The organism is Trichlorobacter lovleyi (genome assembly GCF_015239775.1).
GTDB lineage: Bacteria > Desulfobacterota > Desulfuromonadia > Geobacterales > Pseudopelobacteraceae > Trichlorobacter > Trichlorobacter lovleyi_B.
Genome location: NZ_CP058409.1, coordinates 1108627 through 1165441 on the forward strand (window position 1 = coordinate 1108627; position 56815 = coordinate 1165441).

Below are 56815 nucleotides of genomic sequence, written 5' to 3' on the forward strand. Positions count from 1 at the left end.
CGCTGTTGTCCGATGCCGCCCATGTCTTTCTGGACCTGTTTGCGCTGATATTGTCGCTGACTGCCGTACAGCTGGCCGGCCTGCCCACCTCGGAGCGGCATACCTACGGATTTCACCGTTCCGAGGTGTTTGCCTCCTTTATCAACGGCCTGACCGTCTTTCTGATGGGGATCGGGATTCTGTATGAGGCCTGGGGCCGCTTTGCCGCTCCGGAACCGGTCAAAAGCGGGCCGATGCTGCTGATTGCCGTGATCGGCCTGGTGATGAATCTGCTGGCTGCCAGGACCCTGCACAGCCACAGCCATGACGACCTGAACGTGAAGAGCGCCTTCCTGCATGTGGTGGGGGATGCTGCGGCATCGGTCGGTGTCATCATCGGCGGGATCGTGATGTACTATACCGGCTGGTATCTGCTGGATGCCCTGTTGTCTGCCGCCATCGGCCTGCTGATCCTTGCCGGGGCAGGGCGGGTGCTGCGGGATTCGGTGCATATCCTGATGGAGGGGGCTCCCCGGGGGCTGGATCTGGCAGGGGTGGCGGCAGCCATCCGCGCTGTTGAGGGGGTGCAGGACCTGCATCACCTGAATGTCTGGTCGGTCTGCTCGCACATCATCGCACTCTCCGTGCATGTTGAGGTTGCAGCAGGTTATGAGGATCGGCGCAGCGGGCTGTTACACCGGATTGAGCATGTCCTTGAGCATCGCTTTCATATCACTCACACCACTATTCAGCTTGAGTGCAGCGACTGCAACGGCGGGCCGCTGATCAAGCCGCTGCAGCATCAGCAACGGCAGGAGGCGTGCTGCGGTCACAATAACTAACAGGCTGTTGAAAAACTACTACGGAGCCCGTCTGCGGCGTTGCGCGGTGCTTGCTCCTTCACGTTATGTCTCAGTTGCTGTGCGCCGTGCGCCTTGTAGCCGTGCTTCCTCATAACGTTTTTCAACAGCCTGCTAACCGCAGAAACTGCTTCAGGAGATGCTATAGATGCAAGATAACGAGATGATCTGTTGGTGCAGCAAGGTGACGGCCGGAGCTATCCGGCAGGCCAGGCGCAATGGCGCAACGACACTGGATGCTATCCGCCGTATGACCGGTGCCTGTACCGTTGGGCGTTGCAAGGAGCTGTCCCCTCGGGGCAGATGATGCGCCCAAGAGGTCAAGCAGGTGCTTGACGAAGCGTGTAATCCTTGACCCTTTCGACCTGACCCGTTATCCTCCCTGAACAGTTATCTGTCAGGGAGGTTTTTATTATGCGTAAAGCCGTTATTCTCTATAGCTCAGGTCTTGATTCCACCACCTGTCTGGCCATTGCCCAGGATCAGGGGTTTACCCCCTATGCCATCAGCTTTGATTATGGTCAGCGCCACCGTCATGAGCTTGATCTGGCCCGCGCCAATGCAAAGAAGCTGGGGGCGGTTGAGCATCTGGTGGTTGCCTTTGATCTGCGCCAGGTGGGAGGCAGCGCATTAACCAGTGAAATTGAGGTGCCTAAAGAAGGGGTAGGGCACGATATCCCGGTTACCTATGTGCCAGCCCGTAATACCATCTTTCTTTCTTTTGCCCTGGGTTGGGCTGAGGTTTTAGGCGCCTACGATATCTTCATCGGCGTGAACGCCCTGGACTATTCTGGCTACCCTGATTGTCGTCCCGAGTATATTGATGCCTACCAGCGGATGGCCAACCTGGCGACGAAGGCCGGGGTAGAGGGGACCGGGCAGTTCACTATTCATACTCCGTTAATTAATCTGACCAAGGCAGAGATTATCAGGCAAGGCACTGCACTGGGGGTTGATTACAGCCAGACCCACTCCTGCTACGACCCAACCCCGGAAGGACTCTCTTGTGGTGTCTGTGATTCCTGTCGTCTACGCCTCAAAGGATTTAGCGAGGCTGGCTTAAACGACCCGTTACGCTATGTCTGAAAAATAGTTTTTTTATTTGTGAGTATTCTCTCATTTTAATCCCGCAACAATAACCGTAAAAACAGTATGTTTCGTAATATTGGAATATATGTATCATGACATTAAGGATCAAGTTGGTCTTTTTGTGCTTGATTTTTAAAAAAGTCCGAGTACACTCCTTCATGGCGGCACAATGACCGCCTGACTACCCATAAGGAGGAAGCATGGACATCGTCGCCCTCAGCCGACTGCAGTTCGCAGTCACCACCATGTTCCACTTCATCTTCGTCCCGCTTACGTTAGGTCTTTCTGTTTTAACTGCCTGGTTTGAAACCAGATATGTGCAGACTGGTGACGAAACCTACCTGCGGATGACCAAGTTCTGGGGAAAGTTGTTCCTGATTAACTTTGCCCTGGGTGTGGTCACCGGTATTACTCAAGAGTTCCAGTTTGGTATGAACTGGGCCGAATACTCCCGCTATGTGGGTGATATCTTTGGAGCGCCATTGGCCATTGAGGCAACTGCCGCTTTTTTCCTTGAGTCGGTTTTTATCGGCGTCTGGATCTTTGGTTGGGATAAACTTTCCAAGAAAGCTCACGCCACCACCATTTGGTTAGCAGCCTTCGGTACGAACCTTTCCGCTCTCTGGATTCTGATAGCCAACGGCTGGATGCAGAAGCCGGTTGGGTTTGTACTGCGTAATGGTCGTGCTGAAATGAATGACTTTGCGGCCGTGGTGTTTAACCCTTACGCCTGGTTCAAGTTTCTGCATACAGTTACCTCGGGCTATGTGCTGGCAGGTTTTTTTGTGATGGGGATTGCTGCCTGGCATCTGCTAAAGAAAAATGAAGTCCCGTTTTTTGTCTGTTCCTTTAAAAATGCTGCTGTATTTGCCTTTGTTTCCAGCCTTGCCGTGGCGGTTACCGGTGACTTTCATGCGGTGGAAATTGCCAAGGTGCAACCGACTAAGTTTGCTGCCATGGAATCGGTTTGGGAAACTCAGAAAGGTGCCCCAATGCACCTGATGTTATGGCCTGATGAGGCTAACGAGCGTAATGCCGTTGCCACCGCCTCAGTGCCTGGCGCACTCAGTTTCCTCGCCTTCCATGATACCAATGCAGAGGTCAAGGGGCTGAAAGATTTTCCCAAAGACGAACGGCCTCCGGTTTTGCCTGTTTTCTTGAGTTTCCGGATTATGGCCGGACTTGGCGCACTGATTGCCGGCCTGGCCTTCCTGGCGGTGATCATGCCGCGCTGGAGCCGCTTTGTTGATTTCAAGATCTTCCTGTTTATCATGGTTGCAGCAATTCCACTTCCCTACCTTGCCATACAGCTAGGGTGGTTGGTCGCTGAGCTGGGACGTCAACCCTGGGCTGTCTATGGTGTCATGAAAACTGCAGTCGGTGTATCAAAATCAGTAACCTCCTTGCAGGTATTGGGATCACTGATTGGTTATACCGCCCTGTATGGCCTATTGGGTGCCATTGATATCTATCTGCTGGTCAAATACGCAAAATTAGGACCAGAAAAAAGTCATTCCGGCATGATTCCGGCAAAGGAGGTAGCGTAATATGGAAATGCTACAAATTACCTGGTTCGTGCTCTGGGCAGTGCTTTGGTCTGTCTACTTCATGCTGGATGGCTTCGTGTTTGGCATTGGTTTTCTTTCCGGCTTCATTGCCAAGAATGATACTGAAAAGCGGGTTCTGATCAATTCGATCGGACCGGTTTGGGACGGTAACGAGGTCTGGTTGTTGACCGCTGGTGGGGCCACCTTTGCGGCCTTTCCAACCACCTATGCGCTGATGTTCAGCTATCTCTACACAGCCCTGTTGTTGCTGCTGTTCTCATTGATTGTTCGTGGCGTTTCCTTTGAGTTCCGTGGCAAAATTGACAGCCCCCTCTGGAAGAGCAGTTGGGATACCGCCATCATTGTTTCCAGTTTTCTGCCTGCCCTGTTGTTCGGGGTCGCCTTTGGCAACATCTTCAGCGGCCTGCCAATGGATGCAGCTGGCTATCATGGTGGTCTGATCTCACTGCTTAACCCCTACGGTATTTTAACCGGCCTGCTGTTCGTCTTCCTGTTTGCCGTGCATGGTGCCCTGTATGCCACCGTGAAGACCACCGGTGAGCTGTCGGCCCGCGCCTTTAATCTGGCTAAGCTGCTCTGGATTCCGCTGCTGCTGATCGCTGTGGTCTTCCTGGGCTACACCGCCTATGCAACCAAGCTGTATGACAACTACATGAAGGCTCCGGTTCTGTTCATTGCCCCGGCAATCGCCGTGCTGTCACTGGTTGGCGTACAAGGCTTCATGATGGTGAAGAAGCCGCTCAGCGCTTTCACCTCATCCTGTCTGACCATTGTCTTTGTGGTGGTTACCGGTGTGGCCGGCCTGTTCCCGAACCTGATTCCTTCCAGTCTTGATCCGGCCTTCAGTCTGACCATCTTCAACTCATCGTCCAGTCAGTACACCCTGGCGATTATGACGGTGGTGGCCGGTATCTTCGTGCCAACGGTCATCCTCTACAAGATCTGGGCCTATCGGGTCTTCAGGGCTCCGGTTACCGAGAAGGACGTACTGGAAAACAGCGAAGCCTACTAAGCTGCTTGAATGTTGCACACAAAAGAGCCGGCCCTGAAAAGGGTCGGCTCTTTGCGTATCAGCAGGGATGCTGCAGGCAGTTTGTCAGCGGAGGGTTACCGCTTCTCGGCAAGATCATTAAACAGGAATTGAACCCCTTCAATTTCGTTCACTATTCTTGCCGCTCTGTAGACATCCTCCAGTGAGTCAACACGACCTCTCAATATGACCTCTCCCGATATCGTGGTCACGTCAATCGCATACTTCTTCAGAACCGGGTCTTTCGATAGCGAGTCTTTTACCTTGGCGGTTACGACCGCATCATCCAGATCTGCCTGATTCTGTCTCATCATTTGGTATTGGCCGGTTCCGCATGCCGATAAGGCAGTAACCAGGCCGACACCTAGCAGGATTTTGTTCAGTATTCTTGACTTGGACATAAAGGCCTCTTTTACTATGCAGCGGATAGTTTTATTGCCTAATGCTACAAGGGACACGGGCCTAGTCCCATGCAGTCGCTAGTTGGTAGCCTCTTTCTCAAATTCATCGATATCGAGGATTGCGCGTCTTATCGCTCGATAGTCGTCAGGTGGGACATCAACAAAAGTTCCTGTTTCAGTCTCTAAGAGGCCTAGTGGCGATTTTGCAGTCAAAAGTAGGTCTACATAGCAACCATAATCTATTTTGTAAACGTCATACCTGACACCTGGTTTGTCATGCGCGGAGATGTTTCTCTTCAGCAAGTGCAATACTCTGGCATCAAACAGCTTGTCAATCAAATGATTTGATATAGTACGTTGTAAAAGGAACGCACGTGAGCGTCGGTGTGCTATTACATTGTCAATAATCCAATGAAGGAGTTGTAGTGCTCTTTGATTTGCTGATACAGCTGTTTCTTTGTCTCGTTGGTACCATGTTTTACTAGCTTTCCGAACGGTGTCTATTGAAATAGCTTTAGAAAAATCTGCCTGAGATGCCATGGACAAAATGTACAAGGCATCTCGTGGTATACCTTCAGCTGCTCTGACGAGTTCTCGAAACACATTTTCTTGAGTAAATGCAGTTCGAATTAACTCGCGTTCAGAAGTTGGTAGTTCTACCTCTATATTCTCTTCTGCAAGAGATTGAAAATGTCGAAAAATCATATTCTGGAAAAAGGCCACTGCCCGAGTTTCATCATTTTCAAAAACCATAAAATCATCCATGTTTAGATCTGCAGATGCGTCACCTCCCAACTCAATTCCGATGTAGTCTCCTCCGTCAAGAGTTAATTGAAAGCTACTTCGCTTTTCAATTGCACCTATTTTAACTGTGATACCTGGCACCGGAAATAGACTGCGCCTGAGGAGGTCAGACAAATATGGTTGCAACTCTAGAGGAATCACACTCCATTCATCCAAAACAATCCACAGTTTCACGCCATTCAGAGCTTTCATGAGGCGAGTAAAAACGTCACCAACTCGACCGAAATTGATTCTGTGAATCCGTGTGCCTGCGCGCTTCAACCGATAAGTGTCCTGCTCCTCCTGCTCACTACCTGTTTTAGAGGAGACTGAAAATGATGCTGTTTTGGGTGAAATGCTGAATCCTAAATCTTCTGATGTGGTCGTCTTTCTCAGCCCAGTTCCAGACATTTCTTCTTCAATTGGCCCAGAGACTGTGACTTCACTTATCGCTTCCGCCATTTCGTCAAGTATTGGGGCCACCTTGTTAAGATCTAGATGGGAATCATCTTTTAATGACTCATCAATCAACTCATCGTGTACGCAGACAAGTGTGTCTATTAATAGGCGTGTTGCCCGCTCCGAGAAAGGGATGATCGGATCAGAATATATGCCGCCAGTGGACCCCACCTGCCGTAAATCTATATAAACTGGGATATCTCCAGCTTCCTTCTTTTTTTCCGCTAAATAGACAAGAGCGTGCGTTTTGCCGGTACCACGTCTACCGTAAAGCACTTGGTTGTCTGTTGTGGAAAGTACGGTAAACAAAGGGCCTACATCCACAAAACTATCAACCAGTGTCTGGTGGTCGACCTTTTCGGCCCGTTTGCTGAAACTAATGAACAATTTGTTGATTTGCTGATTCATCTTTAACTCCTTTGCCAACTCGCTTATCTACAGTTTCCCGATATACGTAATCTGTTGGCGATAGTGACGTCCCTGAAACAGACAATTCTGCCTACTGTCCCCCAACGGCGTGCCTTCAGGGCGTGCAACCGCAGTCGTAACTCTGTTTCGCCATGGGTGGCATATGCCGTACAGATTGCTTCCGGTTGGAGATCGTCTTGTTATTCCAGCTTGTTATTGAAAAACTGTAAAATTTCTTTACACCCTGAAAAAACGAAAACCCCGCCTGGAGGGGCGGGGTTTAAGGTAACACGTACGGTGTGTGCTGCAGCTGTCTGGTTCGCATGGGCGATCCTTATAGTAAGTTTGTAGGTGATTGTATAAAACAGCGGCTCAGGGCTGTCTACAAAAAAAGCCGATCCAGGTACAGGATCGGCTTTTCTGTTGTGTGCGTCGCATCCGTGGAAAGGAGGAGTTATTCATCCTGCTACGGGGCGGTTCTTTGTGTAATCAGGTTGCCGCGGTTTCAGATCGCGGATGATAGCAAGGCGGCGAGGAGGTTGCGACGTAGGCGTATAATGCGATACGTCGAGGAGTAACCGACAAAGCCAACGAAGCTAGCGCCGTGATCTGGAAGTGGCGGGGCTAGGCCCCGGCCTGGACCGCCGTGATCGCTACGACATTCACAATATCCTCCACCGAACAGCCGCGGGAAAGGTCATTGACCGGCTTGGCCAGGCCCTGGATGATCGGGCCGACCGCTTCAGCACCAGCCACCCTCTCCACCAGTTTGTAGGCGATGTTGCCGGCATCCAGATCAGGGAAGATCAGCACGTTGGCCTTGCCTGCCACCGGGCTGCCCGGTGCCTTTTTCTCGCCGACCTTGGGCAGCAGGGCGGCATCAGCCTGCAGCTCGCCATCGATCTGGATATCAGGCTTGATGGTCTTGGCGATTTCGGCTGCCTTGGTGACCTTGTCCACATCGGCATGGGCCGCGCTGCCCTTGGTTGAGAAGGAGAGCATCCCCACACGGGCCTCAACATCCAGAAAGGCCTTGCAGTTGCCGGCCGTGGCAACGGCGATCTCGGCCAGGGCCTGGGCGTCCGGGTTGGGGTTTACGGCACAGTCGGCAAACAGGATGATACCGTTTTCACCGAAGGAAGGAGTCTTGGTGATCATCAGGAAGAAGGATGATACGGTCTTGATCCCGGCTGCTGGCCCCACGGTCTGGAAGGCCGCCTTCAGCACATTGCCGGTGGTGCCGGTGGCACCGGCCACTTCACCGCCTGCGTCACCGTTACGTACCATCATGCCGGCATAGTACAGGTTGTCATCGGCGGTCAGCAGTTTCTTTGCCTCTTCAGCGGTCATCCCCTTGGATTTACGCAGTTCAACAAAGTCTGCGATGTACTGGTCAAGTTTGGGTGAATCGGCCGGGTTCAGCAGCTCCACACCGGCCAGATTGATCCCCTTGGCAGCGGCTTCGGCCTGGATCTTGGCAGGGTCGCCCAGAATCACCAGCTTTGCCAGCCCTTCGGCAACAATTTTTTCAGCGGCATACAGCATCCGTTCATCGTAACTTTCCGGCAGTACCACAGTCTGCAGATTCTTCTGTGCCTTCTGCTTAATCTGGTCAACAAGATGCATTGCTCTTCCTCCCTCTTAAAAATAAAACAAGTTTTTGCTAGATACCTGAATGGGCCCTGCTCGTCAACAAAAAAAGCCGCTGAAACGCGGCTTTAGTTTGACTGAAACAGGTATAAAACCAGATTAAAATTTTACGCCCAAGGCATCGGCAACGGTATGGATATCCTTGTCGCCACGACCTGAGAGACAGACCACAATGGTCTGGTCCTTGGACATGCCGGGAGCCAGTTTGAGGGTGTGGGCAATGGCGTGGGAGGATTCCAGGGCCGGCATGATCCCCTCTTCACGGGTCAGACGCTGGAACGCCTCCAGTGCCTCGTCATCGGTGATGGAGACATACTCGGCCCGGCCGGTGTCCTTGAGCCAGGCATGTTCCGGGCCGACGCCGGGGTAGTCCAGACCGGCGGAGATGGAGTGGGCGTTGGCCACCTGCCCATGGGCATCCTGCAGCAGGTAGCTGCGCTGACCATGCAGGATACCGGGACGACCGGCACAGAGCGGTGCCGCATGGGCGCCGGAGGCGATGCCGTGGCCGGCTGCCTCGACACCGATCAGACGGACGCCGCTATCCTTTAAGAAGGGGTAGAACAGCCCCATGGCGTTACTGCCGCCGCCAACGCAGGCCACCAGGGCATCCGGCAGGCGGCCTTCGACCTTCTTGTGCTGCCTCTTGGCCTCAATGCCGATCACCGACTGAAAGTCGCGCACCATCATCGGGTAGGGGTGGGGTCCGGCTACGGTGCCGATCACATAAAAGGTGGTACGGATGTTGGTAACCCAGTCCCGCAGCGCCTCGTTCATGGCATCCTTGAGGGTGGCGGTACCGGCAGTCACCGGGTTAACCGTGGCCCCCAGCAGCTTCATCCGGAAGACGTTCAAGGCCTGACGCCGGATATCCTCGGCCCCCATGAAGACCTCGCACTGCATCCCGAACAGGGCGGCGATGGTGGCGGTGGCCACGCCGTGCTGACCGGCACCGGTCTCGGCGATCACCCGCTCCTTTTTCATCCGTTTGGCAAGCAGCCCCTGGCCGATGGTGTTGTTGACCTTGTGGGCACCGGTGTGGTTCAGGTCTTCCCGCTTCAGGTAGATCCTGGCGCCACCCAGCTGGCGGGTCAGTTTTTCGGCAAAGTAGAGCGGTGATGGCCGGCCGACATATTCCCGCAGGTAGTACTGAAACTCCTGCTTGAACTCCCTGTCGTTGCGGTAATGGGCATAGGCCTCTTCCAGTTCCTTCAGGGCGGGCATCAGTGTTTCCGGCACATAGCGTCCGCCGTGGATACCAAAGTGGCCTCGTTTATCAGGTTGTTTCATGACTAGGGACTTCCTTTGCGTTGCGGATAAACTCCCGCACTTTGTCTGCATCTTTTTTGCCGGGTGCGGATTCAACCCCGCTGGAGACATCCACCCCGTAGGGACGTACCTGGCGGATCGCCTCTGCTACATTGTCCGGGGTCAGCCCGCCTGCCAGTACGATCCGGTGACTGCGTGCCACCGCCTCACGGGCGATCTCCCAGTTAAAGCTCTTGCCGGTGCCGCCATAGAATGACGGAGAGTAGGCATCCAGCAGGCAGCCGGACATCCGGTAGTCGGCCACCGGATCAAGACAGGTCAGGGAGCGGATCCGAAAGGCCTTCATGACCCGCTGTTCGATCTTTCTGCAGTAGTCCGGTGTCTCATCACCATGCAACTGCACCAGTCCCAGTCTGCAGTTGCGGCTGACCTGGTTGACGATTTCCGGCGCCTCGTTCACGAACAGCCCCACCGCCTGTACAAAGGGGGGCAGGAGGGCGATGATCCGGGCCGCCTCTTCCGGGAAGATGTGGCGGGGGGATTCCTTGTAAAAGACAAACCCCAAGGCATCCGCTCCCGCTTCAACAGCGGTCAGGGCATCCTCGGGGCTGGTTATGCCGCAGATTTTTACACGTATCATGGCGTAATCACCCGTGTGAAAGATTAACCCCGGTCTCCCTCCGGCACGGGGAAAGACCGGGGCTGCAGGTTGTGCTTACAGAGTAACCTTTGGCAGATGCTTTAACGATTCCTGCACCATCTCCGCCGGATACTCGTAGTCTTCCAGGTTGCCGGCCAGGTAGTTGTCATAGGCGGTCATATCCATGAAGCCGTGGCCGGACAGGTTGAACAGGATGGTCCGCTCCTTGCCCTCTTCCTTGGCCAGCAGTGCCTCATCAATGGCGGCCCTGACGGCGTGGGATGATTCCGGGGCCGGTACAATCCCCTCGTTCTTGGCAAACAGCAGCGCACCTTCAAAACAGGCGGTCTGCATCAGGGAACGGGCCTCGATCAGGCCGGCTGCATAGAGCTGGGAAACCAGCGGTGACTCGCCGTGGTAGCGCAGACCACCGGCATGGATGCCGGGCGGCATGAAGTCGTGCCCCAAGGTGTACATCTTGGCAATCGGTCCCAGCTTGGCGGTGTCGCCATAGTCAAAGTCGTAGACCCCTTTGGTGAGGGTCGGGCAGGAGGCCGGCTCTACCGCCAGGCAGCGTACCTTTTTGCCATTGGCCTTTTCAGACAGGAACGGGAAGGCCAGGCCGGCGAAGTTGGAGCCGCCGCCGCAGCAGGCGATTACCACATCCGGGTAGTCACCCACCATCTTGAACTGCTCAAGGGCCTCCAGGCCGATCACGGTCTGGTGCATGCAGACATGGTTCAGCACGCTGCCCAGGGCATAGTTGGTATCACTGTGGGTAGCGGCATCCTCCACCGCTTCGGAGATGGCCAGGCCCAGACTGCCGTTGGAGTCCGGGTTTTCGGCCAGGGCCGCGCGGCCTGCCTCGGTCATTTCAGAGGGGGAGGGGTGCACCGTGGCGCCCCACAACTGCATCATGGATTTACGGTACGGCTTCTGGAAGTAGGAGACCTTGACCATGTAGACCGTGCACTCAAGCCCGAACAGGGAACAGGCCAGTGACAGGGAGCTGCCCCATTGACCGGCGCCGGTCTCGGTGGCCAGACGCTTGATCCCGGCCTGCTTGTTGTAGAAGGCCTGGGGGATAGCTGAGTTGGGCTTGTGTGAGCCGGCCGGAGAGACCCCTTCGTACTTGTAGTAGATCTTGGCCGGCGTGCCCAGCGCCTTTTCCAGACGGTGAGCCCGGAACATCGGGGATGGCCGCCACATGGTATAGATGTCGCGCACCTGCTCAGGGATATCGATCCAGCGCTGGCTGGACATCTCCTGTTCCAGAATGGCAGGCGGAAAGATGGCCAGCAGCTCTTCCGGGGTGACCGGTGCCCCGGTACGGGGGGAGATAACCGGTGCCAGTGGACCTGGCAGGTCAGGGATGATGTTGTACCACTGTTTGGGGAGTTTATCCTCAGGTAGGATAATTTTTGTTTGCATGGTTTAATAAACCTCCGTGACATCGCCCAAAAACGATAACTTTTTTGTTCTGGGTGTGGCTGTGAAGAAATGGCGCGGAGGCGTACCTTGTAGTACGCCGCACAAGCCATTTTGCATACAGACACGGCCAAAACGGAAAAGGGGCGTTTTTACTCCAAATTGTCCTCAATACGAATCAAGCGACTCTTCTCACTGATAAAGTCAAAGCTGTCGATCTCGGCCAGGGCCGTGCGAATCGCCCCTTCGCGGGCCTCGTGGGTCTTGATCACAATCGGTACGGCCTGCCCGCCGTTGTGACGGGCGGTCTGCACCATCGATTCAATGCTGATGCCGTTTTTGCCCAGCACGCCGGCAATGCCGGCCAGTACGCCGGGCTGGTCCTGGGCGGTGAAGCGCAGCATGAAGCTGGTGATGATCTCTTCCATCGGCTTGAGCGGCAGGGTGGTGATGGTGTTGTCCAGAAAGCCCAACGGCGCGGATCTGCGGTTTTGTACACCGGCAGCAATACTGCGTGAAAGGGCGACAAGGTCTCCCACAATGGCGCTGGCAGTGGGGTTCTGGCCCGCTCCGCGACCGTAGAACAGCACCGGCCCGACAAAGTCACCGGTCAGGTGGATGGCATTGAAGACGCCGTTTACATCGGCCAGAGGGTTGCGCAGCGGGATCATGGTGGGATGTACCCGCACCTCAAGTTGGTTGTCGTCGGTCAGTTTGCCGATCGCCAGCAGCTTGATCCGGTAGCCGAACTGTTCGGCAAAGCGGATGTCAATGCCGGAGATGGCGGTGATTCCCTCGGTGTGGATGGCGTTGAAGTCGATCCTGGTGCCGAAGCAGAGCGAGGCCAGCACCGCCAGTTTGTGGGCCGTGTCAACCCCCTCGATATCAAAGGTGGGGTCCGGCTCGGCATAGCCCAGCTCTTTGGCGCTCTGCAGGACGTCGTTGAAATCGGCGCCTTCCTGGGTCATGCGGGTCAGGATGTAGTTGCAGGTACCGTTCATGATGCCGAAGACCGAGCTGAAGCGGTTGCCGGACAGGTTGCCCTTGATGGCTGACAGGACCGGGATACCGCCCCCCACCGCTGCCTCAAACTGGACCTCAACCCCTTTGCGGGCGGCAGCGGCGTAGATCTCGTCACCATGCAGGGCCAGCAGGGCCTTGTTGGCGGTCACCACATGCTTGCCGGCCTCAATCGCCTTCAGTACAAAGGTCTTGGCCGGCTCATAGCCGCCGATCAGCTCAATCACGATGCTGATCTCGGGATCATTGAAGATGTCATGCACATCGGTGGTCAGCATGGCAGGGTCAACGGAAACTCCGCGATCACTGGTGATATCCAGGTCGGCAATCCGTTTCAGGATGATGCCGTTACCCACCTTCTGTTGTACCGTTTGCGCATTTTCCTGCAGCAGCCGGACCACGCCTGCACCGATATTGCCAAAGCCGATCAGGCCAACCTTGATCTCATTCATTCCGTATCACTCCGCTCCTCGTCCTTGGGGCAGGCCTCCAGTTCATCCAGGATGCCGTTCACAAAGGCGGGAGATTCCTTGTCTCCATATTTCTTGGCGATCTCGATCGCCTCGTTAATGCTGACCTTCTTGGGGATGTCCCGCTTGAACATCAGTTCATAGGCTGCCATCCGCATGATGTTCAGGTCAACCCGTGGCATGCGGGACAAGGCCCAGTTTTTTGAACGGGCCACAATGGCCTGATCAATCGCCTCGCGATGTTCCATCACACCTTGCACCAGGGCCTCGGCAAACTCCCGTGTCCGCTCCCCGGTTTCAACCCCTTCACGGAACCCCCGCAGGGTGTCCCGCAGGCTGCCCTGCAGGGTATCCTGTGCATAGAGCATCTGCAGCGCCAGTTCACGTGCTTCGCGACGAAGTCCCATCTTATTTCATCGCCTTGATCACGTTGACGGTTTCAATGGCGGTAACCGCAGCCTCAAAGCCCTTGTTGCCCGCCTTGGTGCCGGCCCGCTCCACGGCCTGCTCAATGGTGTCGGTGGTCAGCACGCCAAAGGCGATCGGCAGTCCGCTTTCCAGAGAAACCGACGCAACCCCTTTGGACACCTCGGAAGAGACATACTCGAAGTGGGGGGTGGAACCGCGGATGACCGCACCTAGGCAGATCACGGCATCATACTTCCGGGAGGCCGCCATGGTCTTGGCTGCCAGCGGGATCTCAAAGGCGCCGGGGATACGTGCCACGGTGATATCGGTTGTATTGGCGCCGTGACGCACCAGGGCATCAATCGCCCCTTCCAGCAGGCGCTCGCAGATAAAGCTGTTAAAGCGGCTGACCACAATACCAAAGGTCAGGCCTTTTGCGTCAAGATTGCCTTCAATAAACGTGGGCATGGGAGACTCCTTAATGAGTTTTCACGAGTTCATTCATCTGAAAGTTTTTTTCTATAGCATATTTTGTGGCAATGGGGATAGATTTTCATGCAGCTGCCGACGCTTAGCAGGCTGTTGAAAAACTACTACGGAGCCCGTCTACGGCGTTGCGCGGTGCTCGCTCCTTCTCCTAACTATACGTTATGTCTCAGTCGCTGTGCGCCGTGCGCCTTGTAGCCGTGCTTCCTCATAACGTTTTTCAACAGCCTGTTAGAGCAGGGCCAGCAGACGGTTGCGTGTCTCCTCGGCAATCAGGCTCTCCTCAATCGCCTCACGTACCCAGGGCTGGCGGGAACGGATCAGAACCAGCGCCACCCCTTCCGCAACCGCCGGGATGTCAGACCAGAGGGCGTTGCGCAGGGTGTGCAGCTCGTTGGGGTCTGCTGCCGCACCGCCTGCCAGCTCACGGCAGCGTCCGCAGAGCAGGGCCAGGGTATCCGGTGCAGGCTCCCGGTCCGGGGCATGGTCCCAGGGGCGCAGCTCATCCTTGCTGTCACACCATTCACAGCGGAATCCGGCCCGTTTGGCCAGCTCCTTGCCCAGCCGGTTGATCTCAGCCAGGTGTTCCTGATTGGCGTTGTATCCTTTGGCCATGGTTGCAGTTTCCTTTCAACGGCTGGTTTCTGGCCACTTCTGTAGCATAGAAACGGCAAAGGGGCCAGTGACAGATCACTAACCCCTTTGCTGCTGTTGTATGGCAGAATACCGGCCTAGCCGGCAACGACTTCCGCCACGCCAACCACGCTTTCGTCTTCGGCCTCCATGATCCCGAACTCCATCAGCAGCTCTTCCAGTTCCTCCATCTCCAGCGGGGTCGGGATAACCAGCATCTTGTTGTCGCTGATTTTCTGGGCCAGGGTCAGATACTCCTGGGCCTGGGGATGCTCCGGTGAATATTCGATCACGGTCATTCTGCGCAGCTCGGCCCGCTGGACCTGGTTGTCACGGGGCACAAAGTGGATCATCTGGGTGCCCAGCTTGCGAGCCAGGGCCGAGATCAGTTCGAACTCCTTGTCGGTCTTGCGTGCGTTGCAGATCAGCCCGGCCAGGCGTACCTTGCCTGAAGAGGCATATTTGAGGATACCCTTGGAAATGTTGTTGGCTGCGTACATAGCCATCATTTCACCTGAGGTAACGATATAGATCTCTTCAGCCTTGCCCTCGCGGATCGGCATGGCAAATCCGCCGCAGACAACGTCGCCCAGAACGTCGTAGAAGACAAAATCAAGATCATCGGTATAGGCGCCATTCTCTTCCAGGAAGTTGATGGCGGTGATGACACCGCGCCCGGCACAGCCAACGCCCGGCTCAGGGCCGCCCGACTCGACGCACTTGATGCCGCCGTATCCCTCTTTCAGTACGGCATCCAGCTCAAGATCTTCCACCGTACCCAGTTCGCGAACCAGGTCCATGACGGTGTTCTGGGCCTTGGCATGCAGGATCAGGCGGGTTGAATCCGCCTTCGGGTCGCAGCCGACGATCAGGACCTTCTTGCCCATTGATGCCAGTCCTGCCACGGTGTTCTGGGTGGTGGTGGATTTGCCGATGCCGCCTTTGCCGTAGATTGCTACCTGTCTCATAGAGGCCTCCTTTGGTTCACCGCAGTGAACAAGAGCTGTTTGAGGTAGCAGAAGAAGCCGCTGCATGGTGCTGAAGCTGCCCCATGATCCCCTGGCTTTGTGAGCTAAAGGCTCCCTTCGTTGTCTGGTGCTGCGGATTGTCTGGATAAGCCGCGTAGCCTGCATTGCTGCGTAGATGTCTCACTGCACCATCTTACACTATCCATGCCGAACGGTAGGAACTGCGTAGAGTGGTTGAAACAGGGCATCCAGCACCGTGTTGTCAGCAGTGCTGCCTTGCTTTAGCTGGTGACTATGAGTAAATTTAAGACAGCTGCCGGGTAATGTGACAGCAAACAAAGGGCAACCACCGCAACCAGCACTGTTGTAGAAAACAGTTCTAATTTGTGGTCTGCTTATGTATTATTAAAAAATAAGATTGTTGTCTCTGTGTATAATTAGAAAAACAAATACGACGGTGCGGATAAATAACTTTGTTCAGGGGGGACTATGTCATTTTTTCGAAACATCAAGCTGTTGTGGAAATTCTCAATTTTTGGGGTTATCGCCACGACTTTGCTGGTGATCTCCATGGCGGTCTCCTACGTCGGTATGAAAGGGGCTGATGAAAGGGTTGATCTGTTTGTCGATAAATATCAGGCCCTGGCATTGACGGTAAAAGGGCTGTATGCCCAGGGGCTCCAGACTGAACAGGCGATCCGGAATGTTATCCTGAACCCTGCTGATGAAAAGGCCTTCAATAATTACAAAAAGGCCTCGGAAGACTTCAAGGTGCTCCTTGGTGACGGTCTCAAGCTGGCCAAGGGACTGAAGGGGTATGAGGCAAAGCTGCAGAAACTGGCGCCGCTCTGGGATGAGGGGGGGGCTATCAAGGATGAGGTGATCAAGCTCTCCAGGGATGGCAAACAGGCCGAGGCGATCGAGTTGATGGTCAAGCAGGAAACACCCAAATGGCGTGAAATCAAGGATTCGATTCTGGGTACCCAGAAGGAGCTGACGGCTGACATGAAGGCTGAACATAAGGCCTTGACAGCCTTTGGTGACCGCACCTTTTATACCACGGTCACCACGCTGGGGGTGACGATCATCCTTATCAACCTGATGTTGTTGGCCTTGTGGCGGATCATGCAGAAATCGATGGATGACATGGTGCATCGTCTGCAGGATATTGCTGCTGGTGAAGGGGATCTGACCCAGCGCCTGGAGGTGCAGGGTAAAGACGAGTTTGCTGATTCCGCCCATTGGTTGAACGAGTTCATTGCAAAACTGGATAAAACCCTGTCCAGCGTGTCTCAAACCAGTCAGAGCCTGGCATCAGCCACCTATGAACTGAACAGCACTGCCGACCAGATGGCCACCAGTGCAGAAGAAGTGGCGGCCCAGGCCTCGACCGTGGCCACAGCCAGCGAAGAGATGGCAGCCACCAGTAACGATATTGCCAGCAACTGCTACGCAGCGGCCGAGAGTGCCCAGCACGCAGCCAACACGACCCAGAAGGGGTTTGACGTGGTCAAGTATACGGTGGACGGTATTCGCCAACGGGGAGAAAATACCCGTCAAACCGCGCAGGCCATTGCCACGCTGGGGGAACGTTCCGATCAGATTGGCGCCATTGTGGCAACCATTGAAGATATTGCCGACCAGACCAATCTGCTGGCTTTGAACGCAGCCATCGAAGCTGCCAGGGCTGGCGAGATGGGACGGGGCTTTGCCGTGGTTGCCGATGAGGTACGGGCACTGGCAGAGCGGACGACCCGTGCTACCAAGGAGATCGGCGAGATGATCCGGTCGATTCAGCAGGAGACCAGGGCTGCCATCCTCTCCATGGATGCGGGGGTGGCGGCAACGGAAAAAGGCGCGGCCGAGGCGGGCCAGCTGGAACATGCCCTGATGGAGATACTGGAGCAGGTGAATGCCGTGACCATGCAGGTCAGCCAGATTGCAACCGCTGCAGAGGAGCAGACCGCCACGACCAGCGAGATAACCGGCAACATCCACAAGATATCCGATGTTATTGAAGGGACGGCCAAGGGGGCGGCAGATACCTCAAGCGCGGCCACTTCGTTGTCAGCGCTGGGCGAGGAATTGCGGCGGCTGATGGCCCAGTTTAAACTTTCCTGATACTGACCTGTCGTTGCGTGCAGCACAGAAAAGGCCCGCTATCAAGCGGGCCTTTTCTGTTGGGATGGTGCTATCGGAAGATGACAGACAGTCAGACCAGCTACTGCACCTCAACCTGCCAGGGGCTGCTTTCACTGCGCAACTCCGGCCGGTACATCGGCCAGATGGCCGATGGCAGCGACAGGACCTTTCCCTTCAGTTCCGGGTAGACCACAAAGCGGAACTCATGGCTGCCTGAGGGCAGGTAGCCCACAAACCAGGCCATCAGGGTATCGCGGCGCTCCTTGTGGTCGTACCAGCCCTGGTAGTAGGCCTCGTTAGCATAGCGCGGGTCACGGTCTGCCTGACGGACCTCAAAACCGGCCGGCAGGTGGTCTTCCAGGATCAGGTATTCAAGGGTGGCACTGTTTTTAACGCTCAGGCGAACCTCCAGATCTTCGCCAACGGTTACCGGCTCGCCCGGTTTCAGCGGTTCGTATTCATGCCGCCACTGTCCGTTTTTCTGTACGGATCTGATCCGGTAGATACTGCGCTCAAGCTGCAGGCCATCGGCCTTGGCTACCTGCTCCACCGGTACACGGTACTGCAGGGTTGCACCCAGATAGGCACTGCCGCTGTTGTTGGATTTTTCAAGCTGCAGGCTGTTTGCACCAACAACGGCCGGAGCGGTCAGGGTGGCGCGGCCAGCGGTCAGGCGCCCTTTTTCAACCCGGTACTGCTCAAGCTCCTTGCCATTCAGCAGCAGTCGGGCGGTATAGGCGGCATCAAGTTCACCGCTTGCTGCAACAAAGTCAGCCAGGGCCCGTACCCCGGCAGCCGAGGTAACCGTGGTCTGCCACCAGCCGCCCCGTTGGTTGCGGGCCAGGTAGCGGGCCAGTGCCGCTGAAACGGCATCTTCCGGCATGATCCGGCTTGTGGCTGAGAGTAACGCGGCAGTGGTCTCAAGGGATGAGCTGCCCCAGCGCCAGCCGGTCTCGTTTTCAGGCAGCCAGGCAGCCTCGCTGTCCCGTTGCAGCAGCGCTTGCAGTCCCTTCAGGATCTGTGCTGCCTGTTGCCGTTGGCCACGGTTGTCCAGTGCCTCGGCAACGGCAATCTTCGCCTCTGGCGGCAGGCTGGTCAAACCATCAAGCAGACGTTTTTCAGTAGCGGGATGGTTGCCGCCGTGGGCGGTCAGTGCCCGGTAGAGCACGGCCGCCTGTTCTGGCCGGGCCTTGTCAAGCTGGCTTTCCAGTGCCTTGGTGCCCCGCTGCACAAGCTGCTCATCCAATTTTATTCCGGCCCGCTTGGCCGTTGCCAGCCCCTGCATGGCCAGGGCGGTCAGGTGCGGGTTGGTGCTGTCGCTCTTCCACCAGCCCCAGCCACCATCTTCATGTTGCAGATCAGCCAGACGCTGCAACCCCTCAGCCACGATCTGCGGCAGTTTTGCCTGCAGAGATGGTGAGAGATTCCGTCCCTGGGCCGTCAGCATCTGTTGAGCATAGACCGCCGGCACAAAGCGGGAAACCGTCTGCTCGACGCAGCCGTAGGGGAAGGAGATCAGATACTCCAGGGCCGGGATCAGACTGTCCGCCACGGTGGGGGAAAAGGTGGCGACAATGTTGCCGCTGTCCGGCAGTGCGGAGACTGGCTGGGCAACTGTTGTCTGCCCTTGCCCGCTGCGCAGTGCAATACTGGCGGCCTGTTCCCGCTGCAGGGAGCGGGGCAGCACCGGGAAGGTCAGCTCCAGGGCATCTTTGCCCTCGCTGCCGGCTGCGGTCAGCCGCAACAGGGCCTGGCCGGGCTGTTGCGCCGTGACCTCGATATTCTTGCGCAGGGAACCGCTTGCCGGAACCGTTCCGGTAAAGTTGGTATCGCCCAGCAGGGTCAGACCGGTGGCCTCAAAGCGCCCCTTGACCTGTTGCTCTTTGCCGCTCGCATCGTTCAGCAGCCCCGGAATCTCCAGCCGGTCCCCGGCAACCATGAAGCGGGGCGGCGCCAGGCGGGCCATGAACGGCAGACGGCTGATAAGGCTGGCCTGTCCGCTGCCAAACTGCTGCTCTGCCGTGTGCCCCACCGCCGTGGCACGCCACTTGGTCAGGTTGTCCGGCAGCACAGCCTCGGCAGTGACCGTGCCGTTACTGTCACTGGCCAGCATCGGCAGCCAGGCCGCGGTATCCTTGAAGACCTTGCGGACCTTGATCCCCTTCAGGTCATCGCTTTCAGCCAGTTTTGCCAGATCCTTTGATGCGCCCCCCAGGTAGAGCCGCGGGAAGGAGTGGATCGTGCGGACCAGATGGTCCCGCCGTCCCCGGAAGAAGCGGTAGATCTCCTCGCGGGTCTCCGGCGCCACGGCAAAGATCGCCTCGTCCACCAGGGCCAGCGAGATCTCGGCCGGAACCGGCTTGCCTTCAGCCGTGCTGCTGATGGTAATCCTGGCAGTATCGCCGGGGGCATAGACCGGCTGCTGCGGGGTCACGGTCAGATCCAGTTTGCCCGGCTGGTACTCGACCTTCAACAGCCCCTGCTGCTGGTAAAAACGACCATTGCTGATGGTGCTGGCCGAGACATGGATGTTGGGGGCCAGATCCTTGGTAACCGGGATCGCAACCACCTGCACCGCTGCGGTGATCGGGATGATCCTGCTCTGATGGATGCGGCGCCCTTCAAGGGTCAGCAGCAAGGAACCGCCCACTGCCGGAGCCCGCAGGATCAGGCGGGCTGTCTCGCCCGGTTTGTAGCTCTTCTTGTCAAACTCCGCCTCAAGTTCACGGTAGCTGCCAGCCCAACTGCTGCCTCGTTCCCAGACCCAGGCATAGGTCTCGTCATAGCTGCGGCGCTTGCCTTCATCAAAGGTCTCGGCCCGCAGCCGCCAGTAGTCTGATGACGGGAAACTGTAGCTGATCCGGGTTGCCCCATCCTTACCGGTGCGGTCGTGCAGGGTGGTGACGGTCTTCCAGCTATAGGTGCGGCTCTTTTTGTCATAGACCTGTTTTTCAATGATCAGCGCCACCGCTGTGTTGGGCTTGGCAATTCCCTGCCAGTCAGCCACCCGCAGGATAAAGCCGGATGGTTTGCCCGGCTGCAGCAGGTACTGCTCCCCCTTGATCCTGATATCCAGCAGTGACGGCACCACGGTCAGGCCGGTTGAGCCGGTGACCTGACGGGAGGCGTTGTCGGTCACGTCGGCCTCGATGGAATATCTGACCGGCTGTTCATGGTTTTTGGCCGTCACCGTGAAGGTGGCCTCACCATTGGGGTCCAGCTTTGCCTCACCTTCGCCAATAAACTCGCTGTAGCCGTCATACTGATACGGTTCTTCACCAAAACCGCCACCGGCACGTTCATCAGCGTACCAGGGCTGGGCATAGACCCGCCAGACCAGCTTCCCTTCTGCCACTGGTGCGCCAAAGTAGTAACGGGCTGAAAGTTTGACCGGGATCTGGCTGCCGGACAGCGGAAACTGTTGGTCCGCATGCAGCTTTACCTCAAACTCCGGTTTGCGGTACTCCAGCACCTTGAAACTGCCCTGCCACGAGTCTGCCCCATTGCTGGCAGAGATGCTGTACTCCCCCAGGGTGGGGGTTGCAGGCAGTGTAAACTGGCCATGGAACGAGCCGGATGGTGAACTTTTGAGGGCCTCTTCAAAAACGGTCTTGTCGCCGGAATCGGTCACCTTGATGGTGATCTGACCTGCGGGGGGCAGCTGGTAATCATCCCCGGCTTTTTGACGCATCACACCTTTGTAGAAAACGGTCTGGCCTGGCCGGTAGGCGGTCCGTTCTGTATAGAGATAGCCTTTGATTGCGCTGGCTTGCTGCTCACCTTCATCCGCAGCCAGTGACAGTATGGCCAGGCTGTTGCCAAGCCGACCAACCACCCGTTGCCCCTGCTGTTTGATGTTCCAGAAGGCTGTGCCGTCTGCAGCGCTGGTTGCCGCGGCTTTGCCGGGGACTGAGCCATAGAAGGCCACCTTGGCAAGCGGCTTGCCGCTCTTGATATCCAGGGCCTGCAGCAGGGTACGGTCCGGCGCGGTTTTGGCCACCAGCCCCAGATCGGTTGCCAGGAAGGCGACCCGGGCGGTTGCCCCATCCCCCTGCAGCTGCAGCAGATAGGCTCCGGGAGGTAGCGCGGGCAGTTTGAATCTGCCCCGTGTACGGTAGTCGTTTTTGCCCGGTGTCAGGGTAACGTTGAATTTCTTCTGCAGCTTCAGCAGGTGATCCGGGATCTCTTCCGGCTTGGCAAGGTTAACCGTGTTGTTGATGATCGCCTCGGGCGCAATCCGGTTGATGCTGATCTGGGCCTTGTTGACCCAGAGGCCGTAGACCCTGACCGGCACCACCTTGTTGGACAGGACCACATCGCCGTACAACTCCAGGTCCAGGGAGGGTGGCCTGGGGGTTGCCACCAGGGCCAGCTGCTGCTGTTCCCCTTCTTTCAGGGTCAGCTGCTGTTCAGTGCGCTCCATCCGTTCATCGGAGATGGCAACGGTGTAGCTGCCCGGCGGCAGCATCCCGATCTTCAGCTTGCCATTGCTGTCCAGCTTAGCACTGCGCCAGACACTGCCGCCGTTCAACGATAGCGAGACACCGCTAGCAGAACCCATATGTTGGTGGTTGGAAAGGCTGGCGCTGATCTCCACAGCGCCTGCCCTGCGCACCACCAGATCCCCCAGTTGCTTGTTCTCACCGACAGCAGGCTGGGGGTAGAATGACTTTTCCAGCACCCAGTCCGGCTGTTCCAGGATCAGGTCATGACCACGGCTGTCAAGGCTGTCAAAACGGAACCTGCCGTTGGTATCAGTGATTGCGCTGAACAACCGGTCAACCAGCATCCTGAATCCAGCCAGCGGCTTGCCGGTACTATCCACCAGACGTCCGGACAGTGAGGCGGCCTTGTTCAGCCAGACCTTGGCCTCGGCCTTTTCCTGACCATCCAGATAGAGGTAGTTACGGCTGGTGCCCATGCCTGCCGCCCTGGTCAGATACTGATAGGTCCCCTTGGGCAGGCTAGCTGTTCCGCTGCCGTTGGCATCCACGGTCAGGTTGGCAACCACCCTGCCCGAACCCGTGTTTTCCCGGAACTCGATCGATGCTGCAGGTATCGGCTTGTTGGTCTCGGCAGCCATCACCGTGATCTGCACCGGTATTGGGCCGGTTGCAACAGGTGCGGCACCTGAGGGGATAACAGTCAGCAGAGAAAGAAACAGGAGTGAAAACAGGGTGAGCAGGCGTTGCATAACAGACTCCTCTAGGGGTGCTGTGGATATGATGCTTGTCTTTTTGTTAACGTGTGAGAGCGCACCGGCTTGGCCGGTGTTACACTTGGTTGAAAAAACGGCATCTATCTATTTTGAAAGCTTGTCTTTAAGAAGCCTTCGTAATCAAGCATCAATCCCCACATCATTAAAATTGGGAGATAAACGAGCTCGTACGGGATTTTGTAGTCGCTGAAGAAGATTTTTTCGAACTGATTACCGCTGAGGTATGGTCCGTGCTGAGTGTTTCTAATTGTTCGAATCAGGTTCTCCCCAGTTTTATCTCCTTCCTCAAGCTTTTCATAAAGAGACAAAACAGCCTTAGACATGTGCTTTCCAAGTTTATCGTAAACAGGTTTGAGATGATGTTTAAGCATGGAAGCCAAAGATTTTCCGAATTGCGGTCTAAAAAAGCCTTCAAATGCCGCTGCCTCTGCCTTTTTTATCTCTTTCTTTTCAATATGATTAAACGCCACGGCTAGATTCGCCAGCTTATCGAGAAATGCAAGAGCATGTCTCAACTTAGTATTGCTGTTATTTGTGAAGTTGATAGCGATCATATCGGAAAACATCATATGAATTGAACTTTGCGCTTTTAAGGCGCTGAGATAATCGAGATCTCCGTTACTAGTGACAAACTTTAAAGGGTCGTTTAAGTGACTCATCAAGTTGTTAATTCCGTTTATGCACTCAGTGTAATATTTTCTGGCACCATATGATCGCAATTCGTCGAGATTCAGGAAATCTTTTATGTATTCGACTGGCACAGGGTTATGGCTCGATGCTAGCAATTCGAAGATACCTTGGGTGCCTAGGTAAGGGAAGTGCCACAAATTTTCATGCAAGAAATGCAAGTGCGATGCAACTTTTCCAAACGGAAAGGTGACCGAAAAGGGGGAAAACATCAAGAGTGCTTCAGGATACGTGGCAATACTAGCTGGCGTTGGGACAAGTGCCATAAAATTGAGTTTTTCATCTATCCGTCTTGCAATGTGTTCAGCACCAAACTGATTAATTCCTGCTACAAGTCTATAAATAGATATCATTCCCTGTTGGTAATTAACTTCGCAAGTGAGCGGGAATACTGCCTTAGCCTTCATTTCGTCATACATAAAAGGCAAGACCTTCTCAATTAATGATTTCCTTGTCTCTGTGGGAGTGCTTGAAAAGAAAAACTCGTGCGAATTAGCTTGGATATTGCTGAAGATACCAAAGTTACTTGGAACCACTATTTTTTGCTTCAATGGTTCCATTTTTTCAAATTTGGGCAGCATATATTTTTCGACATAGATTTCTGCGATTTGCTGATGATTTTCACGAGAGAGCGAAATTGGTTTAGACTCTGTTTTTAAAACTGGAGGGGGGCCTTTCTTTAATTGCTCATCGTATTCAGGGATAACAAGATCGTTGCCATCCAAGACAAAGGAATAGCCGGTATTTTCTGATAGAATCCCAATGTTCGATCCCTTGGATTTTTGTGCAAGGCCGCGTAATCTTACATAACTCATGACTGTCTCCGCTGACCCTAACCTCAAGTGGTAATTTTTCAAAAATTGCGTAAGAATAATCTTCTTTTAAGACTTATTTTTTTAACTTCTTATTGAGCGGTTCGCGCGCGTGCGCGCGTAAACCGCTCAACCTCCCAAATGGAACATTTATCCTACCGGTTTGTATGTTTCCAGTCGTTCTGGCAACCGCATAAATATTCATCCAGTGTAACCGCTGTAACCTCACGATGCAGCGAAAGGGTAGTGTCACCAAGGAAATACTAGGGACACTTCCCATATTTACAAAACTACAACCTTATAAAGGCATGCTGCCGATCTTCTTGCCGGTTGTTTCAGCCATTAATCCTGGAAAACCTTCATTTGCCGCAAAAGAGCGCAAAGAGATAAAGGAAAAACGGGCAGATAGAAACAGTACCCCAAACACCATGCCGCACTGACTTAAACCCGCGATAAAAGTTTGGAATTCTGTAACTATCCAGCTCAGCCTGTCTGTTTTTAACCCCTCCTGTCCTCCCCTTACCTAAGGGGAGGGACGCACAATCAGGGCTTTGCAACAGTAGCGACGATACACCATCGAAGCATCCCCCCTCTTAAGCATAAGAGGGGGACAGGGGGAGTTATGATGCCGATGCTGAATAGCAACGAAATTCTTTGTGATCTTTGCGTTCCTTTGCGGCCATTTGCTTTGTGTGTTGCGTCACCACTCATAGCTTTCAATTCGTACACCTTTTCCTGTCTGATGCACGACACGTAGTTTTGAATTTTTTACATCAATATGCCAATCCGCTGTGACCGGAACAGAGACCAGCTTCTTTAGGCCGGTTCCTCTCTTGTCTGATACAAACAAGGTTGTCTCTTTTGAATCCGCGCTGCGTATGCCGATAAGAAGCTTGTTTTTCGGTTCTCGCTTACTGATACGACTGTTGTTCATGACTAGATTGGAGTGTGATGCGTTGAATTCCATTTCACCATTCTTGAACCCTGTCTCAAAGATAATAATTGGAATTCCTTCCTTCTTTGGCGCTTTAAACAAGAGCGTTGATGTTCCGTTTGCAGGGTCAAATATATTGATGTTGGTTGCCGTATTGCGTGATGATTTGCTGCTGAGAAAGCCACCCTCTGTGGTGTGATCTTGCACCGCTTTGTAGTACAAACCTGAAGCTGGATCATAGGTGTCAATGTGTGGCTCATAGTAGCCGCCCGCAAAGGCCGGGGTACTGAGCAAAAGTAAAAACAGCAAAAAATAGTTCATTGATTTCTCCTGATAATCCAATCTGTTATCCTACAGTATTACTCTATTGGCGGCCTGCGGGTGTGCTGATGGAGCAAAGCCCAGGCACTGCCTATGGTTCACTCGATACTGCTTTCAAGGACAGTACTTTTACCACCTCCTCCGCAGAATACACCGGTATTTTTGACTTTTTAAAATCCTTCTGATTGCGGGTGACAATGGCTTCAGCTCCGACATGACCGGCAGATTCATGAATTACTGCGTCTTCAAAATCGCCAAAACCAGCGGCAAGTGCTGACTGGAGGACAGGTCGGTTAACAGGGGCTACTTCAAAAAGACTCAGCAGTTTTTTCAGTTCTTCCTGTGCCTTTGGTGTACCTACCACTTTTGCTGCAAGATAATAGACGGTCGTGATTGTCGTGCCGCACAAGTACCCGGTGGCGCTTCCGTCTTCCACCTTTGAAAACAGTTCTGCTGCGGCATCCGCGAATGGCATGCGGTCCATCAGCAGATCAAGGACGATGTTTGTATCCAGGAGTATTTTCAAAGGTGTTTTTCCTCCAGATATTTTTTGTAATCCTTTTCATCCAGCTTTGATTCCCGCAATAACCCCCGAAGTGATTGCGTTATTGGTGTTGAAGGTGTGTTGGTTTTGGCTTTCTGAGTAGTGAGCAGCTTGAAGTAGTCTGCAACGATCTGCGATACAGATTTCCCGGCTTGTGCTGCGTAGGATTTAGCCTGTTCAATTAGTTGATCTTCAAGACGAAGAGTGAGTTTGGTTTGCATGGTAGCCTCCAAATAAATAGACGTATTGTTTTGTTTAAAGTATACGTCTGTGGCTTGTTCGTGTCAATCCGGTCTCTATTCCTGACTCCTGATATACTCCGCCTTGAACCGGTACAGTCTGACCCCGCTGCTGCGCTCGCTTAATCCCAGGCGTTGCAGGGCAGAGCGCCAGGCATAGTGTGCGGTGCGGGCCTCACCCGGCACAATCGCCACCCCGCGGCCATCCGATGCCTCCACCAATAAGCCTTCCTGCTGTGGATCAACCAGACGCCAATCGCTGACCGGTTGGGGCTGGCCGGGAAAGGTGATCTGGATACTGGCAGAGCGGGCCAGTTCCGGGGTTAAGCGGCTTGCACGACGGTCATTCTTCAGGGCCAGCCGGATGTTGTCGCTGATCTCATCAAACAGGGTGGTGTGGCGCGGAGTAAAACTGCCAAAACAGGCCATGACCTGGCGCTTGACAAAGAAGGTGACAAAACAGGCCCGCTGGGAACCAGCGGTGATCGCCGGTGGGCCGGGTGCGGGCTGCTTTTCCAGATGGCTGACCATGACCTCCCTGGCATACTCCAGCAGGGCGGTCCGGTCCGGCAGGCTGAAGGTTGTGCCGGAAGCGGGCAGCGTCAGCAGACAGATGCAGAGGGTGAGCAGTGCCAATCTGCCTTTCATGGCCTGGTCCCTGTCACCACCCGGCTGGGGGCCGGGTAGATGTCCTGGGAGATCAGCTCATCCCGTACCTGTCCGTTTTCCCTGATGATCCGTCTGGTTTCGGTGGAAAACCCGCTGGCCCCCTGTTGTTGCGGTGTGGCGGCATTGCTGCCCACCACCACGGTGTCCGGCACCAGCCTGGTCCGGCTGACGTTCAGCTCTGTGGTGAACGGTTTTTCAAGCGGGGCATACAATGACGTGGTCAGACGGTTCCGGTTCAGGGCAATGCGCAGTTGCAACGGATAGGGAAAGGGGTTTTTCAGTTTCAGGTCTTTACGCCAGGAGGCGATGGTGGCATCCCGGCCCGGCGGTACATGGCCGACAGCACGGGAGTGGGGGTGTCGCTCCACCACCTGCATGCCGGCCAGGAGCCCGGCGTTATAGATGGTGGAGGCCAGCTGGCAGATGCCGCCGCCGGGGATATCCTCCAGCAGTCCCGATGCCGTGATGATCGGTGCAGCCTGGTAGCCCTTGCCGGTGTCCCGGGCGCCGACCCGCTCGTTAAAACTGAAGGTCTCACCCGGTGCAATGATCAGCCGGTCCAGGTCGCGGGCTGCGGTGGCGGTGTTGTGGCGTTGCTGGTCTGAGCGAAGTTGCAGTGAGGTGCTGAAGCCACCCCAGATATGGCTGAAGGCATCATCAGCAGCCAGGGCTGGCTGGCCGATGCAGAAAAACAGCAGGAACAGGAAGAGGGCAGGAATGCTCTTCATGGCCGCCATGTCCGGTATACGGGGTGATTGGGGATCATGAAGATCTTATAGCACAGTTTAGAGAAAACGCACGAAGACCTGATTGGAAAGCAGCATTCCCCGCTTGGTCAGGCAGAGCCGGTCCCGGCTGCAGCTCAGCAATCCGGCTTGTTGCAGCTGGTGGATCGCTTCTGCAAAACGCTGCTCCACGCGTTCGCCAAATTGCTCTGCAAAACCGTTAAGGCTGATACCGTCTGCCATGCGCAGCCCCAGGAAGATATGCTCAGACAGGGCATCCTCACGGGTCAGCTCCTGTTGTTCGGTTGCTGCAAGCCTGTTGTTTTGGATGGCAGCAGCCCAGGTCTCAAAAACGCCCTGATTGCCCCAGCGCAGGCCCCAGCCCTGGCGCAGAAAGGAGTGGGCACCAGGCCCGATCCCAAGATACCCGTCCCGCTGCCAGTAGCCGCAGTTGTGCTGAGATCGACAGCCTGGGCGGGCAAAGTTGGCGATCTCGTAATGTTCGTAGCCGGCAGCGCCCAGTCGGTTATCAGCCTCTTCAAGCATGTCTGCGGACAGGTCATGGTCCGGCAGTTCTGGTGAACCTGCAGGATAGCGCCCGGCAAAGGGGGTCTCCTCCTCAATGGTCAGGCCGTAGATGGAGAGATGATCCGGCTGCAACGCCAGCGCTGCTGCCAGATCCTGGCGCCAGGCAGCCATCTCCTGGCCCGGCAGGCCGCAGATCAGGTCCAGGCCGATGCTGTTGAAACCGGCCTGCTGCGCCAACTGGAAGCTGCTGCGGGTTTCGGCTGAGGTGTGCCGCCTACCCAAGGTTTGCAGCATCATGTCGTTGAAGGATTGCGCCCCCAGCGAAAGCCGGGTCACTCCGGCCTGGCAATAGCCGGTCAGCGAGTCAAGGCTGACCGTGCCGGGGTTGGCCTCCAGGGTGATCTCAATCGTGTCGCTGTGACCAAACAGATCCCGTGAGTGGGTGACCAGACGGCTGACCTGTTCAGGCGTCAGCAGGGAAGGGGTGCCGCCGCCAAAGTAGAGGGAGCGGAGCGGCTGGTTGAGGGGATAGGCCGTGGCTGCCAGTTCCATCTCTTGCAGCAGCAGACTGCAGGTCTGCTCCAGCTGGTGCGGTTCAAGCGGCCGGGAGCTGAAGGCACAATAGCCGCATTTGCTGAGGCACCAGGGGATATGCAGGTAGAGACGGGAGAACATCAGGCAGAAAAAACTACTGCGGTGGCTGTCTGCTGCGTTGCGCGGTGCTCGCTTCCCTGCCTACCTGCTGTGGTATGTCTCGGTCGCTGCGCGCCGTGCGCCTGGCATCCAGCCATCCTCATGACGTTTTTTACAGGGCTTTTAAGCTGTTGCAATCTAATGGCCGGCAGGCTACAGTTTGTAAAAAGAGTGAAAGCGGGGATAGGTGTCATGAGATCAGGTCTGGTGCTGTTGGTGTCCATACTGTTGTCCGGGCTGGCCTGGGCAGATATGCCTGGTGAGAAGCTGTTTAACCGCAAATGCACCATGTGCCATGTGGTCAGAGGGCGGGGCGGGGCGATCGGCCCTGATCTGAGCAAGGTGGCTGCCCGTATGTCAGAGGCCCAGCTGCAGGCCAAGGTGGCCTACCCCAAGAAGTCCCATCCCGGTACCTCCATGCCTTCCTTTGCCACCCTTGAGGCCGCTGAGATGCAGGCGTTGATGGCCTACCTGAAGACGCTTAAATAACAACGCGTAGCGGCTACTCCCGTTCGCAGCCGATTTCGCTCACCTCAATCTGTCTGGCGTTACTGGACAGCTTCAGGGTGAGTTTCTCTGCCAGTTCACGTTTGGCACGCCCCTGAACCAGTTTTTCCTCACCATGAAACAGGACCCGTCCGGTAAAGCGGATGGCCTGGCTCTCATTCCCCGCAGCAATATAACTGTAGCGCACGTCACAGAAGTAGCGCAGCGGACCGTTCAGGCTCTCTGCACCGCGCAACCGCATCATGCCGTTCAGGATGCATTCGTTTGGTTCCAGACCATCCTTGCCGCAGGTCAGTGACGGCATTGCGACCTGGATGCTGACCGGTTCTGCTGCAATAAGCGGTGATGCGGTCAGTGTCAGAAACAGTCCGAAAACTGCTGCCAGCTGAGAAATCTTTGGTGTCATGACCACCCCCTGATTGCCGGCCGGTTTCAAAAACAGGCAGGAAGACGTTTTGCTCCGGTTGCCGTAGCCGGAACGACAGTAGCAGTTCTGGCCCTCAAAATCAAAGCCGCTTTTGCCATGCACTGTTCAGCTGTGTCTTGGAGAGGCTGCGCGATGTTTTAAAAGCGGCCTGTTGCTAGCCTGCCTTGCGTTCCACCCATGTATTGGCTCCGTAGGAGGGCCGTTGCTCGGCCAATGAAGCGGCCAGTCGTGTCACGATGGTGTTACTGCAGATCAGCGTGCCAATCCGTTCAATTACCGGTTCAAACTCCAGCCACAATCCAAAAACAAGTATCACTACTCCAAATAGGACGATCGGTTCCATTGTTCACGCTCCTGAAAGGTTTGTTGGTCTCTTGGGTCAGTTCATCCGGCGGTACACGCCGATTACCTTGCCGACTATGCTCAGCTCGCCATCCTCCGGGCGGATGATGATCGGTTCCATGTTCGGGTTTGCCGGTTGCAGCCGGATGTGGTCCCGTTCCCGGTAGAACCATTTCAGCGTCACTTCACCATCAATCATGGCAACCACGGTATCCTTGTTGCCGGCAGTCTGCTGCGGTCGTACCATTGCCAGATCGCCGTCCAGGATGCCTGCATTGATCATGGAATCACCACTTACCCGCAGAAAGAAGCAGTCCTCTCCCTTGACCGCCATCGGATCCACCGCGAAGTGCCCCTGAATATCTTCAATTGCAGGGGCAAGGTGCCCAGCCCGCACGACACCTACCACCGGCAGAGATACTGAACGGTTGGCCGGCCGCACCAGGGCTATGCCCCGGTTGACACTCTCCCGCTTGATGTAGCCTTTGCGCTCCAATGCCCCGAGATGCTTCATGACCGGCAGCGTGCCCGAGACATTCAGGTGGCTGGCGATCTCGCGCTGGCTGGGCGGAAAGCCGTTGTCATCCGTGTATGACGTAATGAACTGCAGCACCTGTTTCTGGCGCTGAGTCAGTTCCTGTTGGGGTTTGCCTTCATAGGTATTCATATGACTACCATATATGATTTTGTACGGATGTCAATACCAAAATGAGCTGAGCGCCATGGGCAAGCCGCCGGGATTGTTGAGAAGAGCCGGGAATGGACTGTGAAGACAGACACGAGCAGGGGACGACCTGCAGGGTGAACAACAACAGCCCGCGGCTGTCGGCTGGAGGGGCGGGGAGTTCCATGCTGGAAGTGGTTGTAAAGGAGATAGCTGTTGCAGCAGGTGACGGTGGCGGTAGCAGGTTTGGCAGTGGAGTCAGGATGGCCTGTCAGCACGGCCTGGGAGAATCATGGCTGAAGCAGTGCAAGGCGCGGGGCTGCGACAGACTCCCCGTCTCTAAGGCGGTAGTGGTGAGCTTGAATCGGAATGGTACCGGAGGGGTAAGGGCTGCCGGCTTGTCGTGCACTGCACGGCATGACCGGCAGCCCTGGTGACGAGCACCTGGATGGTGCTGAATCTGTTAGCTGCTTGAGATTGGCCAGCCCTTTTCAAAGCCGGGCGGGAAGAAGTTTTCTCTGGTGCGGTTGTAGTAGCCAAACTGGAGCTGCGGGAACTCCTGCTTCAGCTCAGTCAGCAGACGGTGCATGCCGATCCCCCGGCCGTTGGCCTGCATGGCCCGGTTGTAGAGATCAGGATCAATGGACAGGTTTCTGAGTTGCAGCATATCCACCCCGGTGTCAGCCACGAAGCGTTTCAGTGCCGCCACCTCCTCCGGTGCATCGGTCACGCCGGGGGAGATCAGGTAGTTGACCATGGTAAAGCGGCCGGCCTGCTTGGAGATCTTGAGGGAGCGGATAACGTTGTCGAAGCTGTACCCTTTAGGCCGGTAGTAGGCGTTGTAGCGTTCTTCCAGGACCGAGTTGAGCGAGAAACGGAAGGAGTCCATGCCGGCGTCGCACAACTCCTCTATCCGCTCCGGCAGGGAACCGTTGGAGTTGAAGTTGATCGTGCCCCGTGAGGTGGCTGCCTTGAGACGGCGGGTTGCCTCGGCGATGGTGGGGGCCTGCATGATCGGGTCCCCTTCGCAGCCCTGTCCGTAGGAGACGATCGCCTGTTCGGCCTGTTCCAGATGGGGCAGGGCCAGCTCAATGATCTCTTCCGGTGTGGGTACAAAACTGATCCGGTCGTGGTTGGAGGGGCAGCACTCCGACGCCTGCAGCGAGATACAGCCCAGGCAGGCCGAGTTGCAGACCGGTGAAGTGGGTAGCGGCGCCTCCCAGCGGCGGAAGAAGAGGTTCTTGGCAGCAAAGCAGTGGTAGTCGATGGCACAGCGGGCCAGCTGTTCCAGCAGGCGGTTGTCCGGCTGTTCTGCCAGCCGCTGTCGCACCAGTGGATCCAGCAGCCGGTCATCGTAGTTTTCCGGGTTCCAGTTGGTATTGCTGTCAACTCTGGTGGCGGCCACCACGAAGCAATCCTGCGCCTCATCCCAGCCCACGGCGGTATAGGACCAGAGCGGCAGCAGCACCTGCTTTTTGCTGTAATCACAGGCCGGCAGCAGGGTGCGGGCAAAGCCCGGCGCCATGAAGGCGGAAACCGCCTGCAGTTTGCCCCTGATACCGGGCGCCTTTTCCACCGTGGTAAACCGTTTGGCGCGGTTGTCCCAGGCGATCGGCGGCGTGCCGGGAATGGTGAAGAGGCGGCTGCCTTCCGGTAGCGGGATCAGTTCAACCTGCTCCGGTAAAACCGCTTCCGGGCCACTCATACCGGCCATGGTCAGGAAGGGGTGGTCGTAGATCTGGCCCTGGGCATCGGCGTAGACCAGTTTGGGCAGGGGGCGTTTCATCGTGCGCCTCCTGTGGGGTTGTTGCCGATGCCGAACAGACCGGTAAGGTTGAAGTTGACGGTCCAGGCCCTGTCGTTCGGGCGTTCGCGGTAGCCGGCGGTCACACTCCAGCACTGATGGCGGAACTCAAGGGCGTAGTAGGATTCAAGGAAGTCATGTTTATCAAATGAGTAGCGGGTGGTGTAGGTCGCATAGAGCGGCCTGGTCAGGGCGATGCTTGCACCGCCTTCAAGGTAGTCAAGCTGACGGTCAACCATCCGGTAGCTGATCCGGGCCGCATTGCCGCGCAGATCATTGTATTCAACGCCGCTGGCGGTGCTGGAGATACGGTGGTCATAATGGCTGTAGCGGAGATCTGCCAGCAGCCGGACAGAGCGGTGTACCCAGGTCTCACTCTCCAGGGTCAGATCGCCCCAACGCCGGGAATCATCGGTCAGGGTCAACAGGTCGGTACGGCTGCCGCTCAGGCTGTAGTTCTGCAACAAGCGCAGGGTCATCAGGTTGCGGTATTCTGCTGCCCCTTCCTTTTTGGCTATCCGGCCGCCCAGGTGACTGGCAAGGGAGAGTGCCAGGGTCTGCTGGGCATTCAGCCGGTCCAGCTGGTCAAAGAGCGGCACACTGCTCTGGTCCTTCTCTCCGACGTAGAGATAGGAGAGGGTGGGAACCAGCTCATGGCGCAGGCGCTGCAGATCAAGGAATGAGGCGTCAAAGACCCGGCTGAAGGAGCTGCTGATCTGGGCCCCGGCCTTTGGTATGGCCAGCAGTTGATCGTCCTTGAGGCCGGGATCGACCCGGTTGGTGTTGTAGCCCCGCACCTGCAGGCTGCCGAACAGGGAGAGGTTCAGCCGGCCGCCCAACAGGCTGTTGGTTGAGGTCAGGCGCGGTTCCAGCACGGCCCGTTGGCCATCGGCCCCTTTTTCACGGTAGTAGTTGGTGGCCAGCAGGTCCAGGTCAAAATAGAGGTTGGGGATGTAGGGGAGCGGTTCCCGGACCGCATACAGTGACAGCTCCGGCGCACGTTGCAGGGTGGCGGTGTTGCTGCCGGTGTAGTAATCCTGGGTATAGATGGTCTGGGCACTGGTCAGCCAGTGATCCCAGAATTTGGTCAGTACGATCCGCGAATCATAGTACTGCCGGTTGTACTCACCGCTTTTTTCGCCATAGTCGGCCAGGAAGTTGCGGTCGCTGGTCAGGTTAAGGCTGCTGATCAGGGAAAAACTGTCTGAGAACAGTTCTTTGTGGAACTGCACCAGCTGGCCCCGTTCCTTGTTCTCGTTGTTGTCGTAAATCAGGTAGCCGCCCAGCGAGCCTTCACTGCTGCGGCTGAGTTTGTAGCGGTAGTCAAGCCCCAGGCCGACCCCCCGTTTGGTCTGGACATCCAGGTTAACGGTCGCCTCCTGCGAAGGTGAGATGGCCCAGTAGAAGGGGATGTCAACGGCGGCACCGCGCTTTGAGGAGTTGCCAAATTTGGGGAACAGGAAGCCGGACTGGCGCTCGCGCTTGACCGGCAGGATGATATAGGGGAAGTAGAAGACCGGGATATCTTTGACATAGAAGATGACATGTTTGCCGGTGGCAAACTCCTCCAGGGCGACATCCAGTTCCGATGCCCCGAATTTCCAGCTGGGAACGGCTGCATCGCAGGTGGTCAGACCGCCGTCCCGCAGGGCATAATCATCATCACCGGTCTTGGCGACCTGTCGACCGTCAGCCCTGAAGTTGCCCTGGGCCATGAAGATATGGCCGTTCTCCATCTCCGCCCGCCCGGTCTCGGTGTCCAGCACCAGCTGATCACCCCAGAGTGTGTCGCCGGCCTTGACCAGATGGACGTTGCCTCGGGCCACCAGGGTCTGGTTGCTGCGGTTGAAGGTGGCCTCATCGGCGGTCATGGTCATGTCCTGCCAGATCATCTCAACCTTGCCGCTGGCCTTGATCTGATCGCTGGCAGCGTCATGGTTCATGACATCGGCGCGGATAACCATGCCCGGTGCGGCAGTCTGTTCGGCAGCCTGCAACAGGGCCGGCATCAGCAGGAGCAGTATGAGGATGCAGGTACGTAGTTTCAAGATAAGGTCCTTATTCCGGTTTCATTGCACGGCGCTCACTTGGTTGGCTCGTCACCATCCCTGGGCAGGAACCGGAGGTACAGCATACGAGTTTTGAGTCTGCATGGCGATGAACTACCCTCGCACCGCTTCACAGGGGCTACCGGCCAGCAGCGCCTTGAGTTCACCCACCAGAAAGAGTGAGCCGGCAGCCACGATCAGATCACCGGGGCCGGCTGCTGCCTGCGCCGCCTCAAGACCGGCTGCAACCGAGTCTGCGGCTGTGGCCGGGGTGCCTGCCGCCCTGCAGCTGGCAGCCAGCTCGGTGGCCGGAAGAGCGCGTTCCTGCGCGGGGCTGACCGTTATAACCTGCTGAACCTGCTGCAGCAATGGTTGCAATACGCCCTGCAGGTCCTTGTCCTCCATCATCCCCAACAACAGGATGACCCTGCGCTCACCAAGCTCCTGCAACGCCGTTGCCAGGGCCTGCGCACCTGCCGGGTTGTGGGCGCCATCCAACAGCAGTTCGGGACCGTCTGCCAATGTGAGCCGTTCAAGGCGGCCCGGCCAGCGTGCCGTGGCCAGACCGTCCTGCATGGCCTGCCCGGAAATGGGAAAACCGAGCGTTGCCAGCTGCTCTGCTGCGGCCAGGGCAAGGGCGGCGTTGCCGGTCTGGTAGCTGCCGTGGAGGCTGGGGTGCAGATCGGACAGACTGCCGGAGCGGCTGGTGAAGGTCAGGCCGGTGTCAGCCCCGTTGCGGGTTGCATCGAAGTCCCGGCCTGCCAGCAGGAGCCGGTTGTTGTTTCTCCGGCAGTACTCCTCAATCACCGCCAGCACATCCGGCGGTTGTGCTGCAGAGATAACCGGGCTACCCGGTCTGGCAATGGCAACCTTCTCCGCTGCAATGGACTGCAGGTCGCTGCCCAGCCACTGACAATGATCAAGGGCAATCGGGCTGATGACCGTGGCTATGCCCGCTACCGCAGCAGTGGCATCACTGCGCCCTCCCATGCCGGCTTCCAGTACGGCCAGCTGGACCGTGTTCCTGGCAAACCAGTGGCAGGCCAGGGCGGTGGTCAGTTCAAAGAACGTGTCATCCGGGCCGGCCTGTTCAAGCAGGTCCTGGATGAGCCGCTCCAGTTGTGCAGGTGCGCAATCAACCCCGTTAACCCGAAATCGTTCCGTGTAGCTGACAAGATGGGGAGAGGTAAACAGGCCGGTGCGATAACCGGCCTGTTCAATGATGGCAGCTAGAAATGCGGCGGTGGAGCCTTTGCCGTTGGTGCCGACAACATGAATGGCGGCAAAGGAGCGTTCCGGGTGACCGTGGCGCTCCAGCAGGGCCGTGATCCGTTCAAGTCCCGGCTTGATGTTGAAACGTCGCCGGCCAAAAAGCCGGGAAAGCTGCTGTGAAGCGGGCACGCCTACTGCTTGGTGAGCATGGCCAGGATCTGGCCCAGGGTGCTGCGCATCTCAAGCCGTGAGACAATCATGTCAACCATACCGTGGTCAAGCAGGTACTCGGAACGCTGGAATCCGGCCGGCAGCTTCTGGCGGATGGTCTGTTCAATGACCCGCGGTCCGGCAAAGCCGATTAATGCCTTGGGCTCGGCAATGTTCAGGTCACCCAGCATGGCAAAGCTGGCGGTGACGCCGCCGGTGGTGGGATCGGTCAGGATCGAGATAAACGGCAGGCCGGCGGCCTTCAGCTTGGCCAGGGCGGCAGAGGTCTTGGCCATCTGCATCAGTGACAGGATTGACTCCTGCATCCGGGCCCCGCCGGAGGCGGAGATCACGATCACCGGTTGCTTCTTTTCAAGGCCGCGCTCGATTGATCGGGTGATTTTTTCCCCCACCACGCTGCCCATACTGCCGCCCATAAAGGCAAAGTCAAAGATGGCAACCTGGGTGGCAATACCTTCAATGCTGCCTTCAACACAGATCACGGCATCGCGGGAACCGCCCTTGGCAACCGTGGCATTGATCCGTTCCTGATAGCTCTTGGTGTCTTTGAAGTTCAGGAAGTCGATCGAGGTCATTTCTGCGTCGAATTCCTGCCAGCTGCCGTTGTCCAGCAACGCCTGCAGCCGCTTGCGGGTGGCGATTCTGAAGTGGTGTCCGCATTTGGGGCAGACCTGCAGGTTGTCCTCAATCTCTTTGGTGAGCAGGGATTCGCTGCAGCCCGGACACTTTGTCCAGAGTCCTTCCGGCACCTTGACATGCTTGGTGCTGCTTTTTTCTATCCCTGTCTTGTCACGCTTGAACCAGCTCATGGAATATCCTCTCGGAAAAAAATCTTACGGCGTAATGGCACGTTTTAAAGATCTGATCAATCCGGTTACTTCGTTCTGCAACTGCTCGCCCCGGTGCTGTTCAAACAGTTTGACAATGGCGCTGCCGACCACGACGCCGTCGGCGGCGGCTGCCACCTGGGCTGCCTGCTCCGGGGTGGAGATACCGAAACCGGCCACAACCGGGAGCTTGATGGTACTGCGTACCGTCTGCAGCTCATGCTCAAGGCTGGTGGAGACGGATTGCCGGGCACCGGTAACTCCGGTCACTGTAACGTAATAGAGAAAACCGCTGCCACAGCGGCTGACCTGCGTGACCCGGGTTGCATCCGAGGTGGGGGTCAGCAGGAAGATGATCTCAAGTCCGGCTGCCCTGGCTGCCGGCAGCAGTTCGCCGGCCTCTTCTGGCGGCAGATCCACCAGCAACAGGCCGTCAACACCAGCCTGCACGGCATCCTGGGCAAAACGCTGCCAGCCATAGGAGTAGATCGGGTTGCTGTAGCCCATCAGCACAATCGGTGCCGAAACCTGTTCTCTGACCTGGCTGACCATCGCCAGGACCGCCTCAAGGGTGACACCCTGCGCCAGAGCCCGCTCCGAGGCCCGCTGAATGGTGGGGCCGTCAGCCATCGGGTCGGAAAACGGGATGCCGAGTTCAATGATGTCGGCACCGGCCTCTGCCATGCGCGGCAGCAGGGCTGCGGTGGTGGCCAGATCGGGGTCCCCGGCGGTGATAAAGGTGACCAGGGCCTTGCCGCCCTGCTTGTGCAGTTGTGTGAAACGGTTATGGATACGACTTTTCATATCTTGAATCCTGACATCTCTTTTTCAAGCTGATCTATCTGATGGGAAAGTCCGGTAACGGCACTGTTCATGACCTGCGCAGCCTGGGAGGTGGTGGCAGATGACTGGCGGATGTTTTCAACCATCCGGTCAATGGAACGGCTGTGTACGGTCTGGGCGCCGCAGGCCTCCCGGATACGGTCGATCATGACGGTGATATCTTCAGTAGCCTTGGCAATCAGGGCGCTGGTCTTGCTCTGCTCTCTGGTGGAACCACGGACCTGTCCGGTCATCTCCCGCATCCGCTCCACCGCAACGGTGATCAGGTCACTGCCCCGGCTATGCTCCCGGGCAGAGTTGGCCATCTGTTCCACCATCTCTTCAACCTGCTCCATGGCAACCCGGATGCTCTGGCTGCCCTTGGCCTGCTCCACCGTGGCACGGGCAATGGCATCAATCTGCAGACCGGCCTGACGGACACCGGCCACAATCTTTTCAAGGGCGGCGCCGGAACGTTCAGACAGCTCTTCACCGGCACCGATGGCCAGTTCAGCCTGATTGATGGCCGCCACAGCGCGACCGGTGTCCTCCTGGACGCCGGTGATGACCTGGGCAATTTCACGGGTTGAGGTCGAGGTGCGCTCGGCCAGTTCCTTGATCTCATCCGCCACCACGGCAAACCCTTTGCCGTGCTCACCGGCCTGGGCTGCGATGATGGCGGCATTCAGGGCCAGCAGGTTGGTCTGCTCGGCCACTTCGTCTATCACCGACAGGATCGCCCCGATATCATGGGCACGCAGGGAGAGATGTTCCACCACCTCGGCCGTAATCCGGGAGGCCCGCCGGATCTCCTGCATGCCGACAATCGTCTCCTGTACCGATTTCAGTCCGTTTGCAGCATCGGTCTTGACGGTTTCCGAGATGATCGCCGTATCCATGGCATTTTTCTCCACCTGGCGGATGGTGGCATCCATCTCGGCAACCGAGGAGGCGGTGGTGGTTGAGGCATCCAGCAGGCTGGTGATGTTATTGCCGATCCCTTTGATGGAGGTCGCCATCTGGATCACGGAGGAGCTGACTTCATCCACCGATTCGCCCAGCTTGTCGGTGTTCAGTGCGACTTCCTCAATACTGGCAGCCATCTGCAGGATCGAGGAGGAGGTCTCGGTGGTCGAGCAGGAGAGTTGATCAACCCCGTCGGAGATCTCATGTACCGAACCGTTGATCAGTTCAACCGTGCGGGAGGTCTCGCTGATGGCATCTTCCTGCAGCCGGGTTGCCCCCACGACCTGGCGGGCCGCTGTCTCGATGTTGCGGTCGATCGCGGTCAGCTCGCCGGTTGAGGCATTCAGGCGGATGATGATGTTGTGCAGGTTCTCGGCCATGGTGTTCATGGCAGCAGCCAGATCACCCACCTCGCCGCAGGCCTTGATGGTCAGCCGGTTTTCCAGCGAGCCGCCTGCCACCTGCTTGGCAAAATCAACACAACGTTTGATCGGGCGGGTGACCGACTCGGTAATAAAGGTGGAAAGTACGGTGATCAGGGTGATCAGGATAAAGATGACGGCAGCCGTCGTAATGGTCTTGCTGCGGGTGATGGCCGTGATCTGCTTTTCCGTCTGGTAGACATCACGGCGCAGGTTGTCAACCATCAGGGCCACCGTGGAGGTGAAGGAGCTGAAGCGTTGCTCCTGAATGCCGCTCAGCAGTGCGTTGGCACGTACCATGTCATTACGCTGAACCGAGGGAATGATCTCTTCCAGCAGGGTCTTCTTATAGTCGTTCCAGATCGCTTCGGCCTTGATAATGGCTTCACGCTTCTGTTGTGACTCGATCAGGCCCTGGACGTCATCGTACTTGAAGTCGATGTCGTCAGTGTGGTCCTTGATCTTCGCCAGCAGAGCCTGGGCATCGTTGCGGTCACGCTCGGCCATGAAGGCCAGCACCTCACCGTTTAACTGATAGATGTCAGACTTGAGCAGGGCGATCTTTTCAAGGGCGTCCTTGCTGTTGCGAATGGTTTTGTAGTTGCTGCCGTTGATCCTGACCTCATTCAACAGCATCACTCCCAGTACCACAACAACCAGGATGGCGGTAAAGGAGACCATCGACAGCAGAAACATCCTGGTGCGTAGTTTCAGGCCGGAGCAGGTTGTACCGGGGTTGCTTCCTTCCACGCTGAACAGTTCCTTTCGAGGTGCAGGTGCCTTAAAAAGCCGTGGAACTATACCAGAGCTGAGCAGATCAGGGCAAGCGAAAAGGGGGCGGTCAGGGGGGCTGAAAAGACCATTCTAGGTGGTGCATGAATGCATCGGGACGGTACTTTTCAGGGATGGTGAACCGGCTCTGACGGTCAAACGGGAGAGCTGATTTGCGGGCACCGTGTGGGCTGCTGCAGCCGCACCTCCGGAGAGGTGGCAGCTGCAGCACAACCGGTTAGCGCACCAGCAGGGACAGGAACTGGGCGAGGCCTTTTACTGGATGCTGCTATCCTTCTCGTTCAATGCGACCTTTTCTCTGGTCTGGTCCAGCTCTTCAATCAGTGCCTGCCGGATGGTTCGGAGTTTTTTCAGATAGGCATCGGCCTGGGGGCCTACACCGCAGTAAAACTTTTTGGCACGGTCCATGTTGCCATCAGCAACTTCCAGCTTGCTTAGCAGGGTGCGCACCGCTGCCTCGGCACATTTTTCGTCATTACGCATCTCTTCCGGCGTGTAACCGTGACTGCGGGCCTGTTTGGGCATGAGCTGCCAGACGCCGATGGCCCCTTTGTTTGATGTTGCCTTGGAGGAGAGCTGATGTCCGCCGGTCTCGGCCAGAGCGATTTCAGCCAGATCAAGAGGGGAAAAGGGGGTCCCCAGGGTTTTGAAATAACAGAGAGCTGCCAGGTTGCGGGCACGCTCCGGCGTGGTCTGGCGGGCAAAGGCCAGTTCAATCACCGGCACCTGGCGTTTGCGCTCATCCAGAGAGATCCCCTTCTCCATGACATTGCGGATCTCTTTTTCCAGAGAGGTCTCGTTCAGGTCACGGTCAAGGGAGGCATGCGAGGCCGCCGGTTGCGGCCCCTTGCTGCAGGCCATGAAGAGTACCGGAGTCCAGAGCAGGAGTAATCCAATGCTCATGTAGCTGATTTTCTTGATGGTAGTTTGTTTTTTCATAGATTTTAGGGGGAAGGCTGGGCGGATGGCGCCGGACAGGCAACCAGGGCCGGAAGTGATGGGAGATATGTCCGGCAAACTCCTTTCATACTGAAATTACCGGTAAAATTTTCTTACCGGGCTGCAAAACGACAAAAGTCCCGCTGGTAGACGCGAGACTTAAGCTGAACCCTCAGGTTTAATTGTAGTCGTCTTCTATCAAAACTTATGCGGCATGTCAACGAAAAAGAGATAAAATCTAGTGTATACGGTATGTTATAGTGTGGCCAGGTCTTTCAGGGTAATGCCTGCCAGGATGCTGCGCACCTGCTGCTGTACCTGACGCCAGACGGGATGAACGGTGCAGGAAGCGTCCCGTTCACACTCACCCGGTTTCAGGACGCAACGGTTCGGCAGGATCGGCCCTTCGACCGCCTCAACCACCTGCAGCAGCGTAATGCTTTCCGGGGGACCGGCCAGCAGGAACCCGCCGCCGGTACCGCGGAACGATTTTACAATACCGGTTTTGCTGAACTGTTGAAATATTTTTGCCAGAAAGGTCTGGGGGACATCCACGGCCACAGCGATTTCACTGAGGAGTGAAATCTTGTTGGGAGGCTGACTTGCCAGATAAATGATGCCACGTATTGCGTAATCACCCTTACGGGTCAGTTCCATCATAGGGGACTCCTAAAAGGACTTTGATGATCCCTTTATACCGTGGTGGCAAAAGACTTGTCAAGTCCTGTTGCCTTCCCGGCATGATCCCCGCTGTTCCTGTGTCGTGGAGACAGCATAACGCCCGTCCCCACATATGACGGCATGCAGACCCGGCTTTTGAGATGGGGCGTTGTCGTAACCGCTATGCGGCCTCCGGCTCGGCGGTTTGATTCTCCTTTTTCTTGCCGAAGAACAGTGCTACCCAGACACTGACCTCGTACATCAGGTAGAGCGGGATCATGATCACAAACATGGTTACCAGGTCTGAGTGGAAGGCGGCCACAATCGAACTGGCCAGCAGGGCGTATTTACGCTTGGGGGCCAGAAACTGGTAGGAGACAATGCCGAAACGTGAAAGCAGCAGGGTGATAATCGGCAGCTCTGCAATCAGACCGAACAGCAGGATCAGGCGCAGACAGAAATCGACATAAGCTGACAGTGACAGCCAGCTGCGCAGTCCCTCGGTTTCGTAGGAGAGTGAGAAGTTGATGATGAAAGGCCAGATAATGGTCAGAAAAAACATCGCACCGATACAGAAGGCGATGGTGGCCACGGTGATAAACGGCACCACCAGTCTGCGCTCCTTGCGGGTCAGTCCGGGGGCGATGAAGGCCCAGATCTGATGAAACACAATCGGCAGTACCAGTACGAAGCCGGCAATCACCGAGATCTTGCACTGGATAAAGAACGGCTCAAGCGGCGCCGTGTAGTTGAGGGCATGCTGCTTCTTGGGCTTGTTCAGTTCCTTTTCAAGGTTGGCACGGCCATAAATGGCCGGATAGTGTTCCTTCAGATACAGGTAGCCCTTCTGTTTGGCCGTATCCAGGTAGGTGGTACCGGTCAGCGGTTTTTCCATGAAGATCAGGATCTCGTCGGCCAGATTCCAGGCAAGGCCCATGCCGATGACCACTGCCACCACGATGATGATCAGGCGTTTGCGTAACTCGACCAGGTGTTCGATAAAGGGGAGAACTTTGGATGGTTCTTCAGACATGATTACTCCTGTAGGTGATGATCCGGCAAAGCTAGCACAGGCGTTGCAAAGGCGCAACTAACGCCGGCGATTTCCGTTGCCGGTGCCTTTCAGTACCGGGCGTTTGCCCCTGATCGGGATACGTGGATACTCCTCCGTGGCAGCCGGTTGGGCTGTGGCCACGTCTCTGCGGACAGTGCTGTGGCTTTCCAGTACAAACTCGATCCTGCGGGCCTGGGGATTGACCGCCACCACCCGTACCCGGACAGGGTCGCCGATCCGCAAGGTGCGCCCGGAACGCCGGCCGATCAGGGCGTGGGTTGGCTCATCAAAGCTGTAGAGGTCGTCCGCCAGGGTGGAGATGTGTATCAGTCCTTCCACAAAGACCTCCGACAACTCCACAAAACAGCCGAAACCGGCTACCCCGGCGATAAAACCGTCAAACTCCTGCCCGATTCTGCCCTGCATGAACTGCAGTTTTTTCAGCTCGACAATATCCCGCTCCGCCTCCATGGCCACCCTCTCGCGGGTGCTGGTATGCTCGGCGGCTTCGGAAATGGTGCTGCCGATCCGATCCAGTTCGCGCTGTCCTTTTTTGTCCAGTGTCCCGGCTTTGCGCTCCAGGGCCAACCGGAGCAGGCGGTGCACAATCAGGTCGGGGTAGCGCCGGATCGGCGAGGTGAAATGGGTGTAGCAGCTGGAGGCCAGACCGAAATGTTTCAGGTTTTCAGCCGCATAGCGGGCCTGTTTCATGCAGCGCAGCAGGCCGTAGTTAACCAGCCGTTCTTCCGGCTTGCCTTCTGCGTCGTTGATCAGGCGCTGCATGGCTGACGGCTCCACCCGATCTCCCTGCATCTCCAGGGTAAAGCCAAAGGGCAGGATAAAGTCGCGGAAGGCGGTCAGTTTGGTTGGATCAGGCGGCTCATGGACCCGGTAGATGAATGCCATCTCCTGCCCGGACACAAAGCGGGCTACGGCCTCGTTGGCAGCCAGCATGAACTCTTCGATCAGCTGGTGGGCCAGGTTGCGCTCACTCTTGATGATCGCCTCGGTCTGGCCGGTCAGGCCGAGGATGATCTCCGGTTCAGGCAGATCAAAGTCAATACTGCCCCGTTGTCTGCGCATCGCCTGCAGAATCAGGGCCAGCACTTTCATCTGCAGCAGCATCGGGGCCAGGGGACGGTCCTCTTCGAGCACTTTTTCATCGCCATCAATGATGACCTGCTTGACCTTGGTGTAGGTCAGGCGGGCGTCGCTCTTGATCACGCTGGGGTAGAAGCTGGATTCGAGCATCCGCCCCTGCCGGTCAAAGAGTATCTCGGCGGTCATGGTCAGCCGGTCCAGGTGGGGATTCAGGGAGCAGATGCCGTTTGAGAGGCGTTCCGGCAGCATCGGGATGCAGCGGTCCGGAAAGTAGACCGAAGTGCCTCGCAGGTAGGCCTCGCGGTCAAGCATACTACCAGGCTTGATGTAGTGTGAGACATCGGCGATCGAAACCCAGAGTCTGAAATTCTGGCCTTCCTGTCTGATGGAAACGGCATCGTCAAAGTCTTTGGCCGTTTCTCCGTCAATGGTCACGGTGGGCAGCTTGCGCAGGTCAACCCGATCCTTCAGATCGTTTTTGCCGACCTGGGAGGGGATTGCCAGGGCCTCTGTCAGCGTCTCCGGTTCAAAGGTGTGGGGCAGATCAAACTTGCGGATCACCGTCTGTACTTCAACATCAGGGTCGTCGGGCCAGCCCAGGATTTCAACCACTTTGCCTTCGGGTGGGCGCCCCCCGACCGGCCAGGCGGTGACTTCAATCACCACCTGCTGCCCATCAACCGCGCCATTGACCGCATTGGCCGGCACGGTAAAGAAGGTGCCGATCCGCAGTTCTTCCGGAACCACGGTTGCGCCACGCTTGCTTTGCTGCAGGCGTCCCACAATCCGGCTGTTGGCCCGTTCCAGTATGGCAACCACCCGGCCTTCCAGCTTGCCGCGCTGGGAGCGGCTCTTCTCGGCCCTGACCGATACCTTGTCACCATGCAGGGCGTTATTGATGTTCTTGCCCGGGATAAAGATGTCCTCGCCGCCGCTCTCAGGCTTGACAAAGCCGTACCCATCGCGGTGAATCGAGATGCTGCCCTGCACGGTGCCGCTGTTGTCGGCTCCCGGCAGGGTGTAACGGTTGCCCCGCAGGCGCAGGATCTCGCCACTGCGTACCAGGTCATCCACAATCTGCTTGAGCTCATTTTTGATATGGCGGCCGCCAAAGGCGCGCAGCAGTGAGGCAAAGTGCAGTGCCTCGGGTTCTTCAGCCAGCAGGTTCAGTATCTCTTTTTTGTGCAGGAGCATCGCAGAAACCATTTCCTTTAGGGTGAATCTATGGTTGATTGAACAGGAAAAGGGGTTAGCTGTATGAGCTAACCCCTTTGATATTGGAGGCGACTTCTGGTCTTTGATTGAATGTTGTAATTGTCTAATATCATTATATTGTTCCTTGTTTATTGTTGTTTTGTTTGAGTAGTTACCCCAAAAGTTACCCCGTTTGTTGGTTCGTTTCTGGGGCCCCGTTCACTTTTTAGGCTGTCTATCAACCCGCTCTAAAACCCAACTTTTGAGATAAGTTTGGATTGGGGCAACAGAAGAGGGGGCAGCCATTGATGACCAACCCCTCTCTTGCTGTGTGATTCTAGCGGCCTTGCTTGTCGATCCAGTCATGTATGTCTGACTTGCGCCAGACAGTGGTCTTACCACCCAGGCAAATTGAGGCTGGAAATCTGCCGCTCCGTACCCCTTTCCACCATGTTGACTTTTTCACCGGGATCAGCGGTTTGATACCCCGCTGCTCGTCACCGAGAATATCCCACACACGATAAAACCCTTCACGCTTTACAACGCCTGAACCACCAATGCTGCCTGCTGCCATACCCACCTCGGGTCGCGTTTCGGGCAGATGTTTTTTGTTTCAACAGCTCGCACGCTGTCGCACACCCAGCCCGTTAGCCCCTCTGTTGCGGCATTTATAATTATACCATGGTCATCGTCTCTCCATCAAGCATTGTGCTGTTTTGATAGTTTTGTTGCGTGTCGTTGATTGATGATTCGTTGCATGCGCAACTTGTCGTGTGCTCGCTGTGTCAGAGAGTCGGGTGACACAGCGAGCACACATCAGCTGGCCTTCAACGCATTTTTACGCAACGGAGGACTCGCACGAATGATGAATGACATCAAAGCAGAGCTGGCATCGATACGCCAGCAGAGGAAGATGGCACGACGGCGACGATATTATCGCTCGCGCCTTAACAAATACCGGGCGGAAATTACCACGCTACGCTGGTCCGGAGCCACGTTGGCCGAGATTGCCATCTGGCTTCGTCGGCGACGCTGCACGGTCGCCACATCTACCATCTCGCGCTATCTGGCGCGGTTGCCGGAGGTTGACGGCCATGACTAGTTTTCGAACCAGTCGAAGCCAAGCCCGCCATGCTGTGAAAGCCCTGTCAGGCATTGGCAAAGCTCGTCATGGCAGCAAAGAGGTTGGGCGGGTTCATTCGTTAGGCACCGCTCGCAACTATGAGCAAGCCCTGTCAGGGCTTGCCGCCTGGTTGAATGTCAGCCGCTTGGGTAGTCTGCGTGACTTGGATCGCAACAAGGCACTGCGCTATCTAGACGAGCGTTCTGAGTCGGTCCGACAACCGACCCTGGATCAAGACCGACAGGCGATCCAGGCAGCCCTCGGAGAGCAGTTGCCGCGTGTCAAGAGTGAGCTATCCACAGCTTTGTCTGGACGTGCCTACACTCAAGATCAGTTGACAGCCATTGCGGCTGCTCAGGCCGAGCGTCATGCCGTCGCCACCGAAGTCGCTGCTGCATGCGGCCTGCGGGCTCATGAGCTGTTAACCATCCGTCGAATAGAAGAGCAGAAACCGAGCAACCATCGTTCCTGGCGGACTGACCTATACGCTAACCGTGAAGGCAAATTTTACGTGGTGACTGGCAAAGGTGGCTTATGCCGTGCCGTACTCATTCCTGCCGACCTGGCTGACCGTCTAGAGGCTAGGCGGTTTGAGCAGGCGCGGGTTATAACAGATCGTGGTATCAAATATGATGTCAGATACGACATCGGTGGTGGACAAGCATGGTCGGCGTCGTTTTCGGCTGCTAGCAAACGTGCGTTGGGGTGGTCAACCGGTGCTCACGGATGCCGTCATAGCTACGCCCAGGCTCGCATGGATGAGTTACAGTCATCAGGCTATCGTTATTTGGAGGCATTGCTTGTTGTATCGCAGGAAATGGGGCATTTCCGGCCGAGTATTACTGAGGTATATCTGCGTTGATATTATTTTGTTGACGGTGTGTGTTGCTGTGATATCGAGAGGCATACTATTTATTTGCGCTGGATTGAATGCCAGCCTCGTTGTCGCACAACGGAAAAAAACGATCAGAAAGGAGGAGGCAGTTTCGTAGTGTTACATGATTGACCGCGCGAACAGTGTCGGCGGTGCTCCTGGCCGAGCAGAACAGATGCGAATCGGGGGAGAAGTGCCAGCCCCGCATGGTTATAAACGCCATGGTGGAATCTAACGAGCAACATAACAATCATTTGATCTCTTCTGTTATCACTGCCATTACCGTGATAACAAGCAGAGTGCATGACACATAGCCAAGAACAAGATACCCGTCAGATCTGTCAAACCTTACTCATTACCTTGTCATCGGTCACGCCTTCATGAATACCTCCTCACGGCGGTTTGGGACCTGTCAATCCCTTCAAGAGCGGTTTTTAAAAGTGTTAACTATTTTTTTAAGTTAGTTATAAAGAGTTTATTGTTATGTTAATACGCGCGTATAGGTAATTAAATATCAAATAATAACATTGTGTTGTTATAATATTTTAGAATATATAACATATTTATCGGAATGAATAACATTTAATGATGGGCATTCAGTTTGCAGGAAGACCGTATGAAAAATAAATCTAGTTCCGTCTTGAGACTTGATATAGCCACGATGAAGTACCCTTTCTTTTCGGTTACTGGCGGCGAAGAGAAACGCCAATATCAAGATGAAAAACGAGATGTGTCGCTCGTTATCAGCGCCCCCACGGACTGCGGCGCGCCCTCTGTCATGGATCGTGATGTTCTGACCTACTGCCAGACGCGACTCCGGCAACTTTATGGCCCTAAAGACTTGGAAGTGTTTGATGAATTTCCTGCTATCGAGTTTTCGTTTCGTAAATTCTGCGCCACAACAGGCAGGCAGCCAGGTGGAACGTCCATGGCATATCTTGAACGTGCCCTGATTCGACTCAACAAAAGCCTGATAACCACCAAAAACATCTGTGTTAACAAAAATGAGCTTGCTCAAGAGCCAACACCCTTTATAGATTTTTTTGAGATCACCAAGGGCGAGGACAGAAAACGCGGACGTGGCAACGATGTGATAATCAAGGTCAGGCCATCTCGCTGGGTCCACAAGGCGTTAATTCGTGATTACCTACTGGTTGACCCAGACTTCTATAACATCAAGTCTCCGATGGCACGTCGACTGTTTGAGGTCGGGCGAGCGTTTGTTGGAGATAGACCCGGAAATTTTGTGTTTGATCTTGATGGGCTTAGTCTTTTGCTCGGCTTAAAGTCACCTCGCAACAAAATGCTGTCAATGATCAAGCAGCATATACCGCAACTCGCCAGGCTTGACCTGCGACTTGACCTCAAGCGAGATGGTGTTGTTTATTCCCGGATTCAATCAGAGCCGGAAGAACTCCCACCTGTACCGCCAGAGCTTGAAGAGGATTATCTGAATCCAATGAACCCACAAGAAGAGGCAGAGCAACTGCTGAAAGAGCTGACTCTTGCCAAGACATCATGTAATGACCAAGAAAATATAGGGTACGACGAGGAGCTTGCAAGGACGGTTTTTGGCGAGCCATAGGCCGCTGAAGCGATTTTGAGTCAAACCAACCAGCTTGAATTAAAAAGAGTAACATCCTTGTCAGCGCAAGCTATTGATGATATGGATATGAAAAAACTATAATAAATCTAATTACATTTATTCCTTGCCAATCTTCCAGCCGTCGTCATACCTGTGAAAAATAACTTTATAAAATTTATTTAAACTTGAAGATTTATTATATTCTCCAAAACACTTGCCCATGTTGTTCCAATATATGTTTTTCTTGTATTCAACCAATCTAGTATTATTGTCGATTATTTTTACACTCTGTATATCAACGTCTTGTGTGCCAAGAGTAAATGTGTATTTGTTGTCTTTATGAGGTGATATAAACTCATGTCCAGCTTTTAGAATATCGAGTTTAGTGAAATATGTATCAGAAAAATGGACAAAGCCATCACTTGTTTCTATACTGAATATGTTGTCAGTAAACTTATTTGATTTTAATAGTGTTGCATATTTGTTTAATTTGATACATCTATAAAAATCATTGTAGTTAAAATTTGACACTTCGTTCATGGTAATGAATGAATCTGTATTGCCATCATATATAATCTCAATATTTTTGTTTTCAATTTGTTTTTTTGCCTGATATCTCCAAAAAAATCTATCACATGAAGTGATAAATATAGTTGCTAATAAAACAAATGAAATCATAATTGATTTACTGAGCATAGTTCGTCTCCTATAACTCAGCATTTGGTGGGCAAAATCCAAAATAACTTATACGCATGGCTTTTCTATTTTTGTCATCTAATATACTCAAGCACATTGTATGGACATACTTTAAAAGTAAAAACTCAATTGTAATTATTTTCAATGAAATCGAAAACATCTTTCCCTATATTTTCCATCATATCCTGCGAATACGACAGAGAATCTTTAAACCACAAAGAACCTGTATTGGTGTCAGAAAATGTTCCTAATACATTTCCGGTTTCAACATCCACAAGTTTTCCAGAGTAGGACAGATAAGTTTTAACTGATTTTGGAGCCATAAAACCTAATGCCCATTTGGCTGCTCCATGCCCTCCATTAAATTCATCAATCTTTCCCTCTAATCGTACTGCGTTTTTCTGGGGTTCTTGGTTGTTGATCAGAATGCTTTTGAATTTTGTATGCTCCTTGACTTTTGAAACGATAGTGTCCGTAATGTTTTTGACCATTTGCGGAAGTAGTGGCTTGAATTTGCTCATTTCGTCTTCGTCAAGCAGGTTGATTGTCATGCTTTTCGTGTCGAAGTCATTGATTATAATTGTAGTAAATGCTGAAAGTTTTTTGTCAGATTTGTACGAATCTTCCATTGCAAAGGCGCTAACCGCACCCAAAAGCATTAAAGTAAGTAAAATAATTTTTTTCACAGCCCCTCCAAATTGATAAAATACAAAATTTATATTTTTTGCCAACATTGTCTGACTTCATTTTTTAAACATGCATCTGATATGCCATAGAAAATCAAAAAATCAAGCCGGTGAATTGGCTTACACCACGCTCACAGAACGCCGAGTTGGTCATCGACGTACTGCTTGCGTATTATTAAGCGTCACCGCTGTTCTGGCTATCATGCCACAAAACAGACAGGATCCCGGAAAGCCGAGACCCTGTCTATATTGTTGTGCTCCCCTGACCGGGAGTTGGAGCCTGTCAAGCAGGCTAGCGCGTCATTGACACGTTGAACAGTCTGACAATATTTTGTCAGCAATAAAATAATCTGACTTATTTGTGATCCGGTAGACAATACCAAAAATAATGGATTATACAATCCCAAGCAAAGGAGCAATTGCCGCAACTGCTCGAGTATCTGCAAGTGCTGCGTGGGTATTATGTAGTTTCTTGCCAAAAAGTTGCCAGTAAAGTTTGCCCAGCCTGATACGACGTTGCATCGTGCAGCACCATCTTTGTGGTGGCTCAAGCCCCAGACGCTCGCATTCTGCTTTAACAAACTGCTGATCAAATGATGCGTTGTGGGCAACCACCGGAACACCAACAATCAACTCCAGCACCTGCGGCCACACCACTTCTGGACCAGGAGCTTCGGCCACGTCATCTGGATAGATACCGTTAACACTGCTTGCCCCTGTATTCCAACAACAACCCGGACCAGGGTTTATTCTTGAGTGGTATTCTTTTGTCACCACACCATCTTCTACCAACACCACAGCCACTTCAACAACCCGGTTGCCATGTGCTGGCGACAACCCGGTTGTTTCGGTATCCAGGGCCGCCCAGCGACCAAGCTTGCCACCCACCTTTGGCCAGTTCAATTCATGTTTCATTCATCCTCCCTGATAAGTATAAATCTTCAGTTACCAGGAGCAGATTTCGTGCCGTCCACACACAGACTACAATCATTGAGACCTTCTAGTTTCCAGCGGGTCTAACGCCAGAAATCGCGCCCAGAGACTACACCCGCAACGCTCATGCCTAAGCTATTGCCGAGGCAGCACGGCTACGGGTTGAACTGCGCGACGCCTGGCTCAACCCGGCTGAACTGGTGTGCCGAGAACCAGAGGTCGTATCGGGCTATCCCGATAGCACTCTGCCGGGCAACGAAGCGACCATTATCGAGCTAAAGCGTTTCGTTCTCACCAGCCTGTATAGCGTTCGCCTGGTTCGGTTTGACAACGCTCACGCCACTCTTGACGCGTCGGTTGCGGCGGCCTGCGGTTGGTCTGCTGGCCTTGCCGACGGCGATATCTTGGCGGTCAACCACGAGCGCGCCAGCGCTTGACTTCTTGCTGGCCGCATTCAGGTGCATCTGTTTGAGTCTGTCCAAATAGTCTGCCCATAGCTGCATCATCTCCCGGCGTTCCGGTAAAAACGATGTCCGGTCATAGGCTGTACCGTTTGGGGCCTTGGTTAGGTGGTCAAGCTGGAGCTCGATGAATTTTTCCGGCACATGATGTTCCTGGTCAAGCATGGTCCTGGCAGAGGCGCGGAAACCATGCACGGTTTGACGGTCACGATAACCCATGTCAGCCAATGCAGCGGTGCCGGTTGCGTCACTGATCGGTCGCTCGTCAGTGTTGCCGCGCTTGCGCTCGCCAGGGAACAGCAGGCTGTTACGCTTGCCCCTAGTTACTGGCCGCAATTCCTCCAACAGCGCCACTGCTTGATCTGCCAAGGGCACGATATGAGGCTCTCCTGATTTCATACGCGCGGCTGGAATAGTCCAGGTGCGGCTTTCGAGGTCGAACTCATTCCAGCGCGCCAGACGAAGCTCGGTGGGGCGTTGGAAAAAGAGGACCGCCAGTCTGAGATACATCCGCACCACAAACGAACCACCATAGCAGTCGCAGGCCCGCAGCAGGCCGCCAAGCTGCAAAGGCTCAATGATTGCGGTAAAATTTTTACGTTTTGGACGTTTTTTAAGCACTTCTACGAGGTCGGCAGCGGGGTTGGATAGGTCTGGATAGCCTTCCTTAATACGGCCATAGGCGAATACACGGTAGATGTCGCGAGCGATTCGATGCTGGATGTCAGGCGAGAGCGGGTCGAGGATAGCGGAGATGCGTCCGGGGGTGATCGTGTCGAACAGCTCGTGGCCGATCCGCTTGAGCACATGACGCTCCAGGCGATTTTCAACCTGTGTGGCATAAGAGGAAGACCAGTCGCGGCCTTCGCCTGGAGTGCCTGGTTTGTGGTGGCTGATCCAGTTTGTGGCGACATCCCGGAAGGTTTTGGCTTGGGTTGCAGTCACCTTTTTGCTTTTACGGAGTGCTGATGGGTCGGCGCCAGCCGCGACCAGTTTGCGGCAGTCGTTGCGCTCTTCGCGAGCCTTGGCGAGTGTCACTTCGGGGTAGGTGCCCAGCGAAATCTGCTTCTCCTTGCCCTGGTAGCGGTATTTGAAGCGCCACCATTTCTGGCCCTTCTTGGTCACCAGTAGGAACAAGCCGTCGGTGTCGAACATCTTCCGGTCTTTTTCGCCTGCCTTTGCTGCGTCGATTGCTGCTGCCGTCAGTGACATACTGGCCTCCCAGAATGTTGGGGTAACTATCTGAAAGGTAGTATAACAATTGGGGTAACTGGATGTAAAGTACCCCCAGTTGCCCCTGGATGTGGGTGGATTTGGTTGGAATAAAATGGAGTAAGAAAAGTTAAAGGCCCTTGAATTTCAAGGGCCTTCTGGAGTGAACCGGATTCATCCGGAATGTTTTTTGGAGGCGACGAGCGGATTTGAACCGCTGAATAAAGGTTTTGCAGACCTCTGCCTTACCACTTGGCTACGTCGCCGATTCAACTTTGAAGAATTGACCTTATACCTAATATCCCGAGTGGCTGTCAAGGTTATTTGAATTTAATCGCTACACCTGCAGCCCGGTACTCTGTCGCAGGAAAGGCGGGGAACATGACAATCGTTATTTGACGGCTGTCGATTTCGGGCAGGATCAGGGCGTCTGCCCCCATCTTCCGGGCCTCTTCGCGCAGTGCCGTGAGGCCCCATTCCTGCAGGCTGGGGCTGAGGCTGTAATCGCTGAAATAGACCTCGCGGATGATCTGGATCCTGCCCATTTTTTCGTACGGGCGCAGGAGTTCATCCTGGGCCAGCACTGGTGGCAGATCCTGATTGGATGGTCCGGTTGTGGGGATGGCTGAGCAACCGGTGAACAGTGCCAGCAGGAGTATCATACTACAGGTTCGCAGAAAGCTGACGGTTATCATGCCCCGGTTCCTCCGTTGTCTGGATTGCTGGTTGAGAGTAGCAGGATGCTTGCGGACTGTCCAGTACACAGCAGCAGCATTTTCACTCTGGACAGCCAGTAGCCCCCATGTTAAAAAAACAGGTTCTGTCATGGTGCAGAAACTGATTACAGGGTGAAGGAGTAGGGACATGTCGGGCCATAATAAATGGAGTACCATCAAGCACAAAAAAGGGGCCGCTGATGCCAAGCGCGGCAAGATCTTTACCAAGATTATCAAGGAAATCTCCGTTGCCGCCAAGCTCGGCGGCGGCGACCCGGCTGCAAACCCTCGCCTGAGAACGGCTATTGATAAGGCCAAGGGCGAAAATATGCCCAAGGATAATATTGAGCGTGCCATTAAAAAAGGTACCGGCGGTATGGAAGGGGTTGTCTACGAAGAGATCGTCTACGAGGGATACGGTCCCGGCGGTGTGGCGGTGCTGGTTGAGGTCATGACCGATAACCGTAACCGTACGGTCTCTGAAGTACGCAGCATCTTTACCAAGTGTAACGGTAACATGGGGGAAGCCGGCTGCGTGGCCTGGATGTTTGATAAGAAAGGTGTGATCAGCTACGACACCTCGCTGGATTTTGATCAGCTGTTCGAGGCGGCTCTTGAGGCCGGTGCCGAGGATGTGGTTGAAGAAGATGAACAGATAGAGGTGTACACGGAGCCGTCCAGTTTCATTGAGGTGCGCGATGCGCTTGAGGCAAAAGGCTTCAAGTTCCAGAGTGCCGAGATCACCATGATCCCCCAGACTCAGGTGGCCCTTGAGGGCAAGCAGGCAGAAAGCATGTTGAAGATGATGGACCGGCTTGAAGATTGCGATGATGTCCAGAATGTGTATGCAAACTTTGATATCTCGGCGGATGAGATGGAAAAGATGATGTAACCGGAAGGGGGCCACAGGCCCCCTTTTTTGCAGGGAGGCGGGGATGGAAAAGGCAACCTTTGCAGCAGGCTGTTTCTGGGGTGTAGAAGAGGCGTTTTACGATGAACCGGGTGTTGTTGCCACCAGGGTAGGTTATACCGGCGGCACGCTTGAGAATCCGACCTACCAGCAGGTATGCAGCGGTACCAGCGGCCATGCCGAGGCGGTTGAGGTGAGTTTCGATCCTGCCAGGATCAGTTATGAGCGGCTACTGAAGATCTTCTGGCAGGCCCATGATCCAACGCAACTGGACCGTCAGGGGCCGGATGTCGGTAGTCAGTATCGTTCAGCCATTTTCTACCACACTGATGAGCAACGAATCCAGGCTGAGACCTCCCGTGAGGCGGTTGATCATTCCGGACGCTATCAGCGTTCAGTGGTCACCGAGGTTGTACCGGCAGGCACCTTTTGGCAGGCTGAAGAGTATCACCAGCAGTATCACCGGAAAAACGGCGGAGGCTGCGGTTTTTAGTGCGCGTTCTCGGCATTGACCCAGGCTCACGCATCACCGGGTACGGTTTGGTTGAACAGCACGGCAGCCGCCTTGTGCATCTTGACAACGGGGCCGTCTTTACCGATAAGGCCAGGGATTTTCCTGACCGTCTGCGTCTGATCTTTGAAGGGCTGAGCAGGGTCATTGCAGAATACAGACCCGATGCGGTGGCGGTTGAGGATGTCTATGTCTCTGAAAACGTCCGTGCGGCCCTGAAGCTGGGACAGGCCCGGGGCGCTGCCATTGCTGCAGCGGTTCATGCCGGGCTGCCGGTTTTTGAGTACACGGCCTCCCAGGTGAAACAGGCGGTGGTGGGGCAGGGCAGGGCAGGCAAGGAACAGGTCCAGAAGATGGTCAAGGCGCTGCTGGGACTACCGGAGGTGGCCCAGGCCGATGCCTCCGATGCCGTTGCCGTAGCGATCTGCCATATCAATTCATATCAGCTGCGGCAACAGGCCGGCCCTGCCGTGCTGACATCCCGTCGCAGCAGTTCCTGGAGGAATTACCGGCCATGATTGCACTCTTAACCGGTCAGATTGCCCACAAGTCACCGGACCATGTCATCCTTGATGTTCACGGGGTCGGCTACCGGGTCATGATCCCTTTCTCCACCTATTATGAGCTGCCTGAAGAGGGGCAGGCCACCCTGCATATCCATACCAGTGTGCGGGAGGATGCCATCCTGCTCTACGGTTTTCGTACCCGTACGGAAAAGTCTTTTTTCCAGTTGCTGATCTCGGTATCCGGTATCGGTCCCAAGCTGGCGCGGGACATCCTTTCCAACATCCAGCCACCTCAGCTGGCTGCTGCCCTGCAACAGGGTGATCTGCACAAACTGTCCGCCATTCCCGGCATCGGCAAGAAGACTGCTGAACGCCTGGTGCTTGAGTTGAAGGACAAGGCAGGCAAACTGGATAGCGGCAGCATCCCGGCGGGTGACGCGGTAGGGCGGACACTGCCTGAAGGTAGTATCCTGGATGATGTGTCTTCAGCACTGGTAAATTTGGGCTACAAGGATCCGCAGGTCAGGAAGGTGCTGGCCGAGCTTGATTGTGCAGGATCGGCCTCTGTTGAAGAGGTTCTGAAACAGGCGTTGAAGATTCTGATGAAATAGTTCCCGGTTTCATTTCAAGGCACAATCTGCTGTGGTTCCTCCCCGGCTGCCCGGCGTACCGCTACAGTATTCCGGTGTTGCCGAATTCCTTGCGATTCTGCTATCTGACTGAACCGGAATCAAAATAAAACGGAGAGGCATACCTGCCTCTCCGTTTTTGTGTGTAATACTGACTGCAGCCGGTGCCTGCTACTCCAGCAGCATTGCGTTGACCCGGGCCCTGACCTTCATTCCTTCCTTGACGGAAGCGCCGCCTTTTTCAAAATAGCGGCCTGAGATACTGCCATCCTCAATCTGCAGTTCCCCCAGGCTGGCAAGCACCTGATTGTTGTCATCAACCACCTCAATGGCCTGCTGCTTCATGGGTACCTTGCGCAGTTTTGAGGTGTTGATCTGCACGTAGGCGATCCTGCCGTTAATCCGGCTGATACTGCCCATCTCGTAACTCGGGTTGAAGCCCATGCCCAGACGGTCTGCAGCGGCCCTGAAGCCGACGGTGACGGCACGTTTGAAGAACTCCTGCTTCTTCTCGGCCACCATGACCTCACGTTTGGGGAGCTTGCTGTCCAGCTTGCGGTCGTCGCTGTATGACTTTACCAGTTCAATCTGTCCCTTGGCATTCATCAGCTTGACATCAAGCCTGACCCGGGCCTTGAAGGTGACCAGCTTGCGGGTCGGGTCCATGTTCATGGGAGACTCAAAGGAGCTGAGGCTCTCAATCCGTGGCTCAATGATGTAGGTCTCCTGGTCGGAGGCGTTCATCAATACCTTGGTGAAACGTTTGGTGTTGGCCAGTTGGGCCTGGATGTCGTTCATCAGCTCATCGGTCATCTCCGGCGGGAGTTGACGGGCAAACTTTGAACCAAGGTCCTGCTTCAGGCCGATGGCATCCAGGTTGACCGGTTCCAGCGCCTGGGT

53 protein-coding genes and 1 tRNA gene (2 of these 54 running past the window's edge) are annotated in these 56815 nt (G+C 55.2%); 14 read left to right on the top strand and 40 right to left on the bottom strand.

Annotated features, from left to right (window positions below; genetic code table 11):
- The 5 genes from FY034_RS05055 to cydB all read left to right on the top strand — a co-directional run.
- A protein-coding gene (locus FY034_RS05055) for a cation diffusion facilitator family transporter (protein WP_265554240.1) crosses the window boundary here: on the top strand, window positions 1-821 show its 3' portion. It extends 109 nt beyond the left edge of the window; 821 of the gene's 930 nt are visible here — the last part of the coding sequence; its start codon lies beyond the left edge, outside the window; its stop codon occupies window positions 819-821.
- Window positions 822-987: 166 nt separating this feature from the next.
- Window positions 988-1146: a (2Fe-2S)-binding protein gene (locus FY034_RS05060; RefSeq protein ID WP_265554241.1), complete on the top strand. Its 159-nt coding sequence runs from the start codon at window positions 988-990 to the stop codon at window positions 1144-1146.
- Window positions 1147-1250: 104 nt separating this feature from the next.
- Window positions 1251-1925: a 7-cyano-7-deazaguanine synthase QueC gene (gene queC, locus FY034_RS05065; protein WP_265555223.1), complete on the top strand. Its 675-nt coding sequence runs from the start codon at window positions 1251-1253 to the stop codon at window positions 1923-1925.
- A gap of 203 nt (window positions 1926-2128) precedes the next feature.
- The gene (locus tag FY034_RS05070; protein ID WP_265554242.1) at window positions 2129-3475 is read left to right on the top strand and encodes a cytochrome ubiquinol oxidase subunit I; all 1347 of its coding nucleotides are present in this window, start codon (window positions 2129-2131) and stop codon (window positions 3473-3475) included.
- 1 nt (window position 3476) lies between these two features.
- The gene (gene cydB, locus FY034_RS05075; protein WP_265554244.1) at window positions 3477-4508 is read left to right on the top strand and encodes a cytochrome d ubiquinol oxidase subunit II; all 1032 of its coding nucleotides are present in this window, start codon (window positions 3477-3479) and stop codon (window positions 4506-4508) included.
- A 95-nt stretch (window positions 4509-4603) separates the two neighbouring features.
- Here the strand turns inward: cydB and FY034_RS05080 are convergent, their stop codons facing one another.
- The 11 genes from FY034_RS05080 to nifH all read right to left on the bottom strand — a co-directional run bounded on the left by FY034_RS05080 (window position 4604) and on the right by nifH (window position 15549).
- Window positions 4604-4927, bottom strand: coding sequence for a BON domain-containing protein (locus FY034_RS05080; RefSeq protein WP_265554245.1), 324 nt, complete (start codon window positions 4925-4927; stop codon window positions 4604-4606).
- Between the two features lie 78 nt (window positions 4928-5005).
- Window positions 5006-6577, bottom strand: a complete 1572-nt coding sequence (locus tag FY034_RS05085) for a hypothetical protein (RefSeq protein ID WP_265554247.1) — start codon at window positions 6575-6577, stop codon at window positions 5006-5008.
- Between the two features lie 624 nt (window positions 6578-7201).
- On the bottom strand, window positions 7202-8203 hold the full coding sequence (gene pta, locus FY034_RS05090) for a phosphate acetyltransferase (protein WP_265554249.1): 1002 nt from the start codon (window positions 8201-8203) through the stop codon (window positions 7202-7204).
- A 123-nt stretch (window positions 8204-8326) separates the two neighbouring features.
- Window positions 8327-9517, bottom strand: a complete 1191-nt coding sequence (trpB, locus tag FY034_RS05095) for a tryptophan synthase subunit beta (protein WP_265554251.1) — start codon at window positions 9515-9517, stop codon at window positions 8327-8329.
- Window positions 9504-10136, bottom strand: a complete 633-nt coding sequence (locus tag FY034_RS05100; RefSeq protein WP_265554253.1) for a phosphoribosylanthranilate isomerase — start codon at window positions 10134-10136, stop codon at window positions 9504-9506. Before FY034_RS05100 ends, trpB begins: the two co-directional genes overlap by 14 nt.
- 75 nt (window positions 10137-10211) lie before the next feature.
- Window positions 10212-11567, bottom strand: coding sequence for a TrpB-like pyridoxal phosphate-dependent enzyme (locus FY034_RS05105; RefSeq protein WP_265554254.1), 1356 nt, complete (start codon window positions 11565-11567; stop codon window positions 10212-10214).
- Between the two features lie 149 nt (window positions 11568-11716).
- Window positions 11717-13036 (bottom strand): homoserine dehydrogenase, encoded by a 1320-nt coding sequence (locus FY034_RS05110; RefSeq protein ID WP_265554255.1) that lies wholly within the window; start codon window positions 13034-13036, stop codon window positions 11717-11719.
- Window positions 13033-13461, bottom strand: a complete 429-nt coding sequence (gene nusB, locus FY034_RS05115; RefSeq protein ID WP_012469285.1) for a transcription antitermination factor NusB — start codon at window positions 13459-13461, stop codon at window positions 13033-13035. The genes FY034_RS05110 and nusB overlap by 4 nt, the downstream gene beginning before the upstream one ends.
- 1 nt (window position 13462) lies before the next feature.
- Window positions 13463-13930: a 6,7-dimethyl-8-ribityllumazine synthase gene (ribE, locus tag FY034_RS05120; RefSeq protein WP_265554257.1), complete on the bottom strand. Its 468-nt coding sequence runs from the start codon at window positions 13928-13930 to the stop codon at window positions 13463-13465.
- 249 nt (window positions 13931-14179) lie between these two features.
- Window positions 14180-14563, bottom strand: a complete 384-nt coding sequence (locus FY034_RS05125) for a hypothetical protein (protein ID WP_265554258.1) — start codon at window positions 14561-14563, stop codon at window positions 14180-14182.
- 116 nt (window positions 14564-14679) lie between these two features.
- Window positions 14680-15549 (bottom strand): nitrogenase iron protein, encoded by an 870-nt coding sequence (gene nifH, locus FY034_RS05130; protein ID WP_265554259.1) that lies wholly within the window; start codon window positions 15547-15549, stop codon window positions 14680-14682.
- Between the two features lie 489 nt (window positions 15550-16038).
- On the opposite strand from nifH, the gene FY034_RS05135 reads away from it, so the two are divergent.
- Entirely contained in the window at window positions 16039-17670 is a 1632-nt protein-coding gene (locus FY034_RS05135) for a methyl-accepting chemotaxis protein (RefSeq protein WP_265554261.1), read from the top strand.
- Window positions 17671-17770: 100 nt separating this feature from the next.
- Here the strand turns inward: FY034_RS05135 and FY034_RS05140 are convergent, their stop codons facing one another.
- The 8 genes from FY034_RS05140 to hemW form a co-directional block, all read right to left on the bottom strand.
- Complete coding sequence (locus tag FY034_RS05140) at window positions 17771-22885, bottom strand: MG2 domain-containing protein (RefSeq protein ID WP_265554263.1); 5115 nt, start codon at window positions 22883-22885, stop codon at window positions 17771-17773.
- Window positions 22886-22989: 104 nt separating this feature from the next.
- Window positions 22990-24411 carry a hypothetical protein gene (locus tag FY034_RS05145; RefSeq protein ID WP_265554265.1) on the bottom strand — a complete coding sequence of 474 codons (1422 nt, stop codon included), beginning with the start codon at window positions 24409-24411 and terminating at the stop codon, window positions 22990-22992.
- Window positions 24412-25108: 697 nt separating this feature from the next.
- Window positions 25109-25663, bottom strand: coding sequence for a hypothetical protein (locus FY034_RS05150; RefSeq protein ID WP_265554267.1), 555 nt, complete (start codon window positions 25661-25663; stop codon window positions 25109-25111).
- 91 nt (window positions 25664-25754) lie between these two features.
- Window positions 25755-26189, bottom strand: a complete 435-nt coding sequence (locus tag FY034_RS05155) for a type II toxin-antitoxin system VapC family toxin (RefSeq protein WP_265554268.1) — start codon at window positions 26187-26189, stop codon at window positions 25755-25757.
- Window positions 26186-26428: a DUF6364 family protein gene (locus FY034_RS05160; RefSeq protein WP_265554269.1), complete on the bottom strand. Its 243-nt coding sequence runs from the start codon at window positions 26426-26428 to the stop codon at window positions 26186-26188. The genes FY034_RS05155 and FY034_RS05160 overlap by 4 nt, the downstream gene beginning before the upstream one ends.
- A 75-nt stretch (window positions 26429-26503) precedes the next feature.
- Complete coding sequence (locus tag FY034_RS05165; RefSeq protein ID WP_265554271.1) at window positions 26504-27094, bottom strand: AMMECR1 domain-containing protein; 591 nt, start codon at window positions 27092-27094, stop codon at window positions 26504-26506.
- Complete coding sequence (locus FY034_RS05170; RefSeq protein ID WP_265554272.1) at window positions 27091-27843, bottom strand: VanW family protein; 753 nt, start codon at window positions 27841-27843, stop codon at window positions 27091-27093. The genes FY034_RS05165 and FY034_RS05170 overlap by 4 nt, the downstream gene beginning before the upstream one ends.
- Before the next feature lie 57 nt (window positions 27844-27900).
- On the bottom strand, window positions 27901-29043 hold the full coding sequence (gene hemW, locus FY034_RS05175; RefSeq protein WP_265554274.1) for a radical SAM family heme chaperone HemW: 1143 nt from the start codon (window positions 29041-29043) through the stop codon (window positions 27901-27903).
- A 210-nt stretch (window positions 29044-29253) separates the two neighbouring features.
- Here hemW and FY034_RS05180 point away from each other — a divergent pair, with 210 nt between their 5' ends.
- Window positions 29254-29550: a c-type cytochrome gene (locus FY034_RS05180; protein WP_265554276.1), complete on the top strand. Its 297-nt coding sequence runs from the start codon at window positions 29254-29256 to the stop codon at window positions 29548-29550.
- A 13-nt stretch (window positions 29551-29563) separates the two neighbouring features.
- Here the strand turns inward: FY034_RS05180 and FY034_RS05185 are convergent, their stop codons facing one another.
- From FY034_RS05185 to FY034_RS05250, 14 genes are all read right to left on the bottom strand, one after another.
- Window positions 29564-29974, bottom strand: coding sequence for a hypothetical protein (locus tag FY034_RS05185; protein WP_265554278.1), 411 nt, complete (start codon window positions 29972-29974; stop codon window positions 29564-29566).
- A 175-nt stretch (window positions 29975-30149) separates the two neighbouring features.
- Window positions 30150-30338, bottom strand: coding sequence for a hypothetical protein (locus FY034_RS05190; RefSeq protein WP_265554279.1), 189 nt, complete (start codon window positions 30336-30338; stop codon window positions 30150-30152).
- A gap of 36 nt (window positions 30339-30374) precedes the next feature.
- On the bottom strand, window positions 30375-31004 hold the full coding sequence (lexA, locus tag FY034_RS05195) for a transcriptional repressor LexA (RefSeq protein WP_265554281.1): 630 nt from the start codon (window positions 31002-31004) through the stop codon (window positions 30375-30377).
- A 460-nt stretch (window positions 31005-31464) separates the two neighbouring features.
- Window positions 31465-32787: a radical SAM protein gene (locus FY034_RS05200; protein ID WP_265554282.1), complete on the bottom strand. Its 1323-nt coding sequence runs from the start codon at window positions 32785-32787 to the stop codon at window positions 31465-31467.
- The gene (locus FY034_RS05205; RefSeq protein ID WP_265554283.1) at window positions 32784-34853 is read right to left on the bottom strand and encodes an LPS-assembly protein LptD; all 2070 of its coding nucleotides are present in this window, start codon (window positions 34851-34853) and stop codon (window positions 32784-32786) included. The genes FY034_RS05200 and FY034_RS05205 overlap by 4 nt, the downstream gene beginning before the upstream one ends.
- Window positions 34854-34967: 114 nt before the next feature.
- The gene (locus FY034_RS05210) at window positions 34968-36254 is read right to left on the bottom strand and encodes a bifunctional folylpolyglutamate synthase/dihydrofolate synthase (protein ID WP_265554284.1); all 1287 of its coding nucleotides are present in this window, start codon (window positions 36252-36254) and stop codon (window positions 34968-34970) included.
- 2 nt (window positions 36255-36256) lie between these two features.
- Window positions 36257-37105, bottom strand: coding sequence for an acetyl-CoA carboxylase, carboxyltransferase subunit beta (gene accD / locus FY034_RS05215; protein ID WP_012469307.1), 849 nt, complete (start codon window positions 37103-37105; stop codon window positions 36257-36259).
- Between the two features lie 24 nt (window positions 37106-37129).
- Window positions 37130-37927, bottom strand: a complete 798-nt coding sequence (gene trpA / locus FY034_RS05220) for a tryptophan synthase subunit alpha (protein WP_265554285.1) — start codon at window positions 37925-37927, stop codon at window positions 37130-37132.
- Window positions 37924-40083, bottom strand: a complete 2160-nt coding sequence (locus FY034_RS05225) for a methyl-accepting chemotaxis protein (protein WP_265554286.1) — start codon at window positions 40081-40083, stop codon at window positions 37924-37926. The genes trpA and FY034_RS05225 overlap by 4 nt, the downstream gene beginning before the upstream one ends.
- Before the next feature lie 297 nt (window positions 40084-40380).
- Window positions 40381-41028: a transglycosylase SLT domain-containing protein gene (locus FY034_RS05230; protein ID WP_265554288.1), complete on the bottom strand. Its 648-nt coding sequence runs from the start codon at window positions 41026-41028 to the stop codon at window positions 40381-40383.
- 291 nt (window positions 41029-41319) lie between these two features.
- On the bottom strand, window positions 41320-41724 hold the full coding sequence (locus tag FY034_RS05235; RefSeq protein ID WP_012469311.1) for an RrF2 family transcriptional regulator: 405 nt from the start codon (window positions 41722-41724) through the stop codon (window positions 41320-41322).
- A gap of 181 nt (window positions 41725-41905) precedes the next feature.
- Entirely contained in the window at window positions 41906-42757 is an 852-nt protein-coding gene (tatC, locus tag FY034_RS05240) for a twin-arginine translocase subunit TatC (protein WP_265554293.1), read from the bottom strand.
- 57 nt (window positions 42758-42814) lie between these two features.
- The gene (gene rnr, locus FY034_RS05245) at window positions 42815-45073 is read right to left on the bottom strand and encodes a ribonuclease R (protein ID WP_265554295.1); all 2259 of its coding nucleotides are present in this window, start codon (window positions 45071-45073) and stop codon (window positions 42815-42817) included.
- Window positions 45074-45410: 337 nt separating this feature from the next.
- Window positions 45411-45647, bottom strand: a complete 237-nt coding sequence (locus tag FY034_RS05250) for a helix-turn-helix transcriptional regulator (protein ID WP_265554298.1) — start codon at window positions 45645-45647, stop codon at window positions 45411-45413.
- Between the two features lie 288 nt (window positions 45648-45935).
- On the opposite strand from FY034_RS05250, the gene FY034_RS05255 reads away from it, so the two are divergent.
- The 3 genes from FY034_RS05255 to FY034_RS05265 all read left to right on the top strand — a co-directional run bounded on the left by FY034_RS05255 (window position 45936) and on the right by FY034_RS05265 (window position 48655).
- Window positions 45936-46175 carry a hypothetical protein gene (locus FY034_RS05255; RefSeq protein WP_265554299.1) on the top strand — a complete coding sequence of 80 codons (240 nt, stop codon included), beginning with the start codon at window positions 45936-45938 and terminating at the stop codon, window positions 46173-46175.
- A complete protein-coding gene (locus FY034_RS05260; RefSeq protein WP_265554301.1) occupies window positions 46168-47058 on the top strand; it encodes a site-specific integrase in 891 nt (296 codons plus the stop codon). Before FY034_RS05255 ends, FY034_RS05260 begins: the two co-directional genes overlap by 8 nt.
- Window positions 47059-47686: 628 nt before the next feature.
- Complete coding sequence (locus FY034_RS05265) at window positions 47687-48655, top strand: replication initiator protein A (RefSeq protein ID WP_265554302.1); 969 nt, start codon at window positions 47687-47689, stop codon at window positions 48653-48655.
- 117 nt (window positions 48656-48772) lie between these two features.
- On the opposite strand, the gene FY034_RS05270 is transcribed toward FY034_RS05265, so the two are convergent.
- The 6 genes from FY034_RS05270 to FY034_RS05295 all read right to left on the bottom strand — a co-directional run bounded on the left by FY034_RS05270 (window position 48773) and on the right by FY034_RS05295 (window position 53338).
- Complete coding sequence (locus tag FY034_RS05270) at window positions 48773-49351, bottom strand: hypothetical protein (protein WP_265554303.1); 579 nt, start codon at window positions 49349-49351, stop codon at window positions 48773-48775.
- A gap of 125 nt (window positions 49352-49476) precedes the next feature.
- Entirely contained in the window at window positions 49477-50037 is a 561-nt protein-coding gene (locus tag FY034_RS05275) for a DUF4410 domain-containing protein (RefSeq protein WP_265554304.1), read from the bottom strand.
- Between the two features lie 393 nt (window positions 50038-50430).
- On the bottom strand, window positions 50431-50952 hold the full coding sequence (locus FY034_RS05280) for a 3'-5' exonuclease (protein WP_265554305.1): 522 nt from the start codon (window positions 50950-50952) through the stop codon (window positions 50431-50433).
- Window positions 50953-51245: 293 nt separating this feature from the next.
- Window positions 51246-52643 (bottom strand): tyrosine-type recombinase/integrase, encoded by a 1398-nt coding sequence (locus FY034_RS05285; protein WP_265554306.1) that lies wholly within the window; start codon window positions 52641-52643, stop codon window positions 51246-51248.
- A gap of 191 nt (window positions 52644-52834) precedes the next feature.
- Window positions 52835-52909 (bottom strand) — tRNA-Cys (locus FY034_RS05290).
- A gap of 54 nt (window positions 52910-52963) precedes the next feature.
- The gene (locus FY034_RS05295; protein WP_265554307.1) at window positions 52964-53338 is read right to left on the bottom strand and encodes a hypothetical protein; all 375 of its coding nucleotides are present in this window, start codon (window positions 53336-53338) and stop codon (window positions 52964-52966) included.
- Window positions 53339-53507: 169 nt separating this feature from the next.
- On the opposite strand from FY034_RS05295, the gene FY034_RS05300 reads away from it, so the two are divergent.
- The 4 genes from FY034_RS05300 to ruvA are packed head-to-tail and all read left to right on the top strand — an operon-like array spanning window position 53508 to window position 55897.
- A complete protein-coding gene (locus tag FY034_RS05300) occupies window positions 53508-54251 on the top strand; it encodes a YebC/PmpR family DNA-binding transcriptional regulator (protein ID WP_012469315.1) in 744 nt (247 codons plus the stop codon).
- Between the two features lie 43 nt (window positions 54252-54294).
- The gene (msrA, locus tag FY034_RS05305; protein ID WP_265554308.1) at window positions 54295-54762 is read left to right on the top strand and encodes a peptide-methionine (S)-S-oxide reductase MsrA; all 468 of its coding nucleotides are present in this window, start codon (window positions 54295-54297) and stop codon (window positions 54760-54762) included.
- Complete coding sequence (gene ruvC / locus FY034_RS05310; RefSeq protein WP_265554309.1) at window positions 54762-55298, top strand: crossover junction endodeoxyribonuclease RuvC; 537 nt, start codon at window positions 54762-54764, stop codon at window positions 55296-55298. Before msrA ends, ruvC begins: the two co-directional genes overlap by 1 nt.
- Window positions 55295-55897: a Holliday junction branch migration protein RuvA gene (gene ruvA, locus FY034_RS05315; RefSeq protein ID WP_265554310.1), complete on the top strand. Its 603-nt coding sequence runs from the start codon at window positions 55295-55297 to the stop codon at window positions 55895-55897. Before ruvC ends, ruvA begins: the two co-directional genes overlap by 4 nt.
- Before the next feature lie 189 nt (window positions 55898-56086).
- On the opposite strand, the gene FY034_RS05320 is transcribed toward ruvA, so the two are convergent.
- Window positions 56087-56815, bottom strand: the 3' portion of a protein-coding gene (locus FY034_RS05320; RefSeq protein ID WP_265554311.1) for a hypothetical protein. It continues 108 nt past the right edge of the window; 729 of the gene's 837 nt are visible here — the last part of the coding sequence; the start codon falls outside the window, past its right edge — the gene reads right to left on this strand; the stop codon is at window positions 56087-56089.

What these genes read in the sequence shown, in the direction of transcription:
- FY034_RS05170 (WP_265554272.1), bottom strand. Translation starts at nt 27,843, where the DNA reads ATGAAGAGCATTCCTGCCCTCTTCCTGTTCCTGCTGTTTTTCTGCATC.
- FY034_RS05085 (WP_265554247.1), bottom strand. Translation starts at nt 6,577, where the DNA reads ATGAATCAGCAAATCAACAAATTGTTCATTAGTTTCAGCAAACGGGCC.
- FY034_RS05125 (WP_265554258.1), bottom strand. Translation starts at nt 14,563, where the DNA reads ATGGCCAAAGGATACAACGCCAATCAGGAACACCTGGCTGAGATCAAC.
- lexA (WP_265554281.1), bottom strand. Translation starts at nt 31,004, where the DNA reads ATGAATACCTATGAAGGCAAACCCCAACAGGAACTGACTCAGCGCCAG.
- FY034_RS05150 (WP_265554267.1), bottom strand. Translation starts at nt 25,663, where the DNA reads ATGAACTATTTTTTGCTGTTTTTACTTTTGCTCAGTACCCCGGCCTTT.
- nifH (WP_265554259.1), bottom strand. Translation starts at nt 15,549, where the DNA reads ATGAGACAGGTAGCAATCTACGGCAAAGGCGGCATCGGCAAATCCACC.
- FY034_RS05105 (WP_265554254.1), bottom strand. Translation starts at nt 11,567, where the DNA reads ATGCAAACAAAAATTATCCTACCTGAGGATAAACTCCCCAAACAGTGG.
- FY034_RS05200 (WP_265554282.1), bottom strand. Translation starts at nt 32,787, where the DNA reads ATGAAACGCCCCCTGCCCAAACTGGTCTACGCCGATGCCCAGGGCCAG.
- ruvA (WP_265554310.1), top strand. Translation starts at nt 55,295, where the DNA reads ATGATTGCACTCTTAACCGGTCAGATTGCCCACAAGTCACCGGACCAT.
- FY034_RS05165 (WP_265554271.1), bottom strand. Translation starts at nt 27,094, where the DNA reads ATGAAAGGCAGATTGGCACTGCTCACCCTCTGCATCTGTCTGCTGACG.
- FY034_RS05145 (WP_265554265.1), bottom strand. Translation starts at nt 24,411, where the DNA reads ATGAGTTATGTAAGATTACGCGGCCTTGCACAAAAATCCAAGGGATCG.
- FY034_RS05185 (WP_265554278.1), bottom strand. Translation starts at nt 29,974, where the DNA reads ATGACACCAAAGATTTCTCAGCTGGCAGCAGTTTTCGGACTGTTTCTG.
- FY034_RS05300 (WP_012469315.1), top strand. Translation starts at nt 53,508, where the DNA reads ATGTCGGGCCATAATAAATGGAGTACCATCAAGCACAAAAAAGGGGCC.
- FY034_RS05080 (WP_265554245.1), bottom strand. Translation starts at nt 4,927, where the DNA reads ATGTCCAAGTCAAGAATACTGAACAAAATCCTGCTAGGTGTCGGCCTG.
- FY034_RS05235 (WP_012469311.1), bottom strand. Translation starts at nt 41,724, where the DNA reads ATGATGGAACTGACCCGTAAGGGTGATTACGCAATACGTGGCATCATT.
- rnr (WP_265554295.1), bottom strand. Translation starts at nt 45,073, where the DNA reads ATGCTCCTGCACAAAAAAGAGATACTGAACCTGCTGGCTGAAGAACCC.
- FY034_RS05230 (WP_265554288.1), bottom strand. Translation starts at nt 41,028, where the DNA reads ATGAGCATTGGATTACTCCTGCTCTGGACTCCGGTACTCTTCATGGCC.
- cydB (WP_265554244.1), top strand. Translation starts at nt 3,477, where the DNA reads ATGGAAATGCTACAAATTACCTGGTTCGTGCTCTGGGCAGTGCTTTGG.
- FY034_RS05285 (WP_265554306.1), bottom strand. Translation starts at nt 52,643, where the DNA reads ATGTCACTGACGGCAGCAGCAATCGACGCAGCAAAGGCAGGCGAAAAA.
- hemW (WP_265554274.1), bottom strand. Translation starts at nt 29,043, where the DNA reads ATGTTCTCCCGTCTCTACCTGCATATCCCCTGGTGCCTCAGCAAATGC.
- FY034_RS05270 (WP_265554303.1), bottom strand. Translation starts at nt 49,351, where the DNA reads ATGCTCAGTAAATCAATTATGATTTCATTTGTTTTATTAGCAACTATA.
- FY034_RS05160 (WP_265554269.1), bottom strand. Translation starts at nt 26,428, where the DNA reads ATGCAAACCAAACTCACTCTTCGTCTTGAAGATCAACTAATTGAACAG.
- FY034_RS05190 (WP_265554279.1), bottom strand. Translation starts at nt 30,338, where the DNA reads ATGGAACCGATCGTCCTATTTGGAGTAGTGATACTTGTTTTTGGATTG.
- FY034_RS05280 (WP_265554305.1), bottom strand. Translation starts at nt 50,952, where the DNA reads ATGAAACATGAATTGAACTGGCCAAAGGTGGGTGGCAAGCTTGGTCGC.
- FY034_RS05110 (WP_265554255.1), bottom strand. Translation starts at nt 13,036, where the DNA reads ATGAATGAGATCAAGGTTGGCCTGATCGGCTTTGGCAATATCGGTGCA.
- FY034_RS05255 (WP_265554299.1), top strand. Translation starts at nt 45,936, where the DNA reads ATGATGAATGACATCAAAGCAGAGCTGGCATCGATACGCCAGCAGAGG.
- FY034_RS05295 (WP_265554307.1), bottom strand. Translation starts at nt 53,338, where the DNA reads ATGATAACCGTCAGCTTTCTGCGAACCTGTAGTATGATACTCCTGCTG.
- trpA (WP_265554285.1), bottom strand. Translation starts at nt 37,927, where the DNA reads ATGAAAAGTCGTATCCATAACCGTTTCACACAACTGCACAAGCAGGGC.
- FY034_RS05070 (WP_265554242.1), top strand. Translation starts at nt 2,129, where the DNA reads ATGGACATCGTCGCCCTCAGCCGACTGCAGTTCGCAGTCACCACCATG.
- FY034_RS05265 (WP_265554302.1), top strand. Translation starts at nt 47,687, where the DNA reads ATGAAAAATAAATCTAGTTCCGTCTTGAGACTTGATATAGCCACGATG.
- accD (WP_012469307.1), bottom strand. Translation starts at nt 37,105, where the DNA reads ATGAGCTGGTTCAAGCGTGACAAGACAGGGATAGAAAAAAGCAGCACC.
- FY034_RS05140 (WP_265554263.1), bottom strand. Translation starts at nt 22,885, where the DNA reads ATGCAACGCCTGCTCACCCTGTTTTCACTCCTGTTTCTTTCTCTGCTG.
- FY034_RS05100 (WP_265554253.1), bottom strand. Translation starts at nt 10,136, where the DNA reads ATGATACGTGTAAAAATCTGCGGCATAACCAGCCCCGAGGATGCCCTG.
- msrA (WP_265554308.1), top strand. Translation starts at nt 54,295, where the DNA reads ATGGAAAAGGCAACCTTTGCAGCAGGCTGTTTCTGGGGTGTAGAAGAG.
- nusB (WP_012469285.1), bottom strand. Translation starts at nt 13,461, where the DNA reads ATGGGACTTCGTCGCGAAGCACGTGAACTGGCGCTGCAGATGCTCTAT.
- FY034_RS05250 (WP_265554298.1), bottom strand. Translation starts at nt 45,647, where the DNA reads ATGGCAGCAGGCAGCATTGGTGGTTCAGGCGTTGTAAAGCGTGAAGGG.
- ribE (WP_265554257.1), bottom strand. Translation starts at nt 13,930, where the DNA reads ATGCCCACGTTTATTGAAGGCAATCTTGACGCAAAAGGCCTGACCTTT.
- trpB (WP_265554251.1), bottom strand. Translation starts at nt 9,517, where the DNA reads ATGAAACAACCTGATAAACGAGGCCACTTTGGTATCCACGGCGGACGC.
- FY034_RS05135 (WP_265554261.1), top strand. Translation starts at nt 16,039, where the DNA reads ATGTCATTTTTTCGAAACATCAAGCTGTTGTGGAAATTCTCAATTTTT.
- tatC (WP_265554293.1), bottom strand. Translation starts at nt 42,757, where the DNA reads ATGTCTGAAGAACCATCCAAAGTTCTCCCCTTTATCGAACACCTGGTC.
- FY034_RS05180 (WP_265554276.1), top strand. Translation starts at nt 29,254, where the DNA reads ATGAGATCAGGTCTGGTGCTGTTGGTGTCCATACTGTTGTCCGGGCTG.
- FY034_RS05260 (WP_265554301.1), top strand. Translation starts at nt 46,168, where the DNA reads ATGACTAGTTTTCGAACCAGTCGAAGCCAAGCCCGCCATGCTGTGAAA.
- pta (WP_265554249.1), bottom strand. Translation starts at nt 8,203, where the DNA reads ATGCATCTTGTTGACCAGATTAAGCAGAAGGCACAGAAGAATCTGCAG.
- FY034_RS05060 (WP_265554241.1), top strand. Translation starts at nt 988, where the DNA reads ATGCAAGATAACGAGATGATCTGTTGGTGCAGCAAGGTGACGGCCGGA.